This window comes from Gelidibacter algens (assembly GCF_001678675.1).
In the GTDB taxonomy this organism is placed as follows: Bacteria; Bacteroidota; Bacteroidia; order Flavobacteriales; family Flavobacteriaceae; genus Gelidibacter; species Gelidibacter algens.
Window position 1 is genome coordinate 1 of sequence record NZ_LZRN01000001.1, and the last position, 57,671, is coordinate 57,671.

Annotated in this window: 56 protein-coding genes and 1 pseudogene (1 of these 57 running past the window's edge); 21 read left to right on the plus strand and 36 right to left on the minus strand. The window is 37.6% G+C overall.

What is annotated here, in order from left to right:
* Positions 1–22: 22 nt before the first annotated feature.
* Genes A9996_RS00005 through era form a run of 4 tightly spaced genes read left to right on the plus strand, consistent with a single transcriptional unit; the run spans position 23 to position 2,681 of the window.
* Entirely contained in the window at positions 23–553 is a 531-nt protein-coding gene (locus A9996_RS00005) for a DUF922 domain-containing protein (RefSeq protein ID WP_083993798.1), read from the plus strand.
* A gap of 3 nt (positions 554–556) precedes the next feature.
* Positions 557–787: a DUF3820 family protein gene (locus A9996_RS00010; protein WP_394337381.1), complete on the plus strand. Its 231-nt coding sequence runs from the start codon at positions 557–559 to the stop codon at positions 785–787.
* 33 nt (positions 788–820) lie between these two features.
* Complete coding sequence (locus A9996_RS00015; protein ID WP_066429435.1) at positions 821–1,750, plus strand: YihY/virulence factor BrkB family protein; 930 nt, start codon at positions 821–823, stop codon at positions 1,748–1,750.
* A gap of 49 nt (positions 1,751–1,799) precedes the next feature.
* Positions 1,800–2,681 carry a GTPase Era gene (era, locus tag A9996_RS00020; RefSeq protein ID WP_066429439.1) on the plus strand — a complete coding sequence of 294 codons (882 nt, stop codon included), beginning with the start codon at positions 1,800–1,802 and terminating at the stop codon, positions 2,679–2,681.
* A gap of 167 nt (positions 2,682–2,848) precedes the next feature.
* Here era and A9996_RS00025 read toward each other — a convergent pair whose 3' ends face one another.
* Complete coding sequence (locus A9996_RS00025) at positions 2,849–3,355, minus strand: GTP-binding protein (protein ID WP_066429441.1); 507 nt, start codon at positions 3,353–3,355, stop codon at positions 2,849–2,851.
* 77 nt (positions 3,356–3,432) lie between these two features.
* Between A9996_RS00025 and der the strand changes: the two genes are divergently transcribed.
* Complete coding sequence (gene der, locus A9996_RS00030; protein ID WP_066429442.1) at positions 3,433–4,737, plus strand: ribosome biogenesis GTPase Der; 1,305 nt, start codon at positions 3,433–3,435, stop codon at positions 4,735–4,737.
* A gap of 97 nt (positions 4,738–4,834) precedes the next feature.
* Entirely contained in the window at positions 4,835–7,618 is a 2,784-nt protein-coding gene (locus A9996_RS00035; protein ID WP_066429445.1) for an outer membrane beta-barrel protein, read from the plus strand.
* 419 nt (positions 7,619–8,037) lie between these two features.
* On the opposite strand, the gene A9996_RS00040 is transcribed toward A9996_RS00035, so the two are convergent.
* From A9996_RS00040 to A9996_RS00060, 5 genes are read right to left on the minus strand one after another with little or no spacing between them, the layout of a single operon-like run.
* Positions 8,038–8,895 (minus strand): TPM domain-containing protein, encoded by an 858-nt coding sequence (locus A9996_RS00040; RefSeq protein ID WP_066429447.1) that lies wholly within the window; start codon positions 8,893–8,895, stop codon positions 8,038–8,040.
* Between the two features lie 16 nt (positions 8,896–8,911).
* Positions 8,912–9,349, minus strand: coding sequence for a TPM domain-containing protein (locus tag A9996_RS00045; RefSeq protein ID WP_066429449.1), 438 nt, complete (start codon positions 9,347–9,349; stop codon positions 8,912–8,914).
* 49 nt (positions 9,350–9,398) lie between these two features.
* Positions 9,399–9,998, minus strand: a complete 600-nt coding sequence (locus A9996_RS00050; RefSeq protein WP_066429451.1) for a LemA family protein — start codon at positions 9,996–9,998, stop codon at positions 9,399–9,401.
* Between the two features lie 14 nt (positions 9,999–10,012).
* The gene (locus tag A9996_RS00055) at positions 10,013–10,342 is read right to left on the minus strand and encodes a MerR family transcriptional regulator (protein ID WP_066429452.1); all 330 of its coding nucleotides are present in this window, start codon (positions 10,340–10,342) and stop codon (positions 10,013–10,015) included.
* 1 nt (position 10,343) lies between these two features.
* Positions 10,344–11,315, minus strand: a complete 972-nt coding sequence (locus tag A9996_RS00060; protein ID WP_066429453.1) for a M23 family metallopeptidase — start codon at positions 11,313–11,315, stop codon at positions 10,344–10,346.
* A gap of 217 nt (positions 11,316–11,532) precedes the next feature.
* Here A9996_RS00060 and alaS point away from each other — a divergent pair, with 217 nt between their 5' ends.
* The 4 genes from alaS to A9996_RS00080 all read left to right on the plus strand — a co-directional run bounded on the left by alaS (position 11,533) and on the right by A9996_RS00080 (position 16,360).
* Positions 11,533–14,148 carry an alanine--tRNA ligase gene (gene alaS, locus A9996_RS00065; protein WP_066429455.1) on the plus strand — a complete coding sequence of 872 codons (2,616 nt, stop codon included), beginning with the start codon at positions 11,533–11,535 and terminating at the stop codon, positions 14,146–14,148.
* Between the two features lie 244 nt (positions 14,149–14,392).
* Positions 14,393–14,770 (plus strand): GxxExxY protein, encoded by a 378-nt coding sequence (locus tag A9996_RS00070; protein ID WP_066429457.1) that lies wholly within the window; start codon positions 14,393–14,395, stop codon positions 14,768–14,770.
* Positions 14,771–14,982: 212 nt separating this feature from the next.
* Positions 14,983–15,360 (plus strand): GxxExxY protein, encoded by a 378-nt coding sequence (locus A9996_RS00075; protein ID WP_066429460.1) that lies wholly within the window; start codon positions 14,983–14,985, stop codon positions 15,358–15,360.
* 43 nt (positions 15,361–15,403) lie between these two features.
* Positions 15,404–16,360, plus strand: coding sequence for a GSCFA domain-containing protein (locus A9996_RS00080; protein WP_066429463.1), 957 nt, complete (start codon positions 15,404–15,406; stop codon positions 16,358–16,360).
* Positions 16,361–17,059: 699 nt separating this feature from the next.
* Here A9996_RS00080 and coaD read toward each other — a convergent pair.
* Together coaD and A9996_RS00090 are read right to left on the minus strand one after the other, a co-directional pair.
* Positions 17,060–17,533: a pantetheine-phosphate adenylyltransferase gene (gene coaD, locus A9996_RS00085; RefSeq protein ID WP_066429470.1), complete on the minus strand. Its 474-nt coding sequence runs from the start codon at positions 17,531–17,533 to the stop codon at positions 17,060–17,062.
* A 111-nt stretch (positions 17,534–17,644) separates the two neighbouring features.
* Positions 17,645–18,610, minus strand: coding sequence for a D-alanine--D-alanine ligase (locus A9996_RS00090; protein WP_282955916.1), 966 nt, complete (start codon positions 18,608–18,610; stop codon positions 17,645–17,647).
* A 273-nt stretch (positions 18,611–18,883) separates the two neighbouring features.
* Here A9996_RS00090 and A9996_RS00095 point away from each other — a divergent pair, with 273 nt between their 5' ends.
* From A9996_RS00095 to yaaA, 3 genes are all read left to right on the plus strand, one after another.
* Entirely contained in the window at positions 18,884–19,450 is a 567-nt protein-coding gene (locus A9996_RS00095) for a PASTA domain-containing protein (protein WP_066429475.1), read from the plus strand.
* The gene (locus A9996_RS00100; protein WP_066429478.1) at positions 19,447–20,499 is read left to right on the plus strand and encodes an RluA family pseudouridine synthase; all 1,053 of its coding nucleotides are present in this window, start codon (positions 19,447–19,449) and stop codon (positions 20,497–20,499) included. The genes A9996_RS00095 and A9996_RS00100 overlap by 4 nt, the downstream gene beginning before the upstream one ends.
* 268 nt (positions 20,500–20,767) lie before the next feature.
* On the plus strand, positions 20,768–21,526 hold the full coding sequence (gene yaaA, locus A9996_RS00105) for a peroxide stress protein YaaA (RefSeq protein WP_066429483.1): 759 nt from the start codon (positions 20,768–20,770) through the stop codon (positions 21,524–21,526).
* A gap of 69 nt (positions 21,527–21,595) precedes the next feature.
* Here yaaA and A9996_RS00110 read toward each other — a convergent pair whose 3' ends face one another.
* A complete protein-coding gene (locus A9996_RS00110; protein WP_066429486.1) occupies positions 21,596–21,727 on the minus strand; it encodes a 30S ribosomal protein THX in 132 nt (43 codons plus the stop codon).
* A gap of 100 nt (positions 21,728–21,827) precedes the next feature.
* On the opposite strand from A9996_RS00110, the gene A9996_RS00115 reads away from it, so the two are divergent.
* From A9996_RS00115 to A9996_RS00125, 3 genes are all read left to right on the plus strand, one after another.
* Positions 21,828–22,550, plus strand: a complete 723-nt coding sequence (locus A9996_RS00115) for a hypothetical protein (RefSeq protein ID WP_066429489.1) — start codon at positions 21,828–21,830, stop codon at positions 22,548–22,550.
* The gene (locus tag A9996_RS00120) at positions 22,551–23,297 is read left to right on the plus strand and encodes a uracil-DNA glycosylase family protein (RefSeq protein ID WP_066429492.1); all 747 of its coding nucleotides are present in this window, start codon (positions 22,551–22,553) and stop codon (positions 23,295–23,297) included.
* 114 nt (positions 23,298–23,411) lie between these two features.
* Entirely contained in the window at positions 23,412–24,206 is a 795-nt protein-coding gene (locus tag A9996_RS00125; protein WP_066429494.1) for a hypothetical protein, read from the plus strand.
* Positions 24,207–24,213: 7 nt separating this feature from the next.
* On the opposite strand, the gene A9996_RS00130 is transcribed toward A9996_RS00125, so the two are convergent.
* The 13 genes from A9996_RS00130 to A9996_RS00190 form a co-directional block, all read right to left on the minus strand.
* Positions 24,214–26,010: a serine hydrolase gene (locus A9996_RS00130; RefSeq protein WP_066429496.1), complete on the minus strand. Its 1,797-nt coding sequence runs from the start codon at positions 26,008–26,010 to the stop codon at positions 24,214–24,216.
* 339 nt (positions 26,011–26,349) lie between these two features.
* On the minus strand, positions 26,350–26,907 hold the full coding sequence (locus A9996_RS00135) for an alpha/beta hydrolase (RefSeq protein WP_317047117.1): 558 nt from the start codon (positions 26,905–26,907) through the stop codon (positions 26,350–26,352).
* Positions 26,908–27,052: 145 nt separating this feature from the next.
* Positions 27,053–27,580 (minus strand): DUF6933 domain-containing protein, encoded by a 528-nt coding sequence (locus A9996_RS00140; protein ID WP_066429500.1) that lies wholly within the window; start codon positions 27,578–27,580, stop codon positions 27,053–27,055.
* Between the two features lie 69 nt (positions 27,581–27,649).
* The gene (ggt, locus tag A9996_RS00145; protein WP_066429502.1) at positions 27,650–29,344 is read right to left on the minus strand and encodes a gamma-glutamyltransferase; all 1,695 of its coding nucleotides are present in this window, start codon (positions 29,342–29,344) and stop codon (positions 27,650–27,652) included.
* Between the two features lie 444 nt (positions 29,345–29,788).
* Complete coding sequence (locus A9996_RS00150; protein WP_066429506.1) at positions 29,789–30,985, minus strand: MFS transporter; 1,197 nt, start codon at positions 30,983–30,985, stop codon at positions 29,789–29,791.
* A gap of 408 nt (positions 30,986–31,393) precedes the next feature.
* Positions 31,394–32,341, minus strand: a complete 948-nt coding sequence (locus A9996_RS00155) for a hypothetical protein (protein ID WP_146608952.1) — start codon at positions 32,339–32,341, stop codon at positions 31,394–31,396.
* Between the two features lie 59 nt (positions 32,342–32,400).
* Positions 32,401–33,228, minus strand: a complete 828-nt coding sequence (locus A9996_RS00160) for a helix-turn-helix domain-containing protein (RefSeq protein WP_066429513.1) — start codon at positions 33,226–33,228, stop codon at positions 32,401–32,403.
* A gap of 250 nt (positions 33,229–33,478) precedes the next feature.
* Positions 33,479–33,877 (minus strand): lipocalin family protein, encoded by a 399-nt coding sequence (locus A9996_RS00165; protein ID WP_066429515.1) that lies wholly within the window; start codon positions 33,875–33,877, stop codon positions 33,479–33,481.
* A gap of 336 nt (positions 33,878–34,213) precedes the next feature.
* Positions 34,214–34,891 carry a hypothetical protein gene (locus A9996_RS00170; protein ID WP_066429517.1) on the minus strand — a complete coding sequence of 226 codons (678 nt, stop codon included), beginning with the start codon at positions 34,889–34,891 and terminating at the stop codon, positions 34,214–34,216.
* Positions 34,892–35,196: 305 nt separating this feature from the next.
* A complete protein-coding gene (locus A9996_RS00175) occupies positions 35,197–38,202 on the minus strand; it encodes a T9SS type A sorting domain-containing protein (RefSeq protein WP_083993799.1) in 3,006 nt (1,001 codons plus the stop codon).
* 89 nt (positions 38,203–38,291) lie between these two features.
* Entirely contained in the window at positions 38,292–38,708 is a 417-nt protein-coding gene (locus tag A9996_RS00180) for a helix-turn-helix domain-containing protein (protein WP_066429521.1), read from the minus strand.
* An 87-nt stretch (positions 38,709–38,795) separates the two neighbouring features.
* Positions 38,796–39,569 (minus strand): helix-turn-helix domain-containing protein, encoded by a 774-nt coding sequence (locus A9996_RS00185; RefSeq protein WP_211272616.1) that lies wholly within the window; start codon positions 39,567–39,569, stop codon positions 38,796–38,798.
* A 32-nt stretch (positions 39,570–39,601) separates the two neighbouring features.
* A complete protein-coding gene (locus tag A9996_RS00190; protein ID WP_066429526.1) occupies positions 39,602–39,922 on the minus strand; it encodes a hypothetical protein in 321 nt (106 codons plus the stop codon).
* A gap of 678 nt (positions 39,923–40,600) precedes the next feature.
* On the opposite strand from A9996_RS00190, the gene A9996_RS00195 reads away from it, so the two are divergent.
* Both A9996_RS00195 and A9996_RS00200 read left to right on the plus strand, forming a co-directional pair.
* A complete protein-coding gene (locus A9996_RS00195; protein ID WP_066429529.1) occupies positions 40,601–41,266 on the plus strand; it encodes an acetyltransferase in 666 nt (221 codons plus the stop codon).
* 13 nt (positions 41,267–41,279) lie between these two features.
* Entirely contained in the window at positions 41,280–42,587 is a 1,308-nt protein-coding gene (locus A9996_RS00200) for a phenylacetate--CoA ligase family protein (protein WP_066429532.1), read from the plus strand.
* 390 nt (positions 42,588–42,977) lie between these two features.
* Here A9996_RS00200 and A9996_RS00205 read toward each other — a convergent pair whose 3' ends face one another.
* The 8 genes and pseudogenes from A9996_RS00205 to A9996_RS00240 all read right to left on the minus strand — a co-directional run bounded on the left by A9996_RS00205 (position 42,978) and on the right by A9996_RS00240 (position 49,895).
* The gene (locus A9996_RS00205; protein ID WP_317047118.1) at positions 42,978–43,202 is read right to left on the minus strand and encodes a type II toxin-antitoxin system RelE/ParE family toxin; all 225 of its coding nucleotides are present in this window, start codon (positions 43,200–43,202) and stop codon (positions 42,978–42,980) included.
* A pseudogene (locus tag A9996_RS00210) lies at positions 43,199–43,449 on the minus strand (type II toxin-antitoxin system ParD family antitoxin). Before A9996_RS00210 ends, A9996_RS00205 begins: the two are co-directional and overlap by 4 nt.
* A gap of 71 nt (positions 43,450–43,520) precedes the next feature.
* Positions 43,521–44,183 (minus strand): GNAT family N-acetyltransferase, encoded by a 663-nt coding sequence (locus A9996_RS00215; RefSeq protein WP_066429535.1) that lies wholly within the window; start codon positions 44,181–44,183, stop codon positions 43,521–43,523.
* A 54-nt stretch (positions 44,184–44,237) separates the two neighbouring features.
* The gene (locus A9996_RS00220; RefSeq protein ID WP_066429537.1) at positions 44,238–45,344 is read right to left on the minus strand and encodes a sugar-transfer associated ATP-grasp domain-containing protein; all 1,107 of its coding nucleotides are present in this window, start codon (positions 45,342–45,344) and stop codon (positions 44,238–44,240) included.
* On the minus strand, positions 45,344–45,985 hold the full coding sequence (locus A9996_RS00225) for a GNAT family N-acetyltransferase (protein WP_066429539.1): 642 nt from the start codon (positions 45,983–45,985) through the stop codon (positions 45,344–45,346). Before A9996_RS00225 ends, A9996_RS00220 begins: the two co-directional genes overlap by 1 nt.
* Before the next feature lie 6 nt (positions 45,986–45,991).
* Complete coding sequence (locus A9996_RS00230) at positions 45,992–46,858, minus strand: beta-keto acid cleavage family enzyme (protein WP_066429541.1); 867 nt, start codon at positions 46,856–46,858, stop codon at positions 45,992–45,994.
* A gap of 500 nt (positions 46,859–47,358) precedes the next feature.
* Positions 47,359–48,666, minus strand: a complete 1,308-nt coding sequence (locus A9996_RS00235; RefSeq protein ID WP_083993800.1) for a phenylacetate--CoA ligase family protein — start codon at positions 48,664–48,666, stop codon at positions 47,359–47,361.
* 308 nt (positions 48,667–48,974) lie between these two features.
* Positions 48,975–49,895 carry an alpha/beta fold hydrolase gene (locus A9996_RS00240; RefSeq protein ID WP_066429546.1) on the minus strand — a complete coding sequence of 307 codons (921 nt, stop codon included), beginning with the start codon at positions 49,893–49,895 and terminating at the stop codon, positions 48,975–48,977.
* A 710-nt stretch (positions 49,896–50,605) separates the two neighbouring features.
* On the opposite strand from A9996_RS00240, the gene A9996_RS00245 reads away from it, so the two are divergent.
* The 3 genes from A9996_RS00245 to A9996_RS00255 all read left to right on the plus strand — a co-directional run bounded on the left by A9996_RS00245 (position 50,606) and on the right by A9996_RS00255 (position 52,521).
* Entirely contained in the window at positions 50,606–51,874 is a 1,269-nt protein-coding gene (locus tag A9996_RS00245; protein ID WP_066429548.1) for a DEAD/DEAH box helicase, read from the plus strand.
* 90 nt (positions 51,875–51,964) lie between these two features.
* Positions 51,965–52,153 carry a DUF6500 family protein gene (locus A9996_RS00250; RefSeq protein WP_066429902.1) on the plus strand — a complete coding sequence of 63 codons (189 nt, stop codon included), beginning with the start codon at positions 51,965–51,967 and terminating at the stop codon, positions 52,151–52,153.
* A gap of 149 nt (positions 52,154–52,302) precedes the next feature.
* Positions 52,303–52,521, plus strand: a complete 219-nt coding sequence (locus tag A9996_RS00255; RefSeq protein ID WP_066429551.1) for a VF530 family protein — start codon at positions 52,303–52,305, stop codon at positions 52,519–52,521.
* Here A9996_RS00255 and A9996_RS00260 read toward each other — a convergent pair.
* The 6 genes from A9996_RS00260 to A9996_RS00285 all read right to left on the minus strand — a co-directional run.
* Positions 52,518–52,928, minus strand: a complete 411-nt coding sequence (locus tag A9996_RS00260) for a DUF805 domain-containing protein (RefSeq protein WP_066429553.1) — start codon at positions 52,926–52,928, stop codon at positions 52,518–52,520. The two genes, A9996_RS00255 and A9996_RS00260, sit on opposite strands and share 4 nt — an antisense overlap.
* Positions 52,929–53,580: 652 nt before the next feature.
* Complete coding sequence (locus A9996_RS00265; protein ID WP_066429554.1) at positions 53,581–54,420, minus strand: alpha/beta hydrolase; 840 nt, start codon at positions 54,418–54,420, stop codon at positions 53,581–53,583.
* A gap of 381 nt (positions 54,421–54,801) precedes the next feature.
* The gene (locus A9996_RS00270) at positions 54,802–55,461 is read right to left on the minus strand and encodes a hypothetical protein (protein WP_066429557.1); all 660 of its coding nucleotides are present in this window, start codon (positions 55,459–55,461) and stop codon (positions 54,802–54,804) included.
* A 2-nt stretch (positions 55,462–55,463) separates the two neighbouring features.
* On the minus strand, positions 55,464–56,984 hold the full coding sequence (locus tag A9996_RS00275) for a bifunctional GNAT family N-acetyltransferase/carbon-nitrogen hydrolase family protein (protein ID WP_066429559.1): 1,521 nt from the start codon (positions 56,982–56,984) through the stop codon (positions 55,464–55,466).
* Positions 56,985–57,053: 69 nt separating this feature from the next.
* Positions 57,054–57,506 (minus strand): tRNA (cytidine(34)-2'-O)-methyltransferase, encoded by a 453-nt coding sequence (locus A9996_RS00280; protein ID WP_066429564.1) that lies wholly within the window; start codon positions 57,504–57,506, stop codon positions 57,054–57,056.
* A 1-nt stretch (position 57,507) separates the two neighbouring features.
* A protein-coding gene (locus tag A9996_RS00285) for a hypothetical protein (RefSeq protein WP_066429567.1) crosses the window boundary here: on the minus strand, positions 57,508–57,671 show its 3' end. Its footprint extends 319 nt past the window's final position; only the last 164 of its 483 coding nucleotides appear in the window; its start codon lies beyond the right edge, outside the window — the gene reads right to left on this strand; it ends in the stop codon at positions 57,508–57,510.

Consider the following 57,671-nt stretch of genomic DNA (forward strand, 5'->3'; position numbering starts at 1 on the left):
ATCCTAACCGTTACTTTTTTTTATGATGCTGTTGGGATTTGGCCTTATGGGACAATCCAATACTGAAGCCGTTTTGGAGTGGCAGGAAACGGCACAACTGAAATGGTCAGATTTTAAAGGTCAACCCAAGAATCTTGGAGATGTAGTGGCATTGACAGCCTCTGGAATTTCATTCGAGTTTTCCATACAAGATAAAAATGGTAAAGCTGTAGGTTTCAATTCTACTGCTAAAGCACATTTTTATCCAAAACGCTCTTGGGTACATCAAAAAAAAGCCTCAACACATGTTTTAAAACATGAGCAGTTGCATTTTGATATTACGGAGTTGCATCTGCGTAAGTTTAGGAAAGCCATCAGTAATTTAAAGCTGTCACATCAGATAAAAAAAGAATTGAATACCACCTATCAAAATATCAATAAAGACATGGCTGTGATGCAAAAAGTATATGATCAGGAAACAAACCATTCTAAAGATACAGTGGCACAAGTGTTTTGGCAAAATAAGATAGACAGGGCGCTAAAAGATTATGGTAATTACAAAACGACCCCATAAGCTGTGCTGCAACCAGATAAAAACTTTCTCATCAAATTAGCTCATATGAAAATGCCATTTGGTAAGTATGAGGGCAGATTCTTGATTGATTTACCCGAATACTACGTTGTTTGGTATCATAATAAAGGGTTTCCAAAAGGGCAATTGGGGCTCATGCTTGAAACTGTATACGAGCTAAAACTAAATGGTTTAGAGGACATAATCAGAAACATTAAAATGAGGTATCCGAAGTAATTTTTTAACTTTAGAACTTCAAATTTGTTTCCCATGGCTGAAGAGCACATCGAAAAAAAATTCAAATTTAAGCATCTGCCTTCGTTATTTACAAAAACATTTAAGGCATGGAATGATGATGACCCGTGGCGTTTAAGTGCCGTAGTGGCCTATTATGCGGTTTTGTCCTTGCCAGGATTGATTGTTATTTTAATCAATGTGGTTGGAAGTATTTGGGGTCCGGAGATTGTTCAGGGACACTTGACCAATGAAATTTCTTCAGTATTGGGACAGGACGCGGCAAATACGATTAAGGTCATGATCACCGAAACAATGGATACCGAAAAAAATATTATTTCAACACTAATAGGTATTGCCAGTATTGTTTTTGGTGCCACAGGAGTGTTTTACCAATTGCAGATTTCCCTCAATAAAATTTGGAAAATAGACGATTCAGGTAAATTCAATTTTAAAAAGTTGCTGACAGATCGTGCTCGAAGTTTTGCGTTTATCTTGGTCATTGGATTTTTGCTGTTGATTAGTTTTATTGTTACAGCAATACTTGGAGTACTTAATAGCTATATCAGAGAACTGTTTCCAAATATTGTATTGTATGTTGCTTATTTGTTGGATTTGGTACTTTCATTAGGTGTGGTGAGTACGCTTTTTGCCCTGATGTTCAAATATATGCCAGACACAAATATCAGTTGGAAAACGGTATGGGTTGGTGCACTGATAACCGCCATTCTGTTTACCCTTGGGAAATATTTATTGGGCCTTTATTTCGGAACTGCTAATCCAGGATCAACTTATGGCGCCGCAGGAAGTATTGTTTTAGTCTTGCTTTGGGTATCTTATTCTTGTCTAATTTTCTTTTTTGGAGCCGAATTTACCCGAGTGTTTTCTCAAAGATATGGTCATGATTCCCACACTATTTCTGAAAGTGAGACTGATCTAAAAGAAGAAAGAAACCCATCGGAATAATCAATAATGTTCAAATTTTAAAACTTATCTTTGTTTAAATTATCATAAGATGCATAAAGCCGGTTTTGTAAATATTATAGGAAATCCTAATGTTGGTAAATCGACATTGATGAATGCCTTTGTGGGCGAGAAATTATCGATTATCACCTCTAAGGCGCAAACAACCAGACACCGTATTCTCGGTATTGTTAATGGTGAAGATTTTCAGATGATTCTTTCTGACACTCCAGGAATTATCAAACCCGCTTATGAACTTCAGGAATCAATGATGGCTTTCGTCAAATCTGCTTTTGATGATGCTGACGTATTGATATATATGGTTGAAATTGGAGAGCAGGAACTAAAAGATGATGCGTTCTTTCAGAAAATTACGAATTCAAAAATTCCGGTGTTGTTGTTACTGAATAAGATTGATAAATCTGACCAGCAACAATTGGAAGAGCAAGTTCAATTGTGGACCGAAAAAGTGCCCAATGCAGAGATTTACCCTCTTTCAGCATTACAAGGCTTCAATGTCAAGGAAATATTTACCAGAATTATTGAACTGTTACCAGAATCACCTGCATTCTATCCGAAAGATCAACTTACAGATAGGCCTGAACGGTTTTTTGTAAACGAAACTATTCGCGAAAAAATCTTGATACACTACAAAAAAGAAATTCCGTATGCCGTTGAAATCGATACCGAAGAATTTTTTGAAGAAGAAACTATCATTAGAATGCGATCTGTAATTATGGTCGAGCGTGAAACTCAAAAAGGCATTATCATTGGCCATAAGGGAACGGCCTTAAAAAGAGTAGGGGTAGAAGCCCGTAAAGATTTAGAGTTGTTTTTTGGCAAACAAGTCCATTTGGAGCTTTATGTGAAAGTGAATAAAAATTGGAGAAGTGACCAAAGACAATTGAAACGTTTTGGATATAATCAGAAGTAGGTTTTAGTCTTCAGTCGGCAGTCTTCAGTCTTCAGTCGGCAGTTTTTAGGTTGTAGAACTCTTTAAATAAAGAATATCTATGTGTGTTTTTCAGTCAACGCTGCGTGTCTCTGAACTTCTCTGTGTACCTCTGCGATAATTTTTTAGTGTCAACTTCTCGTTTCAACTCAAATTATCCCATTGGTCTTTAAGGTTGTATCCATAAAATTATACAATTCGTGCATTTCGGATTTTCCTTTAGTTCTTCCAAAGCGTCCTGCAAAATACAATACAAACCAAGCAATAATCATCACGATCACCATTCCTAACTGAATGCCATATGGGTTTTTAAGGGTCCAATTGGTATAGGTCCAAATACCAAATGCTATAAAAAGTCCAGCCACCAAAAAATGTAGAAACATAAACATGGTCCACACCGTTGGGTTAGGTCCAAATAAGCCGTGAAGCATAGAGGTTTCACTATCGATTTCATTAATTTCCAAATGCAGTTGTGGCGACCAGAAATGCTGTTCCTGTTTTGGTAAGCGGATAAAGACATGGTCGTCCACCCTTACAATTTTATAAGTTTGACACGTTTTTTTAGAAGCTTCAAAGACTTTTAAAATGGTCTCATGGTCTTGTTTCAATTCCTTTTTAAATCGAGGTCTTAAAACAATTTCGTTCGTAATTGACATAGTTATAAATTAATGCGCTGAAAAATACTCTTTTTTTTTAGAAAGGAAACACTACCTTTGCAAACAATTTAAGAACCATGAGTAATATAGTAGCCATTGTAGGACGTCCAAATGTAGGAAAGTCAACCTTATTCAATCGTTTAATTCAACGCAGGGAAGCAATTGTTGATGCAGTAAGCGGTGTGACCAGAGATAGACATTACGGAAAATCTGAATGGAATGGCCGTGAGTTCTCTGTTATTGATACTGGAGGCTATATTATTGGGAGTGATGATGTTTTTGAGGCTGAAATTGATAAACAGGTAGAACTTGCCATTGATGAAGCTGATGTCATTATTTTTTTGGTTGATGTGGAAAGTGGTGTTACTGGGATGGACGAAGATGTTGCTGAATTACTCAGAAAGGTAAACAAGCCTGTGTTCTTGGCAGTAAACAAAGTTGATAATAATAAGCGCGCAGAAGATGCAGTAGAGTTTTATTCATTGGGTCTAGGCGAATATTTTACCATTGCCAGTATCAGTGGTAGCGGTACCGGAGATTTGTTGGATGAGGTTGTTAAAGCGTTGCCAGAACATGTTGAGGAAGTACAAAGCGACTTACCAAGATTTGCCGTTGTAGGACGTCCTAATGCTGGAAAATCGTCTTTTATAAATGCGCTGATCGGCAAAGACCGTTATATCGTGACTGATATTGCGGGTACAACCAGAGATTCTATCGACACAAAATACAACCAATTCGGATTCGAATTTAATTTGGTCGATACTGCAGGTATCCGTCGTAAGTCAAAGGTCAAGGAAGATTTGGAGTTCTATTCGGTCATGCGAAGTGTCAGAGCCATTGAACATTGTGATGTTTGTCTCGTAATACATGACGCCACGCGTGGGTTTGACGGGCAAGTACAAAATATATTCTGGTTGGCTGAACGCAATCGAAAAGGAATTGTCGTTCTGGTTAATAAATGGGATTTGGTTGACAAAGACACCAATTCAGCTAGAGACTATGAAAAGCAAATCCGTAAAGAAATGGAACCTTTTACAGATGTTCCTATTGTCTTCATTTCAGTACTCAATAAACAACGTATTTTTAAGGCCATTGAAACCGCCGTTGAGGTGTATAACAATCGGAGCAAGAAAATAAAAACGAGCAAGCTCAACGAGGTCATGTTGCCTATCATCGAGAATAATCCACCGCCTGCTTTAAAAGGTAAGTTTGTTAAGATTAAGTATATTATGCAGTTGCCAACGCCGCAGCCCCAATTTGCTTTCTTCTGTAATTTACCACAATATGTTAAAGATTCTTACAAGCGTTTCTTAGAGAACAAGTTGCGTGAAGAGTTTGATTTTCATGGTGTCCCGATCAGCATATACATGAGAAAAAAATAAGATTATGACTATTTTATTAGTTTTTTTAAGAAAATTCATACAGCTTCATAGTTATATTCGTTTTTTTAGAGCTATTAAATCATCATCAATCAAATTCATGAAAAAATTTCTATGCGTTCTCGCATTGTTGTCGTGCACTTATGCGACATTTTCCCAAGGTAAATCATTCAAGATTACAGGTACTTTAATCTCAGAGGAGGATCAATCTTTTTTAGAATCTGCCACGGTCTATTTGGAAACCCTTAAGGATTCTACGTTGGTCACTTATACGATTTCTGACAAAAACGGTACTTTCGTTTTAGACAATACAACCTATGAAGACTCCTTAAATCTGATTATTTCCTATATCGGTTTTGAAACCCATTCCCAAATTATAAAAATAGGAAAAGCTCCAATCAATCTAAAAAATATTGCTCTCAAAACGGCAAATGTATTGGACGAAGTGATCATCAGGTCACGTGCTCCGATAACCATAAAGAAAGATACGCTAGAATTTAATGTGGCGTCATTCAAAACAAAGAAAGACGCTAATGTTGAAGATCTATTAAAGGAACTGCCTGGCGTAGAGGTTGACGAAGATGGAAAAATAAAGGTCAATGGTAAGGAGGTCAATAAAATTCTGGTCAATGGGAAACCGTTTTTTGGTGACGATCCAACAATTACGACACGAAACCTGACCAAAGAACTTATTGAAAAAATACAGATTACCGATACCAAGAGCAAAGCAGAAGCGTTTAGTGGAGAAAAAGGTGATTCAGAGAATAAAACGATCAATTTAACCATAAAGGAAGAAAATAACAAAGGCGTCTTTGGGCGTGTTGCAGCAGGTGCCGGAACGGATGATCGTTATGAGTTTGCGGGTATGGCCAATATTTTTGATAATGAACAACGCATTAGTGTGTTGGCTGGAGGCAATAATATCAATTCTTCAGGCTTTAGTTTTGGAGAAATTAGAAAAATGTTTGGAGGCGCAAACAACGTGAGTTTCAATAGCAGTGGATCTTTTGTGATTGACGGCCGTTCTTTTGGTGGTGGTGAGGGCATCACAAGATCTAATAACGCGGGCGTTAACTATGCTGATGAAATTGGATCTAATGGTGATATTTCTGCTGATTATTTTTTCTCCGGAAGTCATTCAGATAATGCCACAGCCACAGAAAGGGAAAATTTTCTGCCAGAGTCACGCTATTTTACAAATTCAACCTCAAATTCAACGAATGATACTGATAGCCACAGCGCAAATCTGGCATTTGACGTAGAAATTGATTCCACATTTTTAGTGAATATCAAACCCTCATTTCGATACTCCAAATCAGCAACTACGTTTGAGCGTCAAGAGGCTTCAAGAGATGAAAGCAACACCTTGACCAATCAATCCGAAACGGCATCCTTTGTAGAAAACACAGGCAAGAACTTTAATAATTCTGTTGATCTTACCAAGCGTTTCGGAGCAGGAGGTGCATTCATAAAATTGGCTATTGATGCCAGTGTAAATGCTAATGAGAGTGATGATTTTCTGAATTCAGAAACTAATATCTTTGGAACAGATCCTATTGATATCATTAGGGATCAATTTACAGAAGGTGACCAAAACACTAACAGATTAACGTCTCGAATTACCTATCGCTTTCCATTGGAAGCAAAAAAATGGTTCCTTGATTTCCAATATATTTTTGAAACAGAAAAGCGTAGAGATATTAAAAGCACCTTTGACTTTAATGAAAGTTCTCAAACATATACTGATTTCAACGACTTACTGAGTACTAACTTTATTAATAAAAATGAACGTCAAAGCCCTAGTGTTAAACTGGTGTTCAACTCTGATAAAATGTCGTTCAGATTGGGGTCTGGTTATGCCAGCAGAACTATTGAGAACAGTGATAGATTGAGACCAGAACTGAGTTTGAAGCAAAACTTTAATTTTCTGGAACTGGATGCTAATTTTAATTATCAATTCAGTCCAAAGTCTTCTTTTTATTTCGATTATGATTATGAGAATGAGGCCCCTAGAATAGCCCAACTACAACCTTTTCAGGATGTTTCTGATCCGTTGAACACCATCACTGGAAATCCGAATTTGCGACCGTCAAAAGAGCATGGTGCTTATTTTGGCTACAACAGTTTTGACTTTCAGAAAGGAACAGGGTATTATGTGTATGCCAATGCTAATTTGACTCAAGATAAAGTGGTTTCAAAAACAGCGGTAGATGAAAATTTTGTAAGAAACACAACCTATACCAATGTTGATGGAAATTATTGGGCATACGTAGGATCAAATATGAGTAAGGACTTTAAATTAGATTCGCTGCAAACTCTAAAAGTCCGTTTGGGTTTGTCTGCCAACGTTAACAAACAGATCAATTTTAATAATGAGATCGAATATGCTGCGGTAAGCACCCGACTGAATCCTAGCTTACGACTGACGTATACGTGGAAAAAACTTTTTGAGATTCGGCCAAATTACCGATTGTCATTTACAAGAACACGTTATGATTTGGCAGATTTCGATGATCGGAACTTTTTAAGTCATAATCTGGGCATCCAAACATCAACCTTTGTACCTAAAAAATTAGAATGGCGTAATGATATCACGTTTAGTTATAATCCTAATGTGGCCGACGGATTTCAAAAAAGTGCTTGGTTTTGGAACTCAACCTTAGCCTATTCTGTTTTAAAAGATACTGGCACGGTGACTTTAAAAGTGTATGACTTACTCAATCAAAATACAAATGCGCAGCGTACTACCACAGACAACTATATTCAGGATTCTCAGAGCACGGTCTTAGAACAGTATTTTATGCTGAGTTTTAGCTGGAAATTCAATAGTCTTGGATCGAAAGGTGAAAGTCGAGGATCAGGTGAGATGATTTTTTTTGATTGAGAATGCTTGAAGAATAAAAGGAAAAAGTTGGAACTGGAGAGTAACTAATTTCTTGTCACGAAATTATTAGTGGTGGTAAAAATGCGATCATTTAGCACTCTACATTCACTTTCATTTATCCTATGTACAGCCCAATAATTTCCTGCGCAATCCAGGAATGTTATTAGATGTTTTGAAATTGAAATTGAACTCGACGTTGAAGTTGAACTCGGAACTTTAAAATTTTATCCGGCAGATTTACGCAATTTTTTTTTATAAGTCGGCTAACCATCCGTAGCTTTTGCAGAACGAGCACTTGCACTTGATGACGTTGAATTTTAAATCTAGTTTAAAATCTGATTGTTGAACTTGAAAGTCAAGCTATTTATCATCCTGACTTAAACTAGAAACATGGACCTTTAAACCCGAAACAATAAAGTTTACCACCCTCCAGAAGCGCCACCGCCTCCAAAGCCACCGCCACCAAATCCGCCACCAAATCCACCGCCGCCTCCAAAGCCGCCTCCTGAAGATCGACCGCCGCCGCCGCCAAAACCACCACGTCCAAGACTGCTTAAAATAATAGCGTCCCAAATACTAAAGTCATTGCCGTTCCTGTTTCCAGGGCCGCCGCCTCCCTTACCTTTTTTAGAAATCGAGATCATGATGATGATAAAAATCATAATCAGCATAAATATAAATCCGACAGGAAATCCTTGCGTGGTGCCTTCTTCTTGGCGTGTGCCTTGGTACTCGCCGGTCATCACTTCAAAAATAGCGTCAGCACCTCGGTTTAGGCCACCATAATAATCATCTTGTTTAAAATAGGGGATGATATCGCGTTCAATAATCCGCTTGGACATCGCGTCTGTTAATAAGTGTTCCACACCATATCCGGTGTTGATGGCAATCTTCCGATCGTCTTTGGCCAACAATACTAAAATACCATTGTCTTCTTTAGCTTGTCCAATACCCCATTTTTCGCCCCATTGCGCCCCTAAATAATTAATGTTTTCACCTTGTGTTGAACTGATGATGGCCACAACAATTTGTGTTGAAGTAGTATCTGAATATTTGATTAATTTTTGCTCTAAACTAGTTTTCTGACTGTCAGAAAGCAATGGCGTATATTGGTAAACACTTGTTTGCTCAGTAGTTTTTGTAGGTTTTTCAGGGATTTTAAATTGCGAAAAACCAATCTGAATACTGCATAAAATTAACAGTGCACTTAAAAGATAGCATTGATAGACGCTCCTTCTTTTATGGTAAATAGAGGTACTGCTAATTATTGACTGCATAATGCTCACTTGCTTTTTATCCTATTGAAATATCATTTGAAATCTCATTCTTATCACCGGCATCCCACGGGAAATGGGTTTCTAATTGCTGGCCTGCCTTTAAAATGCCGTCCACCAGACCTTGTTTAAAATGTCCTCTTTTAAAATGCCCTTGCATTACGTTTTTGGTACTTTCCCAAAAATCATCATCTACTACATTGTTAATGCCTTCATCACCAAATATAACAAAGGTTTTATCTTCAATGGCAACATAGATTAATACGCCATTCTGAAGTTTTGTATTATCCATTTTCAATAAACGGAACACTTCCAAGGCACGTTCATAAGTGTCAATTTTAGAGGTTTTTTCAAGATGGATGCGTATTTCTCCCGAGGTTTTGTTTTCGGCAGTCCTAATGGCGGCAATAACTTGTTGCTCCTCTTCGGCGGTTAGAAAATCTTCTATTTTAGACATATTCCTATTTTTTTAAAATTTAACTCCTCAGATAGCTGTTAGGGTCGATCTATTTGAAATCGAAATCGACATCTGGAGCGTTCTCAGCACCTGCATCAGCTTGGTAATAACTCATGTCATCAAAATTAAAAAGGCCTGCCAATACGGTGTTTGGAAATGTTTTGATGTGTTTGTTATAAGGTTCTACCGCTTCGTTAAAACGATCTCTCGCCACATTGATCCTGTTCTCTGTACCTTCCAATTGCGACTGTAGTTCAAGGAAATTTTGATTTGCCTTTAATTCAGGATAACGCTCTACAGAAACCAATAATTTTGATAGAGCACCCGTTAAACCATTTTGAGCCTGTTGAAACTGTGCCATATTTTCTGCCGTAAGATTGCTGGCATCAATAGTGGTGGAGGTTGCTTTTGCTCTTGCTTCAATGACTTCGGTGAGGGTCGTACGCTCAAAATCTGCCGCACCTTGTACTGTGTTTACAAGATTTCCAATCAGATCATTACGGCGCTGGTAACTACTCTCAACATCACCCCAGCTTCGGGAAGCAGTTTCACTAAGTTCTACCGCGGTATTGTTAAAGTTTTTTCCCCAAGAGTATAGCGCTATAGCTATTAAGGCAATAATAATTACTGGAATAAGCCATTTTTTCATGATGTGTTGGTTTTTTAGAGTTGTGATTTAATTTTAACGAGTTGTGATTTTATGTCTTCTAATTTACTGATGATGTCAAAATTGGTGAGGGCTTGTTGTCGTTCTTCCTTTAAATGCGTCTTAGCACCTTCAAGAGTAAAGCCTCGTTCTTTTACTAAATGATAGATGAACTTAAGGTGCTTGATATCGTCTGGCGTAAATTTCCGATTGCCTTTAGCATTTTTTTTAGGTTTGAGAATATCAAATTCTTTCTCCCAAAACCTGATCAAAGACGTATTCACCTTAAACGCCTTAGCCACTTCGCCAATGCCATAATATCTTTTTTCTGGTAGATCGATGTGCATATTAATCCAGGGATTGATTTTCTAAGGATGCACGTTCCAATAATTTGCTGTATTCTTCAGCTGATAAGTTACCATAATAGAAGTTGATAGGGTTGATGCGATCATCATCCTTCCATACTTCATAGTGCAAATGTGGTGCTTCAGAGCGCCCCGTGCTTCCTACGAAACCGATCAAATCGCCACGTTTAACTTTTTGATTGACACGTACATTATATTTGTAGAGATGGGCATATAAGGATTCATAACCGTAGCCGTGGTCTATCCTAATATGATTGCCATAGCCTGTTGCCGTATTATCGGCTCTAGTTACGGTACCGTCTCCTGAGGCGTAAATTGGAGAACCCCTTGGGGCTGTGAAATCCATTCCATAATGGAATTTTCTAACTTTGGTAAAGGGGTCCGTTCTGTAACCATATCCTGAGGCCATCCGGGTCATATCTTCATTGCTTACGGGTTGTATTGCAGGAATAGAAGCTAAGAATTTTTCTTTATCTGCTGCCAAAACAGCAATTTCATCTAGAGATTTGGACTGCACAACAATCTGCTTTTGCAAAATGTCCATACGCTTATTGGTTGCAATAATAATTTTGGAATTGTCAAAACCTTCCAGTCCCTTATAACGATTGATTCCACCAAAACCTGCCTTGCGCTGTTCTTCAGGGATAGGATTGGCTTCAAAATAGAGACGGTAAATTGCGTTATCACGCTCTTCAACATTGGACAAAACATTTTGGGCCTGATCCATTTTTTTATTCAACAATTTGTATTGTAGCTCCATATGTTGGAGTTCTCTTACCAAAGCACGCTCTTTAGGAGATTTAACAAATTGGCTTGCCAAAAACACAAAAAGAAATGCAAAAAGCGCTGAAGCCAAAATAAAAATGAAGGCATACTTAACGGTATTTCTCTTTTTTCGCTCTATTTTCTTATAAGAGAGGGTGTCTGAATCGTAATAAAATTTTACCTTACTCATTTCCTAATTTATACTATTTTTGCACAGTTAAAAAGACACTAAAACCGCCTTTAATCATTAACCAAACGGCCAAACCTACAAAATATTTCAATCGTAAATTTAGTAAAACTAAACGATAATCGATTACTGTAGGCGAGCGATGTGTAAACTTTAAAATAAATTTGTGAAAAAATGCGCCCTATGGCTAATTTGAGCACAATAAGACATCAATATAAACATGAAATCTCAAGACATACGTTCCCAATTTCTAACTTTTTTTAAGAATAAACAGCATGATATTGTGCCATCTGCACCGATGGTTTTAAAGGATGATCCTACCTTAATGTTTGTGAATTCTGGAATGGCACCTTTCAAAGAGTATTTTTTGGGCAATGCACAACCTAAAAACAACAGAATTACCGATAGTCAAAAATGTTTGCGGGTCTCTGGGAAGCATAATGATTTGGAAGAGGTGGGGTATGATACCTATCACCATACCTTATTTGAGATGTTGGGCAACTGGAGTTTTGGTGATTATTTTAAGAATGAAGCGATTGCCTGGGCATGGGAATTACTGACTGAAGTGTATGGTATAGATAAAAATATCCTTTACGTTACCGTTTTTGAAGGCAGCAAAGAAGACAAGTTGCCAATGGATCAGGAGGCTTATGATTTGTGGAAATCGTTTATTTCCGAAGATCGCATTTTGATGGGCAATAAAAAGGACAATTTTTGGGAAATGGGTGATCAAGGTCCGTGTGGGCCGTGTAGTGAAATCCATGTTGACATTCGTTCAGCAGAAGAGAAAGCAAAAGTGGATGGAAAAACCTTGGTCAATATGGACCATCCACAGGTGGTTGAAATATGGAACCTTGTCTTTATGCAATACAATAGGAAGGCCAATGGCTCTCTAGAAGTCTTGCCGCAAAAACATATTGATACAGGGATGGGTTTTGAGCGTTTGTGCATGGTGTTGCAGGGTGTCCAGTCCAATTATGATACCGATGTGTTTACGCCGATTATCCGTGAGATTGAAACTATAGCCAACAAACCTTATGGAGAGAATGAAGACGTAGATGTTGCCATTCGCGTCATTTCTGATCACGTGCGTGCCGTGGCGTTTTCTATTGCCGATGGTCAGTTGCCAAGTAACACAGGCGCTGGTTATGTGATCCGACGCATTTTAAGAAGAGCCATCCGCTATAGTTTTACGTTTTTAGATCAAAAAGAACCGTTTATCTATAGATTGGTAGATGTGTTGAGCAAAAAAATGGGCGAGGCTTTTCCTGAGCTGAAATCACAAAAACAGTTGATTGAAAATGTGATTAAGGAAGAGGAACAATCATTTTTAAGAACTTTGGATCAGGGACTGGTGCTTCTGAACAGAATTGTGGAAGAGTCAAATTCTGATACCATTTCTGGTCAAAAGGCCTTTGAACTTTATGATACGTTCGGGTTTCCGATTGACTTGACAGCCTTGATTCTGCGAGAAAAAGGATTACAATTGGATGAAGCAGGATTTCAATCTGAAATGAAAAAACAGAAAGACCGCTCTCGTGCAGCCAGTGAAATGTCTACAGAAGATTGGATTATCTTAAAAGAAGATACTGTACAGGAATTTGTAGGTTATGACCTTCTTGAGACCAACGTTAAGATTACCCGATATAGAAAAGTGATTTCTAAAAAGGATGGTGAGATGTACCAATTAGTCTTCAATCTCACACCTTTTTATGCAGAAGGTGGCGGACAAGTAGGCGATAAGGGCTATTTGGAAGATAGTCATGGGGATGTTGTTTATATTTTGGACACAAAAAAAGAGAATAATGTCATCATCCATTTTACAAAGAATTTACCAAAAGATCTCAACGGAACTTTTAAGGCGTCAGTAGATGAGAAACAGCGCAGAAGAACAGAGTCTAACCATACCGCAACCCATTTGCTGCATCAGGCATTGCGTGAAGTGTTGGGCGTACATGTAGAGCAAAAAGGAAGTGCAGTGCACTCCAAATATTTGCGTTTTGATTTTTCGCACTTTTCAAAAATGACCGCAGAGGAATTAAGTGATGTTGAAAATTTTGTCAATGCACGTATTGATGGCAAACTGCAACTTCAAGAACAGCGCAGCATCCCAATGCAGATGGCCATTGATGAAGGCGCTATCGCGCTATTCGGTGAAAAATATGGCGATACGGTACGTACGGTCCGTTATGGAAAATCTATGGAACTGTGTGGTGGTACACATGTCAAAAACACTGCAGATATCTGGTATTTTAAGATTATTTCAGAAGGCGCGGTGGCTTCAGGTATTCGTCGTATTGAGGCCATTACCAATGATGCGGTCAAAGCGTATTACCAAGATCATGACCGTGCATTCTTTGAAATCAAGGGTCTTTTGAACAATGCCCAAGAGCCGGTAAAGGCGATTCAAAATTTACAAACCGAGAATGCTGACTTAAAGAAGCACATTGAAAGTTTATTAAAAGAGAAGGCCAAAAACTTAAAGGGTGACCTTAAGGATGAGTTAACAGAAATTAACGGGGTTCAGTTTTTAGCAAAAAAAATAGATTTGGATGCTTCCGGAATCAAGGATTTGTCTTTTGAATTAGGCCAACAATATGACAATTTGTTCTTGTTATTTGCGGCTGAAACTGATGGTAAAGCATTGTTGAGCTGTTATGTTTCAAAAGAGTTGGTAGCAAGCAAAGGCTTGAACGCAAGTTCAATTGTTCGCGAATTGGGTAAATTTATCCAAGGCGGTGGCGGCGGTCAACCATTTTTTGCCACTGCGGGTGGTAAAAACCCAGACGGGATTGGTCAGGCTTTAGAGGCAGCTCGGGGGTATTTGAATTCGTGATTTTATCTCTCGCAGAGACACGGAGGCGCAAAGGGGATAAATTTAAATTTCAAAAATAAAGTACCAAATTCCAAAAGGATTGGGGCCCCGTTAATAAAATCCGGAATTACAAGAATAGTTAATAAGCTTTAAAGATTTTAAACTCAGCGTCTCTGCGACTCTGCGAGCCAAACAAACGAATACTTAATAATTAAAATAAACCAATAAGCTCTGCGACTCTGCGAGCCAAACAAAAAGAAAACTTATGACCGAAAATGAGATTTCTGGTATTATTGTAGATGCTTGTTATCACATTCATGTGTCATTGGGTCCTTGGTTATTGGAATCGGTTTATGAGGAAATTCTTTGTTATGAGTTGAGAGCAAAGGGATTGTTTGTTGAAAGACAAAAACCACTGCCAGTTCTGTGGAAAGATATTAAACTCGATCTAGGTTACAGAACAGATTTAATAGTTGAGAAAAAAGTTATTGTCGAAATAAAATCCGTTGAAGAAATTCATCCCGTTCATCCAAAACAAGTACTGACCTATTTGAGACTCACTGGCTTGAAATTGGGATTGTTGATCAATTTTAATAGCCCATTAATAAAATCCGGAATTACAAGAATAGTTAATAAGCTTTAAAGATTTTAAACTCAGCGTCTCTGCGACTCTGCGAGCCAAATAAACGAAAACTCATGAAATAAAATGAAATGTGATGTACTATTACAAATTAGATTATTGTTAACTTTAATACTTCTAACCGGTAGTAGCATTGCAAGAATTGGGAAATAATTTATTAACACCAATAAGCTTTACGCCTTTGCGACTCTGCGAGCCAAACAAAAAGAAAACTTATGACCGAAAATGAGATTTCTGGTATTATTGTAGATGCTTGTTATCACATTCATGTGTCTTTGGGTCCTGGATTATTGGAATCTGTTTATGAGGAAATTCTTTGTTATGAGTTGAGAGCAAAGGGATTGTTTGTTGAAAGACAAAAACCACTGCCAGTTCTGTGGAAAGATATTAAACTCGATCTAGGTTACAGATCAGATTTAATAGTTGAGAAAAAAGTTATTGTCGAAATAAAATCCGTTGAAGAAATTCATCCCGTTCATCCAAAACAAGTACTGACCTATTTGAGACTCACTGGCTTGAAATTGGGATTGTTGATCAATTTTAATAGCCCATTAATAAAATCCGGAATTACAAGAATAGTTAATAAGCTTTAAAGATTTTAAACTCAGCGTCTCTGCGACTCTGCGAGCCAAACAAATGAAACTACAAACCCAAATCCCACTTCATAAAAGAACAGAAAACCTGATCGATTATCGGTCTAAGATATTTTTATTGGGGTCATGTTTTGTAGAAAACATAGGTCAGAAGCTAGCCTACTTTAAATTTCAAAGTCATCAAAATCCGTTTGGCATCTTGTTTCATCCCAAGGCCATTGAAACGCTTGTTTTCAGAGCTATTGATGACAAAAAATATGTTGCAAATGACATCTTCTTTCATAATGAACAATGGCATTGTTATGATGCCCATTCTCAAATGAGCAACAGTTCTAAAGAGATGATGCTTGCCAATTTGAACATGCAACTGGATCTTACAAAGCAGCAGCTTAAAGAGGCCAGTCATGTGGTACTTACTTTGGGCACTGCTTGGGTATACAAACATCATACATCTAATTTTGCTGTGGCCAATTGCCACAAGGTATCCCAACAGAATTTCAAAAAAGAATTACTGTCCGTCAAAGAAATTACAGAGTCACTTCAAACGTTGATGCATAAAATTAAAGGTGTAAATGCTGCTGCTACAGTTATTTTTACGGTGTCGCCAATACGTCATATCAAAGATGGTTTTGTCGAGAACACACAAAGTAAAGCGCATTTAATTGCAGCCATTCATGCCTTGTTGGCAAATAAATCAGAAAGTGGAAATTTCTATTTTTCATCGTATGAACTTATGATGGATGAACTTCGGGACTATCGTTTTTATGCTGAAGACATGCTGCACCCAAATGCTACCGCCATAAATTATATTTGGGAGAAATTTCAGAAGGTTTGGATGTCTGAGGATGCTTTAGAAACTATGGTGGAAGTGGACAGTATTCAGAAGGGAATGTCGCATCAAGCGTTTAATCCAAATTCTGAAGCTCATTCCAAATTTTTAGCACAGTTGCAGCGTAGAAAGGAAACCCTTCATGCAAAGTTTAAACATATGACCTTTTAATTACAGGAAACTCTAATCTAGCGGCCATTGTATTCCTGACATCCTAAAGGTTTAAATTTTTTTTCTCCTGCAAAGACTCTAATAATTAAGGAGAAGAAACAATAGGCGCTCAGTGATGTTTGCTTCTTCAAAGGGCAAGGCCCTCAAAAAAATGCCTCCCTATAGTTAACAACAATGGCTACTTAAAAAACACAATTGGTATTATTGAAATGATATCAAGGTATAGACTTGATAATGGTGAAAAGGACAGGAAAAAGATGAAAAATGGAATTCCGTGAGAATATATTAAACCCGAGAATAGATTGCTGGTGCATTTAATAATAGCGCCTAGATAAGTATAAATAAATCTATGGCTAAGTGATTGATGGCGTGCATGTTGCGAAAAGGAATAGATGTAATACTCTTACAATACGCTTAATCTTTTTTAATTGCCCTTGGTCGAAAAAAACACAGACAAACAGACATTTAGCTCTATATTAGTTATGCTATTAATCAATTGTTAAAAAGGCGTCAGTTATCTCCAAAGCTTCAAAGCTTGGTTTGTTTCTGATGCTTTTTTATTGGTTTGATCCTCCATTGTTTCAATAGTGTGCCAAAAACAATTCTCTTAAGTCTTGTCAAATGACATCTGCGTGTTTGGATTATATATTCGCGTTTTTTTGAATTATGGAATCACGTGCGGCAATGTTCACGTATTATTTAAAGAAGTTTTTTTGAACCTTGAACCCTTACACTATCCGGCACCAAAACAGTATAGTCGCCATTATTCCTGATCACATCCCGCACAATGGAAGAGGAGATATAAGACGTTCTTGCGGCGGTCAGTAAAAAAACAGTTTCAATTCGGGAAAGTTTTCTGTTGGTATGCGCGATTGCTTTTTCAAATTCAAAGTCGGCAGGATTGCGCAACCCTCTCAAAATAAATTCCGCATCAATCTCCTTACAAAAATCGATAGTCAGTCCTTTATACGTCATGACCTTTACTTTGGGCTCATCCTTAAATTCCATTTCTATAAATTTGAGGCGCTCTTCTAAAGAAAACATATAGTTTTTATCGGCATTGATGCCAATGGCAATGACCACTTCATCAAATAAATGGATGCCTCTTTTGATGATGTCATAATGACCTAAGGTAATGGGATCAAAAGATCCTGGAAAGAGTGCGCGTTTCATAGTAATTCCTGAGAAATAAGTCCCGAAACTTCGGGACTGGTTTATGAGTGTAAATTCAAATATACAATTCTTTTTTTACAAGATTTTTCGAGCATATGAGTGATTAGAACTTTATTTTTTCAGACATTCCTCAATCGCATTCCCAAACAAATCTGATAAACTAATACCAGCAGCTGCTGCCTGCTGCGGTAAGATGCTGGCTTTGGTCATCCCAGGTACGGTATTGACTTCCAACAAATGTGGTTCACCATCCTTAAAAATATATTCACTGCGGCTAAAGCCTTTCATTTTTAAAACTTCATAGACTTTTTTGGCAATTGTTCTTACTTTCTCTTCTTGTTCCGTTGACAATCTTGCCGGGGTAATTTCATGGGATTGGCCTAAATATTTGGCCTGATAATCAAAAAAATCATTATTGCTCACAATCTCCGTTATAGGGAGCACGGTCACTTCGCCTTTATAAGTAATAACCCCCACGGATACTTCAATACCATCCAAAAAAGACTCAATAATCACTTCGTCATCTTCCTTAAATGCCACCTCAAGCGCCTTGACAAACTCTTCTTTTTTATAGACTTTACTGATTCCAAAACTGCTTCCTGCTTTGTTCGCTTTCACAAAACAAGGCAGACCAACTTTCGCAATAATGGCATCTTCATCAATGGCATCACCAAAATTCACATAATAAGATTCAGCGGTTTTAATACCATAAGGTTTTAGGGTGCTTAAACAATCACGCTTGTTAAAGGTCAAAGCCGCTTGGTACATATTACAACTCGTCTGTGGAATATTTAGCAACTCCAAATAACCTTGCATAAAGCCATCCTCTCCAGGAGTGCCGTGAATGGCATTAAAAACACAATCAAAAGTAGTTTTGGTGTTTTTAATGGTTACGGAAAAATCATTCATGTCGATGGCATGTTCCTGATTGTCGGTATCCACGTACACCCATTTGTTCTTAAAAACATGAATGCGGTGCGCATTATATTTGGCTGGGTCAAGAGTTTCATAAACCACTTGTCCGCTGTTGAGGGAAATCTCGAACTCACTCGAATAACCTCCCATGATGATGGCAATGTTTTTTTTTCATATCTATTTCCAAAAATTTGGGAATCTCACCGTTACTATTTTATTACTCCCGAAACGTCGGGAAGCGAATACTTTTCTATAAAAAACTGGAAACCCTTTCACCCGCTTCTATAGTCATCCATTGAAGTCACAATAAATGCGCTTTTTTGCTGTTTATCATTGGTGAATTCGTGGCATTCTATCCAAAACAAAAATATCACATTAAAAGCAAAAGAAAAAACGGTTGTGTTTTTATATATTTGCCACTTATAACTAACGTTCATGAGTCTTAGAAAATTTTTAACGAGTAAAGTGTTTTTGAAACAAATTGTCCTTGCTGTTGTTGCCATTATAGTGTTGAGTTTTTTAGCGTTAAAGTGGTTAGACTATCGCACCAACCATGGGAGTTTTGTAACGGTTCCTGATTTAGCAGGAAAAACCATAGAAACCGCTAAAATTGAATTAAAGGACAATGATTTGACCATGGAAATCCAAGATTCTGCGAATTACAATCCTAGCTATCCAAAATTTTCTGTTATTGAGCAATACCCAACAGCGGGCAGTCAGGTTAAAGAAGACCGAAAAATATATTTGATTCTAAATCCGTCAGGTTTCCGCAAAGTGGAACTGCCTATTGTAGTGGGTCGAACCTTTCGTCAAGCCAAGCCAACACTGGAAGCAATTGGTTTTGAGGTGGGTAAAATCTCCTATATAGATGATATTGGTAAAGATGAAGTACAATCCATTTCATTTGAGGGCAAAGCGGTCAAAGCGGGCGATTTACTCCCAATGACCTCCAAAATTGATTTGGTTTTAGGAAATGGTAATAGAGGTATAAACGACTTATGATAGAAGACACCAACCAAAATTTAGAAGAGCAAAACGATGATGAGTTGTATGAGCATTATGCTTTTACAGCTGAAAAAGGCCAGACGCCACTGAGAATTGATAAATACTTGATGAATTTTATTGAAAACGCCACGCGTAATAAAATTCAGGCAGCAGCCAAAAATGGCAGTATCTATGTCAATGACCTTCCTGTCAAATCTAATTATAAAGTCAAACCATTTGATAAGATTCGCGTGCTTTTTGAGCATCCTCCTTATGAATATTTGCTGACACCAGAGGACATTCCACTCAATATTGTGTATGAGGATGATGATTTGCTGGTGGTCAATAAAGAAGCAGGCATGGTTGTGCATCCCGGTCACGGGAATTATTCGGGCACACTCATCAATGCCCTAATCTATCATTTTGAAAATTTGCCCAACAATTCCAGTAACAGACCTGGTTTAGTGCATCGTATTGATAAAGATACCAGCGGATTGTTGGTTATTGCCAAAACTGAAGCGGCCATGGCAAACCTTTCCAAACAATTCTTTAATAAAACCAGTGAGCGCGAATATATTGCGATAGTTTGGGGCAATGTAGATGAAGAGGAAGGCACAATTGAAGGCAATATTGGCAGACATCCAAAAAACAGATTGCAGAATACTGTTTATTTTGGTGATGATGAAGACAAGGGCAAACCTGCCGTTACCCATTATAAAGTGCTGGAGCGCTTGGGTTATGTAACCTTGGTGTCCTGTAAATTAGAAACTGGACGAACGCACCAAATTCGTGTGCACATGAAATATATTGGACATACTCTTTTTAACGATGCCCGCTACGGTGGGGAGAAAATCCTAAAGGGGACTACATTTTCCAAATACAAACAGTTTGTTGACAATTGCTTCAAAATTTTGCCACGTCAGGCCTTGCACGCTAAAACCTTGGGTTTTGACCATCCTACAACCGGCAAGTTTATGAGTTTTGATTCTGAGGTGCCTCAAGATATTCAGGCGTGTATTGAAAAGTGGCGCCATTATTCCAAGCATCAAGAGATGGATCTCGAATAATCCAGCTATTTTTTTCTAAGATTTTCTTGGCATAATCGGGTTCAAGACTATTTTTATTTGGGCGTTACCCTCTTTCAATAAATTTCCAGAGGGTCAGGCTTTCACTACTCGCTCCCTTCCACCGCGCCTGCCCGCCAAGGCAGGGAGCTCAAACATGCCGTTCAATCCTTAACGCATCGGCTCGCGTAATTGGAATTTGTTTCGTAATTTTGAATATCAAAAATGTTATGAATCCTTTAATAAGATACCCGCTTTGGTGGGCATTACTATGAAACTCGTATTATCCCCAGCAAAATCCTTAGATTTTGAAACCACATTACCCACAGAAAAAAGCACACAGCCGGAATTTTTAAAACACTCAGAGCAGTTGAACAAGTTGCTCAAAAAGAAATCTGTCAAAGCCCTATCAGAGCTTATGAGTATTTCTAAAGATTTAAGCCAACTCAATTATGAGCGCAATCAGGAGTGGGAAATACCATTTACTAAAGAGAATGCACGCCCTGCAATTTACGCGTTCAATGGCGATGTGTATAGAGGTTTGGATGCTTACACCATTCCCAAAAATAAAATAGAGAAGGTTAAGGATACTGTGCGGATTCTTTCAGGATTGTATGGCGTTTTGAAGCCTTTGGATCTCATTCAGCCTTACCGTTTGGAAATGGGTACGAAATTGAGTGTCGGCAAACATAAAAATTTGTATGAGTTTTGGAAAAAGGATATTACAAACGCTTTGAATAACGAATTAAAGGACGGTGAAATATTCCTGAATTTGGCGAGTGTTGAATATTTTAAGGCTGTAGACACTAAAACTTTGAAAGTACCTGTAATAGATGTTGATTTCAAGGAATTGAAAAATGGGGATTATAAAACTATTGGGATATATGCAAAACTGGCACGCGGCCTTATGACCCGCTATATCATTGACAACAATTCAGAAACTCTTGATGATGTTAAAGGTTTCGATTTAGAAAACTACAGATTTCATGAAAAGCTTTCTGCAGACAACAAATTGGTGTTTACGAGATGAAGGAACGGATGGTCACATTGGATAAATTCTCTGTGTAGAACCCAATGGAAACTAGGTCTTATAGCAACCTTAAGGTTTAGATTTTTTGTCGACACTTATTTTTTCAAGCGTTGTTGGTCTTTTTTTAATTCTAGGGCGTCTTACCCCATAACTCCCGCGTTGTATTTTTCCGCGTCTCGATTTTTTGTCACCTTTTCCCATGTGTTGTAAATTTACTAGTCGTTAAAATGAAGTACTTTTGAAGGTACTCAATTTTAGTACTCCAAACCACTATATATAGAAATTAATTTTAATTTAACAAATGTACTATTACTTTATTATCGCTTTTCAAGCCTTTTGTATCTATCACCTATTCAAAAATAGGAATTCATATTATTGGATTTTTGCAATTGTTTTTTTGCCGCTCGTAGGCTGTATTATTTATTTGGCGACCCAAGTATTCACTAAGCGCGATACCGAAAAAATTCAGGAGAATATAACCACAATCATTGATCCTTCCAAGAAAGTGAGAATGTTGGAACAGAAACTGGAATTTTCGGAAACCTATCAAAACAGGATCAATCTTGCTGATGCCTACCTCGCATCTCATAGCTATTCCAAGGCAATTGTGCACTACACTAAAGCTTTGGAAGACAAGACCCAAAACGGGTTTTATGCCAAATCACAATTAATTAAAGCCTATTATTACAACAAAGACTATGATGCGGTCATTGCGCACAGTGAAAGTGTGGAAAGTTACAAGGAATATGGAAAGTCAGATATTCCATTTCTTTACGGAATGTCTTTAGCAGAAAAGGGCCGAACTGAAGAAGCGGAGACCCAATTAAAAATAATTGACAGACCTTACTGTAATTATAATGAACGTTTATCGTTTGCAAAATTTTTAGTAAGTCTAGACAAAACCAATGATGCCAAAGCGCTGCTGGAGGAGCTTTATGGAGAGATGCAAAACATGACCAAAATGAATCTTCGTGTTTATAAAGCCACCATTCTTGAAGTAGAGAAATTGAAAAACAGCCTCTAAATGTTTGTTCACAAACATCCATATCCACCTTTCATCAATGAAGATACTACCAAACTGATTGTGGGCACCCTACCACCGCCACGGTTTTCAGTAGGGGAGTTGTTGGAAAAGGATGTCGATTTTTGTTACGGCAGTTATTTTAATTCGCTCTGGTTGTTTATTGATAAGATCCATGATCTTAATTTGAGGTTCGATAACTCACAAGAAGCGGTGACCCAGCGGAAAGATTTTCTAATGTCACAAAAAATTGGTGTTTGTGATATTGTTGAAAGTGCAGAGCGCGAAAAGATTGATGCGTCAGATCTGGGGATGAAAAACATTCAATTACGAAACCTGCTTGGGTATCTTCAAATCTATCCTAACATTGACACCTTGCTTTTTACAGGAGGCAACAGCAAAAACGGACCGGAATATTTTTTTAGAAAGCATTTGAAGTCCCACGGCTTACAATTAAAAGTCGTTTCCGACCAAGTGCCACGCATTCATGAATTTGAGATTCTTGGAGCATTGGAAATACCCAACACACTGCCTACAGTCGAAGGATCAAACCTTTCAGCTCTATCAGAATCAGGAGGTCTTGCAAACAGAATCATCAAAACCGTTTCACTTACCTCAGGCTCGGGTGCCGCCAATATTTCCATCAGCAGGATGCCTTTATACCAACAGCTCAAAGCTAAATCCCGGAGTCTTGGCACGGATTTCAATACCTTCGATTTTAGAGTGCTGCAATACCGAGAGTTTTTTTGAGTCAATACCTCATTCAAATGTGTTAATTTAGTACGTCATATTTTGTAAATTCAAGGGCTGGCTCAAGGGCTGCATTTATTTAACACCTAATCTCCCATTGTGCGGGACACCTCTATGAAAAAAGTTCTACAAATTAGCAATGGTATTGCGCTCGTATCCACCATTATTATCAACTATCTGTCAAATACTGGCGCTATCAATAACACGACCATAGGTGAAGTTTCCAATGGTTTAAATTCTTTGTTTACGCCGGCGGGCTATGCTTTTGCCATTTGGGGGTTTATCTATTTGCTATTGCTTGGCTTTATTATATATCAAGGCAGGAGTCTTTTTGTAAAAGTGAGAGATGATGACTTTGTACTTAAAATAGGGTGGTGGTTTGTAATCTCTTGTATGGCCAACTCTGCATGGGTATTCTTATGGCTCTACGGTTATACAGGTTTGTCTTGTATTTTTATCTTTTTATTGTTGTTCTCCTTATTGAAAATCGTCATGAACAATGCCATGGAACTTTGGGATGCCCCAATGTCTGTCATTGCGTTTTTGTGGTGGCCTTTTGTGTTTTATAGTGGCTGGGTAACGGTAGCAAGCATCGCCAACGTATCCTCTTACTTGATTAAAATAGAATGGGATGGTTTCGGAATGTCAGAAGAGGCTTGGACCATTTTTATGATCCTTGGAGCTTTAATCGTTAATTTGCTAGTGACTTGGACGCGTAATATGCGCGAATTTGCCCTGGTTGGCGCTTGGGCACTCATTGCCATTGCCTATAGCAATTATGAGATAGAAACCACGATCGCCTATATTGCAGGAGGTGCGGCTCTAGTGTTAATTGTGAGCAGTATGGTGCATGGCTATCAAAACAAGGAGACGAGTCCCGTAGAGAAGTGTAAGGAGTATTTTCAATAAGCTCACCTTACTCTTTCTTCGCCTTAAACGTCCCGTTGGGTTGAATCAAATTCATATCTGTAATGACCTTGTCGGTCTCTAAAAATTCTATCTTATAACCGTCTAGCACTTTAAGTGAAAATTTATGTTTTTCAGTTGGCATGAGTTCATATTCTGGTTGTCCAGGAACAAAAAGATAAAGCACAGTTTCATTTTTAGTATATATTTTTAAAGGGGTGCCCATCAAACTGTAATCGCCTACGTATTTTTCCAAATCCGAACTGCTCACGTCAATCGTGTTTGGGGTGCGTTTGAAGACAATGGGTTCCAGTGCGGCTTCTGCCTTTAGGGAAACACTTGAAATATCACCAACGTCATTGGTGGCAAAATTGAATCGCATTGGGCCTGCATCAGTTGTGTCGATGCCTGTTTTTGTCACTTCGTAAGGTTCAAAGACATCATAATGGTAATGTTTTAAATATACCTTCATCCTCTTAAAGCTCGCAAATAGGGAGTCGTTTTCAACCGCCACATCAAAGCTACCATAACCGGCATTTTCATACGACCCTGAATACTCTTGTTTTATATGCGAGGGACTGGTATTTTTAATCTGTGTAGACGTATCGTTCAGCTTCAATTCTTCTTCCATCTTTTTTGCCTTCTCCTGTCCTTCTAAAAAACGTTTGGTCCAATCTGTGGTTTTTTCTCCAAGAAGTCGGTCGGCAATAGTATTTCTGACCAAATTGGGTACTGAAGATCCATTTTGATTGGCCAACACCACAACCCCTAAACTATCGCTCGGAAAAAACGCCACACTTGCCGAAAATCCATCGATATTACCGCCATGCTCCACGCGGTAATGTCCTTTATAAGACGAGAGCATCCAGCCGTAACCATAATTTGCAAAGTGTAAATCTGGATTTTCTTTATCTGGCAAAGCGCCAGTCATCACCATTTGAGAGCTCATAGCTTCACTGATATAAGCTTCTGGTAAAATTTCTTCAGCGTTGTGTTTTCCTTTGTTGATCCACATTTTTAACCATTTCGCCATATCATTGGCACTGCTATAAATACTTCCTGCAGGGCTCATCCCTGAAATGTCATAATAGTCCATTTTGCTGATCTTGTCATCTTTTTTGAGCTCGTATCCCAATGCGGCATTATCACTCTTTTCCAAGTCGGTCAACAAGGTTTGTGAACGCGACATGCCTAAAGGTTCAAAAAAGCGGGTCTTAATATTATCTTCCCAAGATTGGCCTGTTATTTTTTCAGCGATGACGCCTTGCGCCAAAAACATAAAATTGTTGTAGTGCCATTCTTTCCGGAGGTCAGTAAAAGGTTCCTGATACGCAATCCTTTCAATTAAACTATCCTTATCTGCGGAAGGAAATAAATACCAGCTCAAATCATGGCGTGGTAAGCCTGTGCTATGACGCATCAAATCCTTAATGATAATATGATTGTCTAAATCATCATTATAAAATTTTAATTTGGGAATGTATGTGATGGGACTGTCATCAAAAGATAACTTGTCTTCCGCTCGTAATTGACCCAAAAGGGCAGAGGTAAAGGCTTTTGTGGAAGATCCAATGGCAAACAAGGTATTGGCATCTACAGGAACTTTATTTTCATAATCGCGGTAACCAAAACCTTTGGCATAAATAATTTTGTCACCATCAACTACAGCAACAGAAAATCCAGGGGCTTTTGTGGCTTCTAAAATGGCGTTGAGATCTTTTTCAATGCCTTTGAGGCGCTTGTCGGTTTGAGCGTTGATAGATGTGAAGAGGACGAAACAAAAGAGAAGGCAGATAAACTTTTTCATAACATAGTGGTTTTGATGGATTAGGTAATGAGTAGTCTTATGTCTGGAAAAGTTACGTATTTTGTTGAAATAGTTGACTATATATATTCATTTAACATGCCTCCGAAAAACCGTGACAATTTTAAAAAATAGATTCTATTCCTCTGGAAACCTGTTGTCCAATTATGTTTTAGAGTCAATTTAAAGCTGCTATCAATTGGCGTTATGCTAAATTAAAGCGTTGATTTTTACAGTGCGTCGGTCTTCGTTCTTATATAAGAAACATGCTCAACAAACAAACTTTTGCTCATAAGTTTCAGGATACGGTTCATAAAATGCATTGTTGAAATGTGGGCACCCTTAATGTTTGTTAGCGTATTCCAAACCATAATTCCCATTGGCCCATGCCATTGTGGGGTGCATCCATGCATCCAATGGCTGAAATAAAAAACCGTGGCGCAACCCAGTATGCAGTTCAATTTCCTCAAAATTCGCGATCTTACAAGTGGAATTTTCTTTTCTTTTAAGTGCAGAAGCGCCAAATGGATCAGAGGCTTCATAAATGGTCAAAATATTACCACAGAAGTTGATTTCAGGAATATTTTGGAGATCAAGTTCTTGAAAACTTCCAATAAACACAAAGTTCAAATCTTTATTATTTGTGAGGGTAGAAACATATTGGGCGATATAGCCGCCTTTAGAAGTGCCAACCACGGTTATATGTTGGGCTAAAACTCCTGTCCTGATCAAACTGTCAATTTGGGAGGTGATCAAAATGGCGTAATCTCTAGCGTTGACGTTGCCATTTCTTTTTTCGCTTAAGACGGTGAACCCGTTATCTTCAAATTTTGAAATGATTTCCAAATAGGCCGTTTTGCCGTATTCGGGATGTAGTTCCTCCAGGTCATGTGTTTCCAAAAATCGATTGTGGAGAAAAAAAATAAAGCGGTCTTCATTTTTTGTGTTACATGCCATTAAGCTGATACCATATACTATGCCGATCAAACAAGTTCTTTTCGATATGCTGAGTTTTTTGATGGAACGTATGTTTTTCATTCGGAATCTAAAAACTTAAAAGTATGTTCATCGCTTCAGTGGACGTTGTAAATTCAGACATTTTCTTACTTGTGCCAAGATGTATGGGCGTGCGGTTCAGACGACTGCTTAATTCTTTCATTGGCATGTCCTCTAAGGTACCAAATTGGTACTGCCATATTTTCAAATCCTGAAGTTTGTAATTTTGAAATCCTGTGGTTTTCTTATCGTTGTCGGTAGGCAAAAAATCCAAGCGGCCAATGAGGGCATCTATTTTCTCGAAATCCTTAATCATCCCATCATAGATCAATTGGCTATAGAAGGCGTTCTTGAAAAGGTCATCAATAGCGTTCAGATCGGAAGATTTTATATCCGTCAAAATCACTGCGTACTGTGTTTTCGCATTCAAAATGAGCCAGCATTTTTTGCGGTCTACATAAAAAACCGTGGCATTCCATTTGCCGAGAATTCCGCATTGTGCATCTGTGCTTTGCGGTTTGACAATCTTCGTAATTAGTTTTTCGAGTTTCTTGGAAGTATGGATTGGTGTGCGCATTTAAATTTTGTATATGTGTTAATTGGTCAAACGGCGTTGTAAAGCAGTGTCCATGATATCATTAAAATGTTAATACCCCACCGCGGCTCCATCAGGACTTGAGGAATCAGTTGCGCCAATATAAATAGCAGCATCCGTAGGGACTAAAATGCCCATCAGGCGCCCCAAATTTTCCGTTCCAATCAACTGATGTCCCATTTGCTCCAATGCTTTTTGAGTATCTGGAGACATTAAATCTGTTTCGAAGATCAGTTTGTCTGGAAACCACTGGTGGTGGATTTTCATGGCTTCAATAGCTTTATCAATGGGCATGTCATAAGCGATGACATTTAAGATGGTTTGAAATACCGTGTTGATGATGGTGCGTCCTCCCGGGCTACCGATGATCAGATAGGGTTTGCCATTTTTCGTCACAACGGTCGGACTCATACTGCTCAACATTCGTTTTTCTGGTTGGATGACATTAGGATCCGTGCCAATCAACCAGCCGCTGTCTGTATAACCTGGTTGCGGATTGAAATCGCCCATTTCATTATTGAAAATAAACCCAAGTTTTGGAGAGCCCAATCCTGAACCGTAAGATTGCTCAAGGGTATAGGTCAAGGACACCGCATTACCTTGTTTGTCAATTACCGATAAATGCGTCGTGTTTTTACCGTCATAAAGTTGGCCGAATTTTAGAGTGTCGCTTACCGAGGCTTTGTTTCGGTCAATATTGTCATATCTCATTTTAGCAAATTCCTTTGAAGTCAATCTGTCTAGCGGCATCTCCAAATTGAAATCAGGATCGCCAAGGTACTCCGCTCGGTCGGCAAATGCACGTCGCATGGTTTCAGCAACCAAGTGGACATATGGGGTAGAATTAAATGGGATGGAGTCTAAATTGGCCTGTTCCATGATGTTCAGCATTTCAATAATGGCAACACCTCCAGAACTTGGCGGTGGCATGGAAATGATGCCATAATCCTTATAGGTACCTGTAATGGCCTCGCGTTCTATGGCTTTGTATTTACTCAAATCTTCAAGGGTAATTATACCGCCGTTGGCTTTCATATAATCAGCAATTTCTTTGGCAACTTCACCTTTGTAGAAACCATCTTTGCCTTTGTCCCTGATCAATTTTAGGGTATTTGCTAAAGCATTTTGAATCCATAGGTTGCCAAATTGGTTTAATTCGCCATTTGGTTTTTTGTAATACTCTTTCAGAAACTGAGGAGCGCTTGAGCTGTTGTTGAAACTTTTGGCATGCTTAGCAAGTGTGTAGGATAACAATACACCATTCTCTGCTAAATTTACAGAGGGTTGCACCAAATCTTTCCAAGGCAACACCCCATATTTTTGATGTGCCAAATACAAACCGGCGACCGTTCCTGGTACGCCAACTGATTTCAGACCTTCATGATTGCTGCCTGGTATCAAGGTGCCGCTCTCGTCCAAAAACATGGTTGGAGTGGCAAGTAAAGGAGCTTTTTCTCTAAAATCAATGGTGGTTGACGTTCCATTGGCGTCCACATACACCAGGAAACCGCCGCCACCAATATTTCCTGCTTGCGGATGCGTTACGGCAAGCGCAAAAGCTGTTGCAACAGAAGCGTCAATGGCATTGCCTCCTTTTTTTAGAATGTCAGTACCCACTTGTGACGCCACCACATTATCAGAAACCACCATGCCATTTTTGCCATAGGTCTGAGCGAAACTAGTTGTGGAACATAAAAATGCTCCTAAAAAAAGAGCGATGATAAAAGAGGGATGGAAGTCTTTCATGATTGTGTTTCTATTTTATGATGTCAAATAAGTTACATTAGCGCTGCATCTAATTTAGTAAATTAAAAAGGAAGCTACCATGCAGGATGGTTTTAATTGCTTGGGAAATGATCATCACTAAATAGGCACTGAATTCTTGCCAATGTTGTGTTTACTAACATTCTCAACTTTTTTTAAATATAAATGAATTATTAAGTTGATGTTTTGATCTGGGCACGTATCTCTTTCGCAACTTTACTGTTTTTGTTGGAAAACCAATAACGGCGAGTTAGTTGCAAAATGTCAACAACTGCAAAATAGCATCAGGAATAGCTAGGTCAGTTTTTGACTTGTATCCTTTTTTATCAGAATATTGCTAAAGTGTTAGAATGAAATTTGTCCTATTGTTAAAACACCTAATATAGTCATACAGCAGTGTTCTTTTTTTGATAGGTTGCGGATTTTTTAACTTGCTATTTTATTGGATGCTGTTTGCTTAGTATTCCTGTATAAGGCCATCAAACCAAAAACAGGACCTATGGCCAAAATGGTGAAAATGCTATTTGAATCTGTCAACGTCATTAATCCGGACATAAACTGAATGCTCAGTATGGTTATAGAAAATCCGATGCAATTTACGATGGTGAGTGCCGTCCCTTTTAGTTCTGCTGCTGCATTCTGGGCCACTAGTGTTGAAAATAGGGGGGAGTCGGCAATAACCACCATGCCCCAAAACATAAGAAATCCGATAAACAAGCCGTCATAGTCACTGGCAAAAAATAACGGAGACATGAGGCAACAGCCACAAGATAAAAGTAGGGCGATGAAGGCCGTTTTTTTGGCGCCTGATTTTTGCGCAATATAGCCACCAATAACGCACGCCAATCCACCAACTCCGATAATTAAAAACGATAAAAAAGGCACGTTGAACAATGCTTGAGGATGTTCTAGACTGTATTTTTTTAGCATGATCGGTACAAACGCCCAAAAGGCGTACAACTCCCACATATGACCAAAATACCCAAAGGCCACCGATCGAAACTCCTTATTTTTAAAGACACCAGCAAAAGCGGACAAATCGGCGCGCTGGCCAGGTTTTCTAAATGGACCGTCAGGCACCAAAGTGACCATTAATAAGCCGCCTAACACCGCAAGAGATGAGGTGAGCATCAGGACAGATTTCCATGGGTAGCTGCCAGACATATCTTTTAACAAATGCGGAAATGCAGTGCCGAGTACCAAGGCACCAACTAAAAAGCCCAGTGACTTACCAAGTCCTTTTTGATAGTAGTCTGCAGCTATTTTCATGCCTACGGGATAAATGCCGGCAAGAAAAAAGCCGGTCAAAAAGCGCAATGATAGCAAACTTATCATGGAATGCCCTTCCCAGATGATTCCTAAATTGAACGCGGATCCCAATAACGCACTAACTAAAAATACTTTTGAAGGAGAAAATCGGTCAGCAATAGTCAACATTGCAAAAACGAGTGTGCCCATGATAAATCCAAATTGTACCGCTGAAGTCAAGTGTCCTAAAGCATTTGCATTGAGTCTGAAATCTACAATAAGGTCAGTGATGACGCCATTCCCCGCAAACCAAAGGGAGGTACAGAAGAACTGGGAGATTACAATAATGGGGAGAATGGTCTTGGCGTGTTTCACTTTTAGGGGAATTCAATGGTACCAAATATACTGGAATAAATAAGGTAATTGCAAATATAGAATAAATGGGAAATTCATCGCCAATGGTACATTCTTTCAACTACCGGGATTAATTTTTTTGTGTTGTTGGTGTGAAATACCAACAGTGCCTCAGGAATGTTTAACTTGTAAAGGGCTAAGGATGGCAAGATATCACAACAACGACGAAAGTAATTTAGCGATTGTTGTTTTAGTACACTATAGGGTGAGAAATTTATTTTTGCAGGATGAGGGTTATGTTTAGGGACTGTGGGATGCTTCAGAGGAAGCGTTAAAAGCACGAAAATTGGATCGAAAATCTTTAGGGATTATCGTAAGCAGGCCTACACTAAAAATAAATTATATAAAATGTTAGTACTAGGCATTGTATTAATCGGTTTTATTCCATTCTAAAAAGACATTTGCCACTGAAGGATGCACTTCTTTATTCAAAATGCTAATAAATTCTTCGTCTGTCAGTTCTTCTTGATGCTTTTCTAATGCTATCCAAAGTTTTTTTAACACGTTTTTTCCACCACTATTGTAAATATCCTTGGCGGCTGAATGGAGTTTGCTTTGATACCATCCGTAATTTTTAGGTCCCATGCCCAAAGTAGGGTACAATTTTTCAAAGTCATTTAGACTTGTATAATTATAATCGGCAGTACCTGCTCCTACCACCATATCTGGAAAAGTTTCCAGAGCCGGCAAAAGTTCGGGTTGTTTTTCGGCTATATAGGTATGCAACATGATGTTTACAAACAATTCCCCCATCCAGTAGCGGTGCATTTTTAGACCTGCCTGTGCTGTGTAAGAATGTCCCATTTCGTGTAAGGCGAGTAAATCAAAGAAGGGCATCATACTGAAAGAACCGTCTGGTTTACCATATGCTTTTGTGACCTCTGCTGCCAAATGGGACGGAAGTTTGTCTACAGGGGGCAAAAAGCTGCGCCAAAAATCATTGTCTTCCACTGCAATTACCAATTGTCCCTCATCTACATTGTGTGGAAATCCATAGACCTCATGGAGCGGTTTGGCAGCAAAATCTTTCCAGTGTTGAGGGGAAAGGATGTAAAGTTTGGCTCTGGGTGTAAACCCTATCTCTTTTTGAAAGTACGCTCCTGCATTCTCCATAAACTGGGCAATGCTTTTAGCCCTTTCCATATGACCCTGACTATAATAGAATGTTTGGGTATAACCCTCTAATTCTTCGAGCTGGATGGGTTGGGTTGTCGTCTTTAAAGTGTCTTGAGCAAACGAATAATTGCTAAACATAAGCAATACTGTGAGGATGTAAATTGCACGGTTGATTGTGTTGGGTTGAGAATCTGTTGTCATGTTTTTTTTGACAAAGATATGTGGAGCAATTAGTGTCTGCATAGTAAAAAATGGACATCTTAATATCGCAGGTCTTTTTGCATTCTCAATGGTGTGGATAGAAGTTGCTGTTGGATGACGGAAGGATTTACCCCAGCAAAGGTTTTGAAGTCTCTAATCATGTGCATTTGGTCATAGTACCCTGCATCATACGCTATTTGTGTCCAATTAAGTTGTGGGCTAGATTCGTGCAATCTATAGGCTTTTGAAAATTTTAGAATACGGGCGAACATTTTTGGATTCATCCCAATTCTTTCCTTGCACTTTCTTTCAAATTGTTTGATGCTCAAGTACGAAAACGCGGCTGTTTTTTCGATTGCCATAGTGCCATTATGGTTTAGGAGAATACGCAAGGCGGAATCAATGGGTAATAATCCTTTAAGTTTTGTAACCTGATTTAAAAGGAATTTTTCTACGATGTTTTTACCCTCTTCCAAATTGGGCGTGTTCTGCAATTGTTCGTTTATACTCCTCATTTCTCTACCAAAGAAGTCAATGGCATCAAATCCGCCATCGAACAATTCATGCATGGGAATGCCCAACATGCGATACATTCCACCAGGAAGAAAATCCACACGAATGGCACTTAACTGACGATGCACTTTAATATTGACACGCGAAAATTGGGGACCTATCAATACCGTCAATGGCTGCTTGTCAAAATTACAGTCCTCTATCCTTCCCATGGATACAGGGTGGTTGCAGTAAAACATCAACGATTGAAATGGCGTAGGTGGATAAGGTGTTACCACATCATTGATCCCTTCAGGAAGTAAAACGTTTACGGTTGCTATGTTAAAAACATATTGCTGGAGGTTGGGATGCGGTATGTAGACGTTGATTTCCAATTTAAGTACTGTTGAATTTTAATAAAGTGGCCTCAAAAACTTCTTGCTTAAAATAGGAGTAGACTCTTATGCTTGCAACCTCAATGTGGATGAGGCGCGCCTGCCTGTCTGCAAACAGATGTCTCCGCTCTTACCATTAAAAGTACAAAACTCTGCTGTAAAATGCCCCACTCCTAAAGCGTGATGGGAAGATTTTCCGGATAAGCACAGTCCCGGCAATGGTTTATATATGACTTGTTGTAAGCAGTTTTCATTCTTTTGTATATTTCGCTTTACAAGGTTCAATACAAGGATAGGTTATAATTAATATATTTCCATTTTGTTCCAATTGATATTCATAATCAGAATTATTACAGACCGCTGTACTGAATGTCAAATTGGATATAGAATAAGTTCCAGAAGTCGAATTATTTGCCTCTATTGACATATCGCATAGTGTACCATTAGATGTTAAAGTCCCATCACTATGAAAAGTGATAATTTTTTCACTTTCAACGGCAGAGTATGTTCCATTCCCATCTCCAGGGTCTGCTAAAACTTCTATTAATTTCCAATTTCCAATTAATTCAGTATTAGAATTAGAATCATCATTTTTATTACAAGAAAATAAAATTCCGACTGTAATTAAAGTAAATATTAATTTTTTCATTGGTGCTGTTTTTATCTAGATGCCGTTACGCTAAATTGCTTACAACGTGTGTATCTAATTCACACTACCCATCTCTATTTCAAATATAACAAAAATCAACTAGCACTTCTAACTCTTAGTCTCCTCTATAATAGTAATTTAATCACGATTTTAATATTTTATGAAGTGTTCGCAAATCAAAATAGAGTGAATATATAGCATGAAACTATTTTCAATGATTTTGATTTCTTTGCAGTAAGGTTATAGAGTTGATACACTATTTGGGTTTTGTGGTCCCGCATTGCAACTGTTCGCTATCAAGAGAAAACACCAATACCAACGTAAGGGCAATAGTTCCTAACTTTTTAGTTGTTTATCAATTTCTAAGCTCAGTTGGTCTATTTTATCTTGAACCTCGTCATAAGATTGTAATATGAATTCTCTGTTCTTTCTAATTTTCCATAAGTAACTCAAAAGGATATTTCTTTCGGCCTCGGTAATATTTAGAGGTAATACCATACCGCTAATATTTCCTTTTGAGTTGAATTCAAATTGAGGCGCTACTAGTTTATTGATTTCTTGAAAGTAATTTTCTTGGAATTGCAGTTCATTATACTCTTCTTCAAGCTTCCTCAGCGTTTGGTAATCATACTCATATAGGGCTATTATTTGCGATCTCAAAGAATCATTTTTTATCAACTCCAAACCTTTGGATTTCAAAGTTTCATAACCAGATGTATTTTGAATGGAAAGAAAATCTCGTGTCAAAAGAAAATAATACTGTCGTAATGAGTCGAGGTTATTTTCTTGAGCAGTAATTATTTTTCTCCAATACTCACAAGCTTTTATACCTTGCTCGTGCCCCTTAACATTTAACTTTACATCGACTATATCTTTATCCAAACCACGTGAAATCTCTGAGAGTATGCGCGACTCGGCTCTGTTGTCACGTCTATTGTCATTCCAATTGTTTAATGCGAAAGCAGCAATAACCGCGATAAAAATAGAAAGGAATTCAAAGGTATATTTTTTCAAGTTTCAGGTTTTTTAAGTTTTAGAATATTAGCCATCCAAAAGGGCTACGATGGTCGAATTTAGGAATTTATTTTAAGGTTTAATACTTAGAACTATATTCTAAGGAACTTTAATGGCAAACAATAAGAGAAATGTGGTTCGAAAGAAGACCTCACAATCCGACCAACAACGGCGAATTTATCCCGTTACCATAGGCAATACTCAAAGTCCTAAAGATCCCAAACAGTGATCCCAAACCAAAAGGCCATCAAATTTATTATGATGGCCTTATTTAAAATGGACGACTGATTATACTTGATTGAAACCTATTCTTTAACTATGCGCTTTGTCAAGGAACCAGTCAAGCCATTGATCTTTATAAAGTACATCCCACTGACATAATTTTCTATTGAAATCTCTTTTGTCAACCCCATATTTTCGAGATCGAAGGAATGGATGGTTTTTCCGGTAATATCCATAATCTGACCAGATGCCAACTCCAGTTGATTTACGTTTTTGATTGTTAAACTTGTGCGAACCGGATTAGGAAACAACTTAATGCTGGATTCTGACAATTCGAAATCGTTAATATTCAGTGTAATATTGGTCACTTTTAGCACCACTTGATTATTGTTGAGACACGTGACCGAAAATGTATAGAACATCCCATTAAATTCCGCAGAGGTGGTAGGTGCAAGTGAACATTGTGAGATGGTGCCCGACGTTGTGGCGATGATAAACTGTGCATTCAAACTTGGTACGAAATTGAGATTGACATTGACGTTTCCAGCAAAAATGACATTTGTGCCAGTGATGGCGAGCACGTCGTACTGTGTGCCTGACGTCAAGCCGTTTAACTCAACGTCCAAAACGGACGTTGGTGACGATTTAAATATCCCATTGAAAGAAAGCGTGCCTGGAGAGCCTCCTGGAGCGTATGTTCCGTTATTTGTGTAATTCGCGGTATTGGCAATCGTCACATTGGCGACGCCCTTTACGGTGCCGTCTTCATCATTGGTAAATGGAAGAAATTCTGAAAAAATAAGGTTTCCTAATTGGGCATCGATAACACCGCTGTTGTTCAATGTCGTTTGAATTCTAGCGTTTCCAGACATGGCGGACATTTTAAGCAATCCAAAATTATTCAAAATTCGGGAAGCACTTCCTGTATAGGAAATATTGCCTTCATTGCCTTGCAGATCAAGCGTTCCGGTTAATTGATTATTGAAAATGCCATCGGTAATATTAAAATCGCCACCGTCGGTTATATTGAAATCGCCTTCATTGTTCAATGTTGTCGCACCAATGATGGATTTTGTGTTTCCGGTTATGAGAAAAATAAGACTGTTGTTTACAAGGGTTCCCCCTCCTGTAAGATTTCCAGACGACCATTTTACACCACTATTTCCTGTAAAATTGAATGTACCAGTCGTTGCAACTGGTATGGTTACATTATTTGTCCAATCAATTTCACCAGTTAAGTTTCCCGTCAATGTTCCCGAAACATTAATATTAATGCTCCATTGCATAACACTTCCGCCTGAAACGTTGTACACACCATTGGTTAGGTTTTTGTCAAGAGAATCAAAAATCAGATTACCACTTGATACGGTTATTGTACCACCATTGTTGTTCAAAACGGTTTGGATTCGGGTATTGCCACCAGTTGCAGTACTTTTAATGAGACCTGCATTGTTCAGTATACGGCTTCCAGCGCCTGTATAAGAAATATTGCCTTCGTTGCCGCGCAGGTCGATAACACCAAGAGCTAGATTGTTGAAGATGCCGTCGGTAATGTTTAGATCCCCTCCGTCAAGGATATTGAAATCCCCTTCATTGTTTAAGGTGGTCACACCAACAATTGATTTGGTGTTTCCGCTTGATAGGAACATCAGGTTTTTGTTCACCAAAGTGCCTCCCCCTGTAAGATTTCCAGCGATCCATCTCACGCCACTGCTTCCTGAAAAATTGAAAGTGCTTGTGCCGGCTGAGGATACAGTACCCGACCATTCCAAGTCTCCGTTCAAAGCGCCAGTCAAAGTTCCCGTAAGATTGGTAGTTGATGTCAATTGGAAAACACTCCCAACCGAAACGTTTAAGACGCCACCGTTCATATTTTTGTCAAGAAAATCAAAAATCAGATTACCATTTGATACGGTTATTGTGCCACCGTTGTTGTTCAAAACGGTTTGGATTCGGGTATTGCCACCAGCTGCAGTACTTTTAATGAGACCTGCATTGTTCAGTATACGGCTTCCAGCGCCTGTATAAGAAATATTGCCTTCGTTGCCGCGCAGGTCGATAACACCAAGAGCTAGATTGTTGAAGATGCCGTCGGTAATGTTTAGATCCCCTCCGTCAAGGATATTGAAATCCCCTTCATTGTTTAAGGTGGTCACACCAATAATTGATTTGGTGTTTCCGCTTGATAGGAACATCAGGTTTTTGTTCACCAAAGTGCCTCCTCCTGTGAGATTTCCAGCGGTCCATCTCACGCCACTGCTTCCTGAAAAATTGAAAGTGCTTGTGCTAGCTGAGGATACAGTACCCGACCATTCCAAGTCTCCGTTCAAAGCGCCAGTTAAAGTTCCCGTAAGATTGGTAGTTGATGTCAATTGTAAAACACTCCCAACAGACACATTCAATACGCCACCGTTCAGGTTTTTGTCAAGAAAATCAAAAATCAGATTACCATTTGATACGGTTATTGTGCCACCATTATTGTTCAAAACGGATTGGATTCGGGTATTGCCGCCAGTTGCGGTACTTTTAATGAGACCTGCATTGTTCAAAATACGGCTGGCAGAACCTGTATAAGATATATTGCCTTCGTTGCCGCGCAGGTCGATGACACCTGAAGCCAGATTGTTAAAGATACCGTCGGTAATATTTAAATCGCCACCGTCAAGAATGTTGAAATTTCCAGTATTGTTAAAAGTGGTCACACCTACAATAGATTTTGTATTTCCTGAAGATAAGTTAAAGGTCCCATTGTTTGTCAAAGTGCCTCCACCTGTGAGAGACCCAAAGGTCCAGGCACAGGTAGCATTCGCCGCCACCGACGACGCGTTGAGAATACTTAAAGTGTTCGACATATTAAAGGTAGAATTTCCCTGTACCACAATGGACTTGGTCGTTCCGGCAACATTCAAATTAACCGTAAATCCCGTGGGAATCACCACATCATTCGCGGCAGTTGGCACAGCATTCAGACTCCAGTTGGCAACGGTATTCCAATCGGTGTTGGCACCAGCACCTATCCAAGTGTTGGTCTGGGCAAAAAGCGTTGCGGACAACGCAAATAGAAACGAAAATAGTAAGGGTTTTTTCATAATTAATAATTTAATGGATTAATAGCTTTGTTCTGTAGGTATCGATAAAAGTAAAATATGTCATCATTGGGACAATCCGAGATAATGACCTATATCATTATCTCGGACTTATTTATGTGCTTATTCTTAAACTGATAGGGAGTCAATCCTGTCAGTTTTTTAAAACTTGCGTAGAATGTCGATTTAGAATTGAAGCCTGATTTTGTCGCAATGTTCATGATGTTTTCAACGGAATTAGCCATAACTCCTAAAAATGTTTTGGCTTCTTTAACCCGCAGTGTATTCACATAATCATTAAAACTCATTCCTAAACTGGAATTGATGATGCGAGACAAATGGCCCTGGCTCACATTCAGCTCAGAAGCGACAGTGCTTAAGGTCAGCTCGCTGTCCAAAAACCGTTTCTGATCCACCATCAAATACTGGAAGGCTAAAAGAAAGTTCTTCTTGGAACTTTTGCTGACGTTGAGATAGGCTTCTTGTGCTTTGCGTTCTTTGGTATTCATTGACTATCCGGTTAATTGAATAGTCTAAAATTATACGAAGCAACAATTTTCAAGTTCCCAAATAATGATCTATAGCATCATCTCGGACTAATTCGAGGAACTATTTTTAAATTGAAGTGGTGTTAGTCCAGTGAATTTTTTAAACGTAGAATAAAATGTGGATTTCGAATTGAAACCTGCTTCAAGACCAATGGCCTCGAGAGTGTAGTTAGAAAAATCTGGATGTCTTAAATATAACTTTGCCTCATCAATACGAAAGGAATTCACATAATCGCTAAAACTCATTCCCAATTCAGAATTTATGGTTCGCGACAAATGTCCTTTGCTGATATCCAAAATTTCGGCAATGCCTTCAAGATGAAGGTTACTATCCAAAAATAACCGGTCCTCAATCAACATCCTTTTGAATTCTGCTGAATGTTGACTTGTTTTTTCTGTCTCTTCAGGAGCGACAAAATCTCTTTGAATTGCAAACGCCCTTATTTTTTGTTGTTGTTCGTTGATGCCTATTTTATAGATCCCTATATATCCAAGCCAATAAGTTGTCAAGGAAGCTGCCAAATAAAGTGGATAAAACACCAGTTCATCGTCAAAAGCATATGCAATCGTATAGAGAAACCACACCAATATCAAGACCGACAAGAGCAACAAAGTGACCTTAAACCAGGTCAGTTGTAATTTTATTTTATCTCTTTTAAAAATCGTATTCTCTTTTTCATACTCCAAGATTTTTTTGGACAATACCACTATAATCAGTAGGAAGAAAAAAGTGTTCAACAAATCGCCATAAGTGTCGCCATAATAAGGGATCATGGCTAAAATAGCTTCGATCTCTTCATTATTTGGAAGTAAAGCAACCAATAGTTTATAAAGAGCACTCAAAATGAACATAACTATAAAAGGCAGATAGAGGCATTTGATTTTTTTGTAATGATAACCTTGGGATTTAAAAATTTGATCCCATAGAATAAAAGAAAGGGAGGAATAAGTGTTGCCCACGGCACATAAATGATTTGATAAAGCGCAATGTCACTGATGAATTTCATTTCATTTAGGCTGAATTGCAAATTCTCCAAACTGAAACACAAAATGAGCAATGCTAAATACACACTACTTTTTGTAGTGTATTTACTTGAGGTTAGAATAATAGCGGCAAAGAAAAGACCTTGGATGATCCCAGCTAAAATGAGTGCATTATAAATACCTACATTCAATGGAACGAAATATTATCGGTTATTACAGAAGATTCGCCTTTCCCAATTAAAAAAAAAGGATTTCGGATGACATAACCTACAACCGTATACACAAGGAATAATTTTGAATGAATTGAGGTCATCTTTCAAAAATTGAAATTAAATATAATCAAATAATAGAAGTACAAACCTTCAGCCAATATAATTTAGATAAAAGCACCATATCAGCCGTTTAAATCGGAATTAAAAGAATAGGATGCGCATAATGGTAAACAATTCATTAATTTTCAGGTGCTATCAACTCAAAATTTTATATTCATTTTGGCCAATGTTGGTGTTTTAATTGGCTAATGTTGGTGCTTCTAATTGGCAATGTTGGTGTTTTCCACCGACATTGTTTAGGTTTCTATATGAGTTTAACTGAATTATTCAATTGAGATTTGCTCTGGACATGTGTCTTTATTGAGACTGTAAGTTGTTGGTGAAAAACTTCAACAACGGCGCAAATAATCTTAGTAAAAGCCGAGCTTACCGCATTACCCACAAATGAACCTCAAACATTAATCTTTCATCTTTTTATAGTTAAAACTATGCAGTTTAACAAAATAATAGATATAAGACTATAAATCAAAGTATATTGCTGAGCTAAGAACAACCACCATAATTAACAACTATAGCTTTGGTCAATAACTACAACCAATGAAAAACATTTTAATCTATGGCGCTTCTGGTCACGCTAAAATGATCGTAGATAGTATTCAAAAAAACCATACCTATGCAATGAAGGGTTTTATTGATTCTTACAAACTTATTAACGAGGTTGTTTTTGGCCATAGTATTATTGGTGATTTGAAGCAACTTCCTGATATCGTAAAGCAATTGAATATTGAAGGTATTGTTATTGGCATTGGAGATAACAGCACTAGAAAAGCTGCATACCAAAAAATAAAAAAAATTGCTCCACAATTAGAGTTTGTTTCCATTATCCATCCTAGTGCCACCATTGCTTTGGATGTCTCAATTCCTGAGGGCACTGTAATAATGCCTAATGCGGTCATCAATGCGAATGCTAAAGTGGGTAGGTTTTGTATTCTCAATACAGCATCTACTTTGGGACACGATTGTAAGATGGCTGATTTTTCTAGTTTAGCATCTGGGGTTACCGTAGCAGGTAGTGTACAAATTGGGGCTGGCTCAGCTGTTTGTCTTGGCGCAACTATTATTCAAAATCTAACTATTGGCGATAATACTGTTATAGGAGCAGGATCATTGGTCTTAAAATCTATAGGTAACAACAAGATGGCATACGGGGCTCCTATACATACAATTAAGGATAGGTCTCCAAATTCTAAGTATTTAGGTTAAAATAAATTAAATCATGATTCTAAATTTTGCACGGCATAAATTGTTTTGGCTATTGGATGCATTAAAAAATGGTCGGATAAAAAATCAGTTAAAGGAAATAGAACGATGTGTTGGACATCCAAATTCTGATGAAGCAATTCAAATTAAAGATGTTTATTTAAGCCGTTTATTGGATCATGCGGTAAAAACGACACCGTTTTATAAGGCTTTAGTTGATGTGCATACTATTTCTGATTTCCCGGTAATCAGAAAAACTACTGTTCAAGAAAATTTTGAGGGTTTTCAATCGCGTGAGTTTATAGACAAACCTAATTTTAAAGTCTCTACAAGTGGCTCTACAGGTGCACCTTTTTTCTTGTTTCAAAATGAAAAAAAGCGCCATCGAAATCATGCAGATGTCATCTATTTTTTTCAAAAAGCGAATTTTAATGTTGGCAACCGATTGTACGAGCTTGAAGTATGGAGAGGCCACAATAAAAAAGGCAAATTAAAATCCTGGGTGCAAAATGTGAATCAGTTTGATATTACGAGATTGACGGATGAAAGCATTGAAGCGTTTTTAGGATTATTAAAATCTGATAAACAATCTAAAAAAACATTGTTAGGCTTTGCTTCTGCATATGAAATGCTTGCACAGTATTTGGAAAAGAATAGTATAACATTAAGTGATTTAGGAATTACTTCGGCCATTGCCAATGCAGAATACTTGAACCCTTACACAAAATCTACTTTAGGTAAACATCTTAATACCGTTGTTCTTTCTAGGTATTCGAGTGAAGAAATTGGAATTATAGCACAGCAAACAGTTGATTCACCTAATAGTTTTGTTATTAACAATGCAAGTTACTATGTGGAGTTGTTACACTTGGAAAATGACACACCTGTGCAATTGGGTGAGTTTGGAAGAATTGTTGTTACCGATTTGTTCAATTATGCGATGCCCATAATCAGATACGATACTGGTGATATTGCACAATTTGGATTGAATAAAGATGGTGCTATGGAGTTTGTTCAAATTGAAGGACGTAAAATGGATGTTATTTTTGACTCTAAAGGCAACATGATTTCTTCATTTGTGATCTATACAAAGTTTTATACCTATTATCATCTATTAAAACAATATCAATTTATTCAGCAGGGTGAAAAAGAATACGAAATAAAGCTGAACCTTCAAGGCGATAGTTTTCAGTTTGAAAAGCAATTAGTAACAGACATCAAATCAGATTTTGGTGAAGATGCCAATGTGATAATAACGTATGTAGATGAAATTCCTGCTTTAGCTTCCGGAAAGCGCAGAAAAGTGATTAATAATTATAAATAATATTCTAAGGTTTAAGCCCAAGATCGTTTTGAGGCTTTGCTCCAACCACTTTTTTTACAAGATGAATTTTTCTTAAACTGACTGCCATGCTTTTTTTATAGGTGCATGTGAATGGTATCGTTACATGTATGACACGTAGCCTTTAAAATAGAATAATTTCCGGTTTAGCAATTAGCCAAATCTTTGATTTGACACGTGATTTTTAATAGTGAAACCCAAATCAAAGATTTGGCGGACTTGGTCAATAAGTGAAGACCTTGCATTATATATAAACCAGCTATGTTCTATATCTCTTGCTGTGTGCAGTTTTTTTTATTTCAGTAGTTTTGTAATATCCATTCTCTGATGTAAAATTCTAACGATTTCTACAATATCATTTTCTACTTTTCTTTAAAAAATCAGATGTGATTTAATTTTGGTAATCCGATAGTTTTCCCTTGTCTGTTCTGCTGATTTTCCAGTCAGGAAGTTGTCCGCAATAAATTCATTTTCTTTGATTGTCAAGTCATAATATCTGTCGGCTTGTTCTTTAGACCATTTATGAAAGGTATAAATCCAAATATCGTTTAAATCGTCAATCGCTTGTTTACTTATTCGGTATTTGTTTCTGCTCATAAGTGTTTACGATTTAATTCAGACAAGTTTTGATTAGGGTCAAAATTTTCATCAAATCCACTTTGTTCGCCGATTTCAAGAGCTTTAATCAGTTCTCTTTCTTTCTTTCTTTCTTTTCTTCACGTTCTAACAAACGTAGTGCCGAACGAATTACTTCACTTACAGAACTATATCTGCCAGATTTTATTTCCTCATTTATAAATTCTTCAAAATGATTTCCGATTGAAATTGATGTGTTTTTTCCCATTTTATAAATATTGAATCAAACATACCAAATCTTGGTAACTAAGCTAAATTGCACATAATGTGCCACTGTCATTAAGAATAAGATGTTGCAAATTTGAAACTCTTTAAAGTATAATTCAAGGTCTTTTTTTTAAAGACGATTACACTTAGATATAGTTTTATGGGTTGCGAATTTGATTTTCTCTGATATTTTATGGCTGACTTATTAAAATATTCACTTATTGAATAGAAGTTTGTTATGCCTTCTTTTTCTAAGAGCGTAAAACCTTGATATCTTAAATAAGAGGCTATATTTCTACCTCTGTACTTTTCAAAGACGTACATACTATGGAGATAACTATCGTTGTCACCTAAATTAAAATAATGGTTTCTAAAATAAAATGACTGTCTTCTTATAAATAGAAAGGCTACAATGTCAGTATGCTGTTTTAAACCAATACAGGTCTCACCATTTTTTAAATATGCTAAAAGGTTTTTATTTTCAATACCTTTAATAGTACTTTTTATAAAGTTAATTTCAGATTCGCCAAACACGGAAAATTTTAGATCTAAATCGTTTGCTTTAATAGTGGGTGCATCAACTGAATGTATCGTAGCTTTAGACCAGTGATATGGCATAACATCTAAGCCCAGTCTTGCAACATTATTGCGGACGCCATGCCAGAACATGCCGTGTTTAATAATTGTCAAAATAGATTTCAGCCTATTTTTAACTCCTCTATTGTCACTTTCCATATTACTTGATTTACTATGAAATATAATGAACGTCAATAATAATTATAAAAACAATCAGTAGGGATTTAAGCCTAGTTCTAAAATTTCATCGGTAAACTTTCCGAATAAAGGACCATTTGCAATTTGGTGCATATCAATGTTTTGATTATAGGTGTTGAACTCAATGAATATGGGCGAATCAGTGTTGTCAAGCCCGATATCCCAAGACACAAATTTAAAATACGGAACAATAGGATGCATAGCCTTAACCATATTCACAACACTAACATAGTTAGGGATTTGAAAGCCCTCAAAAGCGACATTAGTAGCGGTTTTATATAAAATATCTCCCTTTTTAGTATAGCCATTGTTTTGCAAATACCCTTTATCATCGACACCAATGATGATACCACCAATAGAGAAGTTATCGGTTTGGCTACCTGGCTGTCCTATCCTGAGTAGTGTTGATAAAACATACATGCCATCTGGTCTCAGATAGGTCAATAGCCTTAGTGTATTGAGAGAGGATGGATTTAAAACTTTTAAGGCTTGGCTTTGTTCAACAAATTCTTGAACAATAAAATCTTTTTTATACACTTTGAAAACCTGTGGGATGGTCAGGTTTTTATAAGATGTTAGTTTGTCTTTAACTGTAAAGGTCGTTACCAATTTTCCACTACCTGAATCAATTGTTGGTTTAATAATTAGGGGCTTTTGAATATCGTTGCAGGCTTCAATAGCCGTTTGTTCATCAACAACTTTATTGTTGGTATAATAAAACCCATTAATATTTTGTACAACACGTTTGGGTTGGTTAAAATCCTTAAACAAAATATAGGATAGATTTTTATCCAATAAAGCTGGCCATTGACGCATTTGATTGAACCTTGGAGAAATGATGGAACTAAAAATATCATCAGGAATATAATCGGCATGAAATTCACCATTCAAGCTTGTATAATAACGGTGCCAATAGGTGTTGTTTAATGTATAGCCTTTAGATTTAAAGTAAGACTTAGCAGCTTCAATTTGAGTAGGTTTTAATTTTGGGGTCTTGTTTTTATGATTGAACTGTTTGATGCTTCTTCTGGAATCCATCATTGAATTGAATTCAAAAAAACGTTTTCTGGAAGTCAAAACGTGTTTTGTCAATAGTCGTTTTAGTGAAGAATATATGCTCATTAGTAGCTTTTTAAAGTTAAATTAAAACCCCATCCTTTAAACAAGACAACACTCAAATATAATTTAACAGGCTTGGAGTTGAGTTTCTCTTTGAACTTAATTGTAGACTTATTAAAATATTCACTAACACTATAATAGGTATTTACATTCGTTTTTTCTAAATACTTATAACTATGATAACGCAAGTACGGCGCGATATTTTTTCCTCTATAGGCTTCAAAAGTGTACATGCTATGCAAATAGCTTTCTGTTGGTTTCAAATCGAAGTAACGTTGCCTAAACGTAAATGGTTTACATTTAATAAACATATAGGCTGCTATGAGACCATTGTTTTTTAACCCAATACAAATTTCACCATTTTTGAGATCAGCCAATAAATCTTTTTGCTCTATGCCAATAATGGTATCCTTTATATAATTAATTTCAGGTTCACCAAATATTGAAATCTCAAAATTGGAGTCTTCACCATAAATCTTTGGAGGAGTTATAGGGCTGGTAGCTTCCTCAACCCAATAATAAGGCATAAAGTCTAAACCTATTTTTGCTAAATTGTTTCTTACCCCATGCCAAAATAAACCGTGCTTTATAATATTAGAGAGCCATTTTATACGATACGAAAGCCCTGTTTTATCTCCTTCCATAGCAATTTAATTATAAACACGACCATAACGCCCATATCCTGGTTCCATATCCATTTGCGCCCTAAATTCTGATGGCGTCATAATTTCTCTATTATTTGCCTTTGCAACAACATGTATCCGTTCTACTAGTTCACTATTGGTTGCAAGTTTGGTTTTCTCTACATCGTACCAAATGTTATCTTCCAATCCAACGCGCACGCCTTTGCCAATTGTTATAGCCAAAAAGTTCATCATCATTTGTTCAGTTCCCACACCGGCAATGCTGATCAGTGCATCTTTGGGCAGATCATTTAACATCACCCCTACATGGAGCAAATTGGTTTGTGCACAGGCTATATTGCCAAAGAGGAGATTATAATATAAGGGAGGGGTTATATATTCTTTTTTTACTAAGTAATTGCCAAAATTTATCATTCCAACATCAAAGACTTCCAATTCAGGCACAATGCCTTTAGATTTCATGGTTTTTGCTAAATCTTCAATCATATTTGGAGCATTCATACTTGCTACCTTATTAAAATTTAAGGAACTTAAGGTTAAGCTTCCCATATCTGGTTTAAGATCACCTTCTAACTGAAGTACATCTGCTCTTTTATCTAGGGTATTGAAATCACGGCCACTGAGGGATGTACAGATCACTAAATCAGGTGCATATTTTCGTATCCCAGATATCAATTCAGCATACACTTCTTTTTTATAGGTAGGAACGCCTGTAATTTCATCTCTAGCATGAATATGGGCCAGAGTAATTCCTAATTCATAAGCGCGATGCACATCTTCTACAATTTCATTGATGGTTGTAGGAACATGAGGTGTCATCTTTTTTGTCGGAATCATTCCGGTAGGGGTAAAATTAATTATTAACTTCTGCATAGGGGCTATAGCTTAAATGAAGTTAAAATTTAGTATAATAGATTGCATTTAAGGTAAATAAATCGTTAAAAAGGAAATCTTTACTATGAGACGTCTATTTATGATGTTCTATGTTAAAAAAGTGCTATTGCTTGTAAGGCATTTCATCAGCGACGATAGTTCAATACCTATCAAATTCTTAACACAAAAACGTCATATTGAAATCCAATCGATCAAAATAACGGTTAGGAAATTTCTTTTTATATGTATAATTAATCAGTGTTGTCCGATAAAAGTAATACATGATTCTGGGAAACCCCATTCTATATTTAGTCCCTACGGGACTAGTCTTTGCAGGGGTTCTATTTAGTTACCCATATTAAATGCCTAACGGCATATTGTCCCAGGGGGACAAAATATTGGTAATCATAAAGTTATAATAAGTTCAATGTCCCGTAGGGACATCATATGGTGTTTAACCGGACAATACTGATAATTAATATAAGTGACATGTGTAGTTATCAATCGGTTTTATAATACTCATTAACCATTTCTCTGCGCTTGCCTGAACCAAGAAGTGGTATCCCATCTACATAGTTAACTTTGATATGTGCATCTTGACCAAAATAGGTTTTAAACTCTTTAATCATGCTGTTTTCATCTACTTTAATGGTAGTATTAAGATTTATGTCATAGTCCTTCAATCCTTTTTGAACTAATTGATACTGCTTAAAATCGCCATACTTGCAAAGCTTATCCGTAATATGGGGTGGTACTAAATTGCCTTTGGTATCGTATATCAAGTCCAATTTTCTGCCATAAAGTTCAGAAAAATAGGGTTTGTTTTTGGTGTCAAGATGCATGGTGCCAACATCACCAGTGTCATATCTAATCAAGGGTGTTGCAAGATTATAAAGATCTGTAAGCACAATCCTTCCGTGTTGGCCATAGTTTAATTTTCTGTTTTCATTTAAGTCGAAAATTTCTATAATATAACTCGAATCATTGATCCAAAATCTTGGGTCATCACCTTGGAATTGTTGGGCAATCACACCATTTTCAAGGTTTGAGTAACGAGACACAGGCCATACACCAAAATATTTTTTTACGGCATTCTTAGTGTAAAGATTTATAGATTCAGAAATGGTTATAATGGATTGTGTTTTAAACGTAATGGGGTTTTCGGGCAAGGCATCCAAATGCCTGCAAATTTTTTCAAAAGCTGAAACATAACCTTTAAAGTTAATAGCCTCTTTACTTTTATTAAGCTTAGTAATCAATTCATCAATGGTGTCATTCGTGAGCTTAAATACATCATGGGGATGGATGTTTCTCAGTTTTAAACTACATTCTTGTTTAAAATTGAATTTATCAGGCCAAATTTTTATATAGACCAAATGACTTCCAATCCTGTAATTTGATTTAGAAGAAAAAAAGATATCATCGGCTGTATTTTTATTGACTTTTTCTTTGTTTTGATAAATACTAAAGGGCACTCCTGTTGAGCCACTTGTGGATGCTTTGACACATGTTGTTAATTCAAATGTATTGGATGTGAAATCTTTGAGATTATCCCTAATTAAATTTTTATTTACTACAGGAAAATCTTCCAAAGAATTAACGGCGGTATATGCCTTGTAATACGCTGTTGTTGCTATAGCATGATTTAATAGGCTCTTCAAATTCTTTTCGTTGTCGTCATGTCGCACATCAGAATTTGCCGCATCCAAATTAGCACTCGTGTAATTAAGTTTGTCTTTTACAGGACTTCCTTTTAACGTATCTAAAAACCAGATTATTTTCTGTCTAATGTTTAGGATTTGAGCCATTGATATATAACTTTTAATTAATCTTATTATAGTTTCTCAGTTTTGGCCATTCTGGGTGTTTTTCACCAACAGTGTGAATTGCCAATGTTGGTGTTTTCCACCAACATTGTTTAAGTTTTTATGTTAGTTCAACTGAATTATTCAATTGAGATTTGATCTTGGACATATGTTTATTTTGGGACTCTAAGTTGTTGGTGGAAAACACCAACAACGGCTGAAAATACTGTAGCACGCTTTTCCCACTTCTCAAAAATTTACTTATCCGATTTCAATAAAGTTATAATTAACATTACATTATTAAGTTCTATTTATTGAGATTGCAAGTAGAATTTTTTTAAGAATTTATTAATTGCCTTTTCTAAATCTTCTTTATTTTCCATAAATGGAATATGCCCTGATTTACTCTTCCATAATAACATATTGGGGAATAAAACTCCTTTATAATGTTTGGGACCAATAGTCCAATCATTTTCACCATAAAAAAACAATACGGGAATTTTAATATCTGGAGTATATTTTTTAAAGTTAATCAAGTAGTCTTTGTGTGATAGTCCAATGCCACCGAAATCATAATTCCAGTTGGGGATTTCGTCAAAAGTATTGTTCATTATCGTTTCATTATCTTTATTTGCATAGGCTAATTTCCACGTTAAATCTTTTTCATTTAGCAGCGGAAAAAGGCGATTCAATTTATCTTGAATGCTAATAGTGTCATTCTCATAAAAAGACACATCTTTCAAGCCAAGTATTTCACAAGCTTTAGGTATCCAACTTTCGCTGATACTCTCGGTAAGATTGAGAGAACAATTAAACATCATCATACCTTTTATGGATTGAGGATGTTCCTTTGCATAGCCAGTTACCACTGTCCCTGAAAAAGAGTGCCCCATAATAATCCAACTTTCAAATCCCAAAAATTTTCTAATTTCTTCAAAGTCTTGAATCATTCTGACCATACTATAATTACCATCTGCTGGACTGGTTGAACGGCTAACGCCTCTCAGGTCTAGATAAATCATTGTAAATCGTTTTTCTAATATATCACCTGCAAATTTTTCCATCCAATAACTTCCTGAACCAGGTCCGCCATGTATATAGAGACATGGGGTGCCTTTTCCTTTGACGTTTAAATATAAGTTTACATTATCAGAGGTAGTAAAATATTGCTCTTGACCTTTACAATTGATAGTAATTAAGACAAATGAAATTAAAAATAATAGTTTATTCATTACTAAATTTTGTTTAAGTCTATACTCGTTTTATAAATGTGCTTTAAGGTTGACGACACAACCCATATCTATTCCAAATTTATAAAAAAATTTACTATGAATTGCAACACTTAGCCTCCTCACTACTATCAATTTCCTCTTCTGTTAGGTTGTAGAGGTGATAAACTATTTGTGTTTTGTGGGCGTTTTTTTGTAGTTTAAATGAATTACATAGTAAGGTTTTTCCGGGGTTCACTTTTGTCTTTTGAGAAATGAAGTTGGTGGTGGAAAACACCAACAACGGCGTCATAATATTCTTCATTCCAACCCTACCAAAATAAACCTTTCTATCTTTATTATCAATAAGTTGAATGACGAATTTTTTCCGCTATTATTGGAATCATTGGAGCGAACTTTTACAGTCCTTCGACACTTCTCCCAAAAAATCAGATTTTTCAGAAGCTCACCCGAACAAGTGTCGAACAAGGCCTGAACAAAACCCCTAAAAAATACTCGCAATCAGACAATATACGCCATGTAGAACAGGAATTTCAAGGGGTTCTCCATGTTGCAATTGGTGAGGTAGAGTGGGTGTTTTTCATTTATTGAATGCTCTGCATGTTGCAATATTATGCGGTGCATAGCACACTACCCAATAAATAAACCCTACCTTTGCCAAAAATTTAAAGGAGTGACCTAACATACTAGTGCTTGCTTCGTAAACACAATTTATGTCATTCAACTCATTAGGATTATCTGATGCTTTACTTAAAGCAGTCAGCAAACAAGGTTATACAACGCCTTCACCAATTCAACAAAAGGCCATTCCGTTAATATTAGAAGGTAAAGATGTCTTGGCATCGGCACAAACTGGTACCGGAAAAACGGCAGGTTTTACACTGCCAATGCTCCAATTGTTATCGCTAGGGCAACCGTTGCGTCAACGCCCAGTTCGCGCTTTGGTACTAACACCAACTCGCGAATTGGCGGCACAAGTGTATCAAAATGTCAAACAATACAGTACCTATTTAGATATTAGAAGCACCGTTATTTTTGGTGGTGTTAATCAGAATCCGCAAGTAGCCACCCTCCGCAATGGTGTGGATGTGCTTATTGCAACACCTGGGCGTTTATTGGATTTGCATAACCAACGCTTATTGTCGCTCGCCAATATTGAGATTCTCGTGTTGGATGAAGCTGACCGGATGTTGGATATGGGCTTTTTGCGTGATATCAAAAAAATTATGGCGGTCATGCCTGCCAAACGTCAAAACCTTTTGTTTTCGGCTACATTTTCTAAGGACATCAAAGCCTTGGCAAATGATATCCTGAACCATCCGGTATTGGTAGAAGCCACACCAGAAAACACAACGGTAGATGCTATTGACCAACAGGTTTATCGCGTTGCCAAAGGTTTGAAGCCTGATTTGCTGGTCAAATTGATTTCTGACGGCAATTGGGAACAGATACTGGTCTTTACACGCACCAAACATGGCGCCAATAAACTGACCAAAAAATTGATCAGCAGCAGTATTACAGCCATGGCCATCCATGGTAATAAAAGTCAAGGAGCCAGAACCAAAGCCTTGGACGGTTTCAAAAAAGGAACGGTTAGAGTGCTCGTAGCCACTGATATTGCTGCCCGCGGACTGGATATTCCGTTATTGCCACACGTGATCAACTTTGAGCTGCCTAATATTCCTGAAGATTATGTTCATAGAATTGGTAGAACAGGAAGGGCAGGAGCTAGCGGACTGGCCATTTCATTGGTGAGTGCTGACGAAACGAGTTTCCTTCGTGATATTGAAAAACTGATAGGCGAACGAATTCCTATGGAGATTGTGGAAGGTTTTGAACCAGATCCCAATGCCTCTACCGAGCCAATTAAACAGGGGCAGGGACAAGGGCGTAATAGCAGACCACAATCGAGAAAATCTTCAGCTGGCAATAGCCAATCGTCTGGAAGTTCTAACCGAAATAGAAATAGGAGGAGAAATTGAAGTTGAAGTTGAAGATGAAGTTGAAATTGAAATTGAATTTGAACATGAAATTTAAAATTGACGTTGCTTAGTCAAAGTTTAAAAGATAAAATGATTGCGGTTTGTGATGCTAAAATTGCTTCCAAAGGCCCCAATGTGGGGTTGTCTTTTTATGCTTTCTTTGCGAACAAAAATGATCATCCTGAATTGTTGATGGAAGCTGCCACATGGTGGATCCTGACGCATAAGCTGGATCACTTTGAGAAGGCGTTGAAGATTAGGGCTTTGGTGGCTGAATAGGTTTTTCTCGCAGACCTCGTTTCTTGGCACGCAGAGTCGCGGAGGCCCAGCGTTGAAATTGAAGTTGATACTTCGACTACGCTCATTTACCGAGATGAATATGAAGAACAACCTAGGAACTACAGACTAACAACTATAAACTCTGAAAAATGCAACCCAATAACCCCTTACATGGCATCAAACTGGAGCAGATTATTAATGATCTGGTGGCACATTATGGATGGGAATATATGGGGATGATGATCAAAATCAAATGTTTTAACGACGATCCTTCGGTGAAATCTAGCTTAAAGTTTTTAAGACGCACGCCTTGGGCACGCACCAAAGTAGAAGCCATGTATTTGAACATGTTGGCAAAAAAGCGTTAGTCGGAAAGTGGCTTTCCTATCTCATTAATTTCATCTGTATTTGGAGTCTTAGGGTTAGGTCCCCATTTATTTGTCGTGCTTTCACTGTCCTGAACTGTAAAAATCAAAAGGATAATTCCACCTACATAAGGAATTATGGCTAGAAGGTAAAACCACCCACTCTTACCAGTGTCATGAAGTCGCCTGATGGTAATGGCCAATGCAGGAAGAAAGGACATTAGGAAATAAATCACCAAAAGGAACATCGGGATATTCATCCATTCTGCTTCATCCATCATTCCAGATAGAAAGGCCAAAATAAAGATGAATGGCACATGAAAAAGCATAAACATCCAATATTCGGTGCGTCTGGCTCGTCCGCTAAAGTCTACATATTTATATTTGAAAGCGTCTAAAAACCAATCCATAGGTTGTAAGTTTTATTTGAGTAAATGCTAAAATAAAAAGATTTCTAAATAATCAGCACAAAAAACTTGGATTTTGGACAAACGGTTAAAAATATGTTGATTTTCAATAAATTGAGATGTTCGAGTAGAAATTGTTAGGTATGTGAGGATCTTTTCTGTCTCGTCGGGTAATCTTGATTCTTATTTATAACAGCGCAGCGGTCTTACTTCTTTTTGACACAGATTGCACGGATTACACGGAATTTACAATAATAGCTAGATCTTCAATAGTTCTAGAATCCAGTCTTAATACTTAATACCAACAGCGCAGCGTTCTTAATTCTTTTTGACACAGATTGCACGGATTACGCGGATTTCAAAAAGAAAGCTAATTTTCAATAATTCACAGATCAAGTCTATATTCTAACATCTATCGGCGCAGCGTTCTTAATTCTTTTTGACACAGATTGCACGGATTACACGGATTTTAAAATAAACGCTAAGTTCTTCAATAATTCACAGATCAAGTCTATATTCTAACATCTATCAGCGCAGCGATCTAAATTCTATTTGACACAGATTGCACGGATTGCACGGATTTTAAAATAAACGCTAAGTTCTTCAATAATTTACAGATCAAGTCTATATTCTAATATCTAACAGCGCAGCGGTCTTAATTCTCTTTATACGGATACATCATCTTAAAAGTGTCATTCACACTCTGATGTAATATAGTGGCATGGTTTTCTTTAGGCAAGAACAGAAATTCAGCCTTAAGATTTGGTTTCCCTGAGTTTTTTAAAAGATCAGCCAAGCTTTTAGCTTCCCGTTCCATAATCTCACCTTCGGTTCCAACAGCAACAAAAACATTGACTGGTATGGTCTTGTGGGCTCCAAGAAACATTTTGGCATCTCTGAGCAAGGTCTCATTGTCCCACCATAAACTCGGACTCACAATTATATAATCTGTAAACAATGTTGGTTTGTTGAACAGGATTTCTGTTGCCAGCAAACCACCCAAGGACTGCCCGATGAGCATTTTTTGTGCGTTTGTAGCGTAATTGGCATTGATGTAAGGTTGTACTTCGTCTTCCAAAAAGCTGATAAATTTCCGTGAACCTCCAGTAGTTGGAAAGTCTTTCTTTAATTTTTTATCGATTGTAGGGAAGGTGAAATCGCGTTTGCGATCAATATTTGCAATGCCCACCACGATGGATTTTGGCATGTTCATTTGCAGATTGAAAAACTGCACCAAGCCTACAATGTGGATAAAATCTTCATTCATACTGCCGTCCAAAACATAGATTACTGGATATTTTAAAGTATCAGATACTTTATAGCCTTCTGGGAGATAGATATTGAGCGTTCTTGATTCTGACAGGATTTTAGAATCGAGGGTCACCACGTCGCCAATTGTCAATGGGGTTTTTGAACTTTCCTTAATAACGGTTTGTGCTTCTGCGGAATTGAAGCTTACGATAATCAATAATATAGTGAGAAAAAGGTGTTTCATCTATGAGGTTTAAATAGGGTGTGTTTTCTTTTTAGGAATGGTTTCAAATATAGTTTATAGATGGGATTTAATGAATTTTTAGGACACGGATTACACGGATTACACGGATTTCAAAACAAAAGCTAGTTCTTCATATTCCACGAATCAAGTCTTAATACAGCTCAGCGATTTTAATTCTTTTAGACACAGATTTCACAGATTCAAAGGATTTCAAAACAAAAGTTGTTCTTTAATACTTTGCAAATCAGGTCTTATGATTAATACTAACATCGCAGCGGTTTTAATTTTTTTTGACACAGATTAGACGGATTACACGGACTTCAAAACAAAAATTGGCTCTGAAATACTTCATACTATCGAGGCAGCCCCCTCAAATCTACTCTAATCTTCCTCCTCTTCGAACAAAACAATCGTCGCATCAAATTCGGCATCCTTAAATTCGTCACGACTGATCCAATATTCAGATGTGGTCATAATGTACGAATTATCGCCAGTAGCCTTCAATTGCCAAACAATATCTTCCGCTTCATCAAAGGCTTCCTTTCCTGCCAATTGATCAGCAAACAAGCGTTTGATCACGCTGTTGTTGGCCAAGGTATGGTCCAGAACTTTCAACACCACTTCTTTGGTCACGTCTTTATTGGGCGTAATCTCAAATTCAATGATGGTAGCCTTTGTGCTCGGAAACGTTCCGTTATAGGCTTTAAATAGCAGTTGGTTGATGTTGAAAAGGTCATGGTGTAGGCTGATGTCAGTATACTCTTCAGAAATCTTATCGAGTAACATGTCATGAGACATCTGGTCGATTTGTCCTTCGTTTAAATACTCAGACAATTTATAATCTAATAAAATTGCAGCCGCCTCAGGGCCTTCAAAATCTGAGATGGCCATAAAGAGCAGGTCTTTGAGTTCTTCAGGTTTGGAATTTTTGGCGTCCGGAAATCCGAAACGATTCAAAAGTTCAATATAATCTGCAGACGTCCATGCATCTTTAAATTCTTCAACAGTTTTCACACTATTGATAATCATATGATAGTTCATAATTACTTCTTTTTTAATTCAAATAAATCAGTTCTTCTATCTTTCAAGTTTCTGACACTTCCAAATTGGTTCAGTTCTCTTAAAAGGTCAATATCCACATCAGCAATCAGGATCATTTCAGCGTTCTGAGTTGCTTCGGCTTTGACACCGTTGGTAGGAAACGCAAAATCACAAGGTGTAAATACCATAGATTGCGCATATTGGATGTCCATATTTTGGACATTCGGTAAATTACCCACACTACCTGCAATGGCTACATAGCATTCATTTTCAATAGCTCTTGCCTGTGCACAATGGCGCACACGGGAGAAGCCGTTTTGGGTATCGGTCAAAAAGGGGACAAAAAGGATGTCCATACCTTCATCAGCCAAAATACGGCTCAGTTCAGGAAATTCCACATCATAACAAATAAGGATACCTATTTTACCACAATCAGTATCAAAGGCTTTTAGCTTGTTACCGCCAACCATGCCCCATACCTTGGCTTCGTCAGGGGTGACGTGTAGTTTTTCAAAACGTTCTGTACTGCCATCACGCCTGCACAAATAGCCTACATTATAGAGCTGACCATCCACCACTTCAGGCATGCTGCCTGTAATAATATTGATGTTATATGAAATGGCTAATTTTGAAAATCGCAGGACCATTTCTGGCGTGTATTTTGCCAGTTCTCTAATGGCCTCTGGGGTTGACATATGGTTGTTTCCAGCCATCAACGGCGCGTTGAAAAACTCGGGAAATAAAGCAAAATCACTTCGATATCCAGAAACAGAATCAATGAAAAACTCAGCTTGCTGCATCATTTCGTCCATATCCTTATACAAGCGCATTTGCCATTGTACCAATCCCAAACGAACGACTTTTTTATTGGTTGTAGCCTTTTTTGACTTTTTCTCGTAGTAGATATTACTCCATTCCAATAAGACCGCATAATCCTGCGACGACGCATCGCCTTCAAGATAATTCTTCAGAATTCGGGTGGGATGAAAATCATTGGAGATTTGAAAATTAAGCACCGGATCATGGATTTCCTTGCGCCTTACTTTAGCGATGTATTCTTTAGGAGACAAGGTGTCTGAAAACTTGTGATAATTTGGAATTCGGCCACCAAAGGCCAAACCTCTTAGGTTTAAGCGTTCGCACAATTCTTTTCGATAATCATAAAGTCGGCGTCCTAAACGCAAACCCCTAAATTCAGGTTTGATAAACACGTCAATGCCATAAATCACATCGCCTAGGTTGGTATGCGTGCTAAACGTATAATTTCCAGTAATATCTTTATAGGTGTGGTTGTCCTCAAATTTTTCATAATCAACTATGATGCTTAAGGCACAACCTGCAATTTGATTGTTGACTTTAATCACCACCTGACCTTCAGGAAATTCTTCGGTCAGCTTTTTAATTTGATGTTCTTGCCAAAAGGCATCAGGCATGGTGGTGTATGATTCAATCATGGCCTGTTTTAATTCCTGATAATCATCAAGGTTTAAATATTTTAATTCTATATTTTCAATCTCATTCATAGTGTAATTCAATGATGTTTGTTTGATGCTGCGAAGATAGTGATATCTAAACTGCTCTTATTATTTTATTTATCTGAGGGCTTTTATGCCTTCATAAACGACGATTCCTACAGCGTTGCCAAGGTTTAAACTCCGTACATGTTCACTAAATAAAGGAATTTTATAAAGTTGGTCTTTATGAGTCTCTAAAATTTCTTTAGACAACCCAACTGATTCCTTTCCAAAAATCAAAAACAAATTGTCTTTAAACGGAATGTCCCAATAGTCATTAGTGCCATGACTTGATAAGAATGCCATGTTTTTATCCTGGTGTTGTTCAAAAAATGTTGCGACATTTTCGTAAGTAGTGATGTTGACGTGTGGCCAATAATCCAATCCGGCGCGTTTAAGGCGAGAATCGGTAATTTCAAACCCGAAAGGTTTCACCAAGTGCAAATGTGCGCCAGAGGCTAAGGCCAATCTGCCAATATTTCCTGTGTTGTTAGGGATTTCAGGTTCAATGAGAACAATGTTTAAAGGCATATTAATGGTTTAATTTGTCGCAAGCTACGGCGATTAAGGGGAATTGTTCATCAAAAGTGATGTTGGCATTGTCTTTAAAAACAGTGGTGTTTTGGGCGTCCACTTCCACATCACCATAACCTTGGAGCAGGCTATTCCCTTTTTTTAGAAAAATCAATTCCCCCT

What these genes read in the sequence shown, in the direction of transcription:
- A9996_RS00005 (WP_083993798.1), top strand. Translation starts at nt 23, where the DNA reads ATGATGCTGTTGGGATTTGGCCTTATGGGACAATCCAATACTGAAGCC.
- A9996_RS00015 (WP_066429435.1), top strand. Translation starts at nt 821, where the DNA reads ATGGCTGAAGAGCACATCGAAAAAAAATTCAAATTTAAGCATCTGCCT.
- A9996_RS00265 (WP_066429554.1), bottom strand. Translation starts at nt 54,420, where the DNA reads ATGAAACACCTTTTTCTCACTATATTATTGATTATCGTAAGCTTCAAT.
- A9996_RS00260 (WP_066429553.1), bottom strand. Translation starts at nt 52,928, where the DNA reads ATGGATTGGTTTTTAGACGCTTTCAAATATAAATATGTAGACTTTAGC.
- A9996_RS00280 (WP_066429564.1), bottom strand. Translation starts at nt 57,506, where the DNA reads ATGCCTTTAAACATTGTTCTCATTGAACCTGAAATCCCTAACAACACA.
- A9996_RS00225 (WP_066429539.1), bottom strand. Translation starts at nt 45,985, where the DNA reads ATGGAAGGAGATAAAACAGGGCTTTCGTATCGTATAAAATGGCTCTCT.
- A9996_RS00155 (WP_146608952.1), bottom strand. Translation starts at nt 32,341, where the DNA reads ATGACAACAGATTCTCAACCCAACACAATCAACCGTGCAATTTACATC.
- A9996_RS00165 (WP_066429515.1), bottom strand. Translation starts at nt 33,877, where the DNA reads ATGAAAAAATTAATATTTACTTTAATTACAGTCGGAATTTTATTTTCT.
- der (WP_066429442.1), top strand. Translation starts at nt 3,433, where the DNA reads ATGAGTAATATAGTAGCCATTGTAGGACGTCCAAATGTAGGAAAGTCA.
- A9996_RS00095 (WP_066429475.1), top strand. Translation starts at nt 18,884, where the DNA reads ATGAGTCTTAGAAAATTTTTAACGAGTAAAGTGTTTTTGAAACAAATT.
- A9996_RS00200 (WP_066429532.1), top strand. Translation starts at nt 41,280, where the DNA reads ATGATTCTAAATTTTGCACGGCATAAATTGTTTTGGCTATTGGATGCA.
- A9996_RS00175 (WP_083993799.1), bottom strand. Translation starts at nt 38,202, where the DNA reads ATGAAAAAACCCTTACTATTTTCGTTTCTATTTGCGTTGTCCGCAACG.
- A9996_RS00195 (WP_066429529.1), top strand. Translation starts at nt 40,601, where the DNA reads ATGAAAAACATTTTAATCTATGGCGCTTCTGGTCACGCTAAAATGATC.
- A9996_RS00270 (WP_066429557.1), bottom strand. Translation starts at nt 55,461, where the DNA reads ATGAACTATCATATGATTATCAATAGTGTGAAAACTGTTGAAGAATTT.
- ggt (WP_066429502.1), bottom strand. Translation starts at nt 29,344, where the DNA reads ATGAAAGACTTCCATCCCTCTTTTATCATCGCTCTTTTTTTAGGAGCA.
- A9996_RS00130 (WP_066429496.1), bottom strand. Translation starts at nt 26,010, where the DNA reads ATGAAAAAGTTTATCTGCCTTCTCTTTTGTTTCGTCCTCTTCACATCT.
- A9996_RS00230 (WP_066429541.1), bottom strand. Translation starts at nt 46,858, where the DNA reads ATGCAGAAGTTAATAATTAATTTTACCCCTACCGGAATGATTCCGACA.
- A9996_RS00110 (WP_066429486.1), bottom strand. Translation starts at nt 21,727, where the DNA reads ATGGGAAAAGGTGACAAAAAATCGAGACGCGGAAAAATACAACGCGGG.
- A9996_RS00125 (WP_066429494.1), top strand. Translation starts at nt 23,412, where the DNA reads ATGAAAAAAGTTCTACAAATTAGCAATGGTATTGCGCTCGTATCCACC.
- A9996_RS00050 (WP_066429451.1), bottom strand. Translation starts at nt 9,998, where the DNA reads ATGAAAAAATGGCTTATTCCAGTAATTATTATTGCCTTAATAGCTATA.
- A9996_RS00025 (WP_066429441.1), bottom strand. Translation starts at nt 3,355, where the DNA reads ATGTCAATTACGAACGAAATTGTTTTAAGACCTCGATTTAAAAAGGAA.
- A9996_RS00075 (WP_066429460.1), top strand. Translation starts at nt 14,983, where the DNA reads ATGACCGAAAATGAGATTTCTGGTATTATTGTAGATGCTTGTTATCAC.
- A9996_RS00215 (WP_066429535.1), bottom strand. Translation starts at nt 44,183, where the DNA reads ATGGAAAGTGACAATAGAGGAGTTAAAAATAGGCTGAAATCTATTTTG.
- A9996_RS00235 (WP_083993800.1), bottom strand. Translation starts at nt 48,666, where the DNA reads ATGGCTCAAATCCTAAACATTAGACAGAAAATAATCTGGTTTTTAGAT.
- alaS (WP_066429455.1), top strand. Translation starts at nt 11,533, where the DNA reads ATGAAATCTCAAGACATACGTTCCCAATTTCTAACTTTTTTTAAGAAT.
- A9996_RS00035 (WP_066429445.1), top strand. Translation starts at nt 4,835, where the DNA reads ATGAAAAAATTTCTATGCGTTCTCGCATTGTTGTCGTGCACTTATGCG.
- A9996_RS00120 (WP_066429492.1), top strand. Translation starts at nt 22,551, where the DNA reads ATGTTTGTTCACAAACATCCATATCCACCTTTCATCAATGAAGATACT.
- A9996_RS00255 (WP_066429551.1), top strand. Translation starts at nt 52,303, where the DNA reads ATGCAACCCAATAACCCCTTACATGGCATCAAACTGGAGCAGATTATT.
- A9996_RS00205 (WP_317047118.1), bottom strand. Translation starts at nt 43,202, where the DNA reads ATGAGCAGAAACAAATACCGAATAAGTAAACAAGCGATTGACGATTTA.
- A9996_RS00250 (WP_066429902.1), top strand. Translation starts at nt 51,965, where the DNA reads ATGATTGCGGTTTGTGATGCTAAAATTGCTTCCAAAGGCCCCAATGTG.
- A9996_RS00055 (WP_066429452.1), bottom strand. Translation starts at nt 10,342, where the DNA reads ATGCACATCGATCTACCAGAAAAAAGATATTATGGCATTGGCGAAGTG.
- A9996_RS00245 (WP_066429548.1), top strand. Translation starts at nt 50,606, where the DNA reads ATGTCATTCAACTCATTAGGATTATCTGATGCTTTACTTAAAGCAGTC.
- A9996_RS00115 (WP_066429489.1), top strand. Translation starts at nt 21,828, where the DNA reads ATGTACTATTACTTTATTATCGCTTTTCAAGCCTTTTGTATCTATCAC.
- A9996_RS00045 (WP_066429449.1), bottom strand. Translation starts at nt 9,349, where the DNA reads ATGTCTAAAATAGAAGATTTTCTAACCGCCGAAGAGGAGCAACAAGTT.
- A9996_RS00070 (WP_066429457.1), top strand. Translation starts at nt 14,393, where the DNA reads ATGACCGAAAATGAGATTTCTGGTATTATTGTAGATGCTTGTTATCAC.
- A9996_RS00275 (WP_066429559.1), bottom strand. Translation starts at nt 56,984, where the DNA reads ATGAATGAGATTGAAAATATAGAATTAAAATATTTAAACCTTGATGAT.
- coaD (WP_066429470.1), bottom strand. Translation starts at nt 17,533, where the DNA reads ATGAAACGCGCACTCTTTCCAGGATCTTTTGATCCCATTACCTTAGGT.
- A9996_RS00220 (WP_066429537.1), bottom strand. Translation starts at nt 45,344, where the DNA reads ATGAGCATATATTCTTCACTAAAACGACTATTGACAAAACACGTTTTG.
- A9996_RS00240 (WP_066429546.1), bottom strand. Translation starts at nt 49,895, where the DNA reads ATGAATAAACTATTATTTTTAATTTCATTTGTCTTAATTACTATCAAT.
- A9996_RS00140 (WP_066429500.1), bottom strand. Translation starts at nt 27,580, where the DNA reads ATGCGCACACCAATCCATACTTCCAAGAAACTCGAAAAACTAATTACG.
- yaaA (WP_066429483.1), top strand. Translation starts at nt 20,768, where the DNA reads ATGAAACTCGTATTATCCCCAGCAAAATCCTTAGATTTTGAAACCACA.
- A9996_RS00080 (WP_066429463.1), top strand. Translation starts at nt 15,404, where the DNA reads ATGAAACTACAAACCCAAATCCCACTTCATAAAAGAACAGAAAACCTG.
- A9996_RS00060 (WP_066429453.1), bottom strand. Translation starts at nt 11,315, where the DNA reads ATGAGTAAGGTAAAATTTTATTACGATTCAGACACCCTCTCTTATAAG.
- A9996_RS00180 (WP_066429521.1), bottom strand. Translation starts at nt 38,708, where the DNA reads ATGAATACCAAAGAACGCAAAGCACAAGAAGCCTATCTCAACGTCAGC.
- era (WP_066429439.1), top strand. Translation starts at nt 1,800, where the DNA reads ATGCATAAAGCCGGTTTTGTAAATATTATAGGAAATCCTAATGTTGGT.
- A9996_RS00100 (WP_066429478.1), top strand. Translation starts at nt 19,447, where the DNA reads ATGATAGAAGACACCAACCAAAATTTAGAAGAGCAAAACGATGATGAG.
- A9996_RS00040 (WP_066429447.1), bottom strand. Translation starts at nt 8,895, where the DNA reads ATGCAGTCAATAATTAGCAGTACCTCTATTTACCATAAAAGAAGGAGC.